Genomic DNA, 57,671 nt, shown 5'->3' on the forward strand with positions numbered 1-57,671 from the left:
ATCGCTATTTCCGCTCTCTTATATCTGTGTAAATTTAGCGGTTTTTTTAAGGATAGATCAAATTTTGTTATATATTTCTTGACTATTATAATGCTTATTTTATTTATCGCATCGACTGTTATTTCAAATAGCATTAGTGGATTTTTGGCACTTTGGATATTATTTTGCTCTTTTATGCTCTCATTCATTCTTGGAATAGCTAGCATAAAAGAGGCGAAAGATTTTACTATTATTTTTTATTCGGCGCTCATTTTCATGATCATTTCAAACTCTCTTTTATTTATAAAATACACAGCAAAAACGCTTGCTATAGGAAATGTTGATTATAAATTTTTACTTATTGACAAAAGCGCTTTAAAAGCTTTGCCAAGCTCGTTTTGCGAGACAAAAGATAAAGACCGAACGGCTTGCGAGATAGATAAAAAGGCAGTTAAAATTTATGACGTGAAGTCACTTTGCAATATTGGTAAATTTTATTATTTGCAGACGAAAGATGGAGTAAAATTTGAGCTTGATGCAAGCAAAATTATCTCAAGAGCTAAGAAGTAACTTCCTTAAGCTTTGGGGCTAAAATTTGATCGATACGTGAAATTTGCAGATTTAATAAATTAAAATTTATAGGCCAAATTTATGTGGCTAAGCTAAAAATTTCTTTAGCACAAGGCTAAATTTATTAAAAGTTAGCTATCCTAACACATAAATTTAAAACCAAACTTATTTAAGGCGATTAGTTATGATATTTAAAAATATTGTCGAGAATTTTGCCGTAAATTACGCTCATAATTCTATTCAAAGATCACTATATAATGAATTTAATATAGACATTTTAACCACAGCCTACACCAAAACTCCCAAAAAAGACAAAAAGTATATGCTCTACGCACATGTACCATTTTGTCACACATTTTGCCCGTATTGCTCGTTTCATAAGTACCACTATGAACAAGAGCTTGCAAAAATTTACTTTGAAAATTTACGTGAGGAGATGAGGCAGGTTAAAGAGGCTGGATTTGACTTTGATTCACTTTATGTTGGTGGTGGCACAACGCTTATAAATGAGCCTGAGCTTGAAAAGACACTTAAACTTGCAAAAGAGCTTTTTAGTATAGATGAAATTTCAGCAGAAAGCGATCCAAATCACATCTCACCCGAGAGTTTAGCTAGATTTGATGGATTAATAGATCGACTAAGCGTTGGCGTACAAAGCTTTGATGATGAAACGTTAAAAAGAGTTGGCAGATATGAAAAATTTGGCTCAGCCAAGGAGATAAAAAGAAAGCTTGAGCTTGCTCTTGGTAAGATCCCAGTCATTAGCCTCGATCTCATCTTTAACCTGCCAAATCAAACAAAAGAGCAGCTCATAAACGACATAAATACTGCAAAATCGATCTCTCCACAACAAATCACCTTCTATCCACTCATGAAATCAGAGCTAACAAGAGAGAATATAGCTCGCTCGCTTGGTGTTTCAAACGTCGATAACGAGCGTGATTTTTATGAGATAATCACTGAAGAATTTAGCAAAAGTAACTACAAACAAAGCAACGCTTGGGCATTTTCAAACGAAAAAAGTGCCGACCTTCGCGACGAATATGTTGGCTCAAATTTAGAGTATCTTGGCGTTGGCAGTGGAGCATTTAGTTTTCTTAACGGTGAGCTTGTAATAAATGCGTTTAATCTACTTGAATACGGCAAAAGGATAAAAAATAGGCAAAGCCCAGTCATTGCAAAATGTGGTTTTAGCAAGAAAGAGAGACTTAAATACACATTTTTAACAAGGCTTTTTGATGGCGGAGTTGATATTAAAAGATATAACGATGAAAATAACACAAACATTAACAAAGCCTTATTTATGGAGCTTAGCTTACTTAAACTTGTAAATGCGATATACGAAGAAAATGGCATTATAAAGCCGACATTTTTTGGCAAATATATCTGCATCGTGCTTATGCGTGATTTTTACGCTGGTATGGACAAAGTTCGTGCGATATTTAAGGATGATGCTAAGATAAAACGAAGCAAGGTACTTCGTATAATGAGCGAAAATACTGAACAAAAGTATGAGCCAAATATCATTCAGCCACGAGCTGCGATGTAATGCTTGCAAATTTAATCAAAAAAAACATCTATCAAATTTCTAAAATAGTGTTATTAACACTCCTATTTAGCGGACTTGGTGTCTGGACTCTTTCATTTATAAATAATGAGCTTGTAAGTTTAAAAGAATTTGACACCTTTGTAGCGGTTAAATTTATAGTGGTTTTGCTCTTATTTTTTGCAAGCGCTATCTCTGCAAATATATCGCTTACGAATTTTGGGCATAAATTTATCTATGAGCTAAGATATCAAAGTGTAAAGCAAATTTTAGATACGCCAAATAGCGTGATAAACGAGATCGGCAAGGCAAAGATCATAGCTAGCCTAAATAATGACATAAAAACGATCACATTTGCTTTTATGAGCGCTACTGGCTTTATACAAAGCTTGGTTTTTATCATCTGTGCCAGCATCTATCTTTGTGTAATCGCTCCAAAAATTTTTATCTTTTTATCCATTTGGATCGGTGCAACTCTTTTTATAAATACGCTTTTTATGAAAAAAATTCATCTTTATTTTAAGTATTCTAGAGTTCAAGATGACGCATTGCAAAAGCACTACGACGATATCGTAGAGGGGCATAGAGAGCTTAGTTTAAATAGAGCAAGGGCAAGTGTCTGCTTTGATGAGTTAAATTTTACAGGCGATAAAAAACGCCAAAATATGGTAAAAGCTGATATTTATCACGCATTAAGTGATAATTTCACAAACATTATGCTTCTTGGCTCAGTTGGTCTTTGTGTATTTTTGTGCGTAGCATTTGACTGGGCGAGCCTGCAAACTGCGCTTAGCATAAGTCTTACGATACTATTTTTAAGAGGCTCATTTATGAGCATGGTTGGCTCCATACCAGCTGCACTTAGCGCAAAAGTGAGTTTAGAAAAGATCATGAGTTTAAATATAAATAAATTTAAGGAAGGCTTTAAATTTGACGATAGCCTAAGCGATAATTGGCAAAACATAAAAATAAAAGATATAAATTTCAACTACACTCACGGCAAATTTAGCCTAAAAGACGTAAATTTAGAGATCAAACGCGGCGAGATAACATTTATCATCGGTAAAAATGGTAGCGGCAAAAGTACGCTTATAAATTTACTTTGCGGGCTAATGCGTCCAAGTAGTGGCGATATTTACCTTGATAGCACAAAGATAGATGAAAGAAATTTACAAAGCTACCAGGCAAAGATTAGCGCTATTTTTGCCGATTTTTATCTATTTTCACAAACGCTCTCTCATAATGGCTTCGCTAGCCAAAGCGAAATAGACGAGCTTTTAGCCTTACTTGAGATCGATAAAAAAGTAAGTGTCATAGATAATAAACTTAGTACCACGCAACTCTCAACCGGTCAGCGAAAGCGTCTAAGTCTTTTAATAGCTATTTTAGAGCACCGCTCTATCCTTATCCTAGATGAATGGGCAGCCGATCAAGATCCACTCTTTAAGCGAAAATTTTATAAAGAAATTTTGCCATTTTTACAAAGTAAAGGCATAAGTATAATCGCTGTTAGCCACGATGATAGTTACTTTGATGTAGCAACTAGGATCATCTTGGTAAAAGATGGCTTTGTGCGTGAACTAGACGAGGGCGAGCGAATAAGTGCTGCAAAGGATGCAGTCGAGAAGATAAAATAGGAGTAATTTTTACACAAAAGCACAATACTCACCCTACTCTTAAGCCGTTTCAAGCTCAAATAAATTTAAATTTAGTAGAATCTTAAAAATTAAAAAAGGCAAAGTATGTCACATTCAGAGCTTGAAAGCACCTATTTTGGTGCATTTATCATACTTTTACTAGCGACTTGTTCATTTTGTTTAATAACATTCTTATCTTCAAAAATAAGTAAAAAATTAGCCAACCGCAATACCGAGCGCTTAAAACTTGGCTTTTATGAGTGTGGTCCAACCACCGTAAAACAGCCAAATAAGATAAATATCCACTACTTTTTTTATGGAATTTTATTTATTTTGTTTGATGTTGAAGTCATCTTTATGTATCCGTGGGCGGTGGATTTTAGGCTACTTGGAATTTTTGGACTAATCGAAATGTTACTTTTTGTGGCGATTTTACTTATCGGCTTTGCTTATGCTTGGCAAAAAGGAGTCTTTAAATGGCAAAGCATCAGATAAATTACGCTGCAAATGGCGGTTTGCCAGTAGTTTTAACAACAGTTGACAAGCTAGTTCAGTGGGGCAGGAGCAACTCACTTTGGGCACTTAGCTACGGGCTTGCTTGCTGTGCGATCGAGATGATGGCAAGTGGCGCTAGCAGATATGACTTTGATAGGTTTGGTACCATTTTTAGGGCTAGCCCAAGACACTCAGAGGTGATGATTATAGCTGGCACGCTAACTAAAAAGCACGCTGAATTTACAAGGCGCCTTTACGACCAGATGCCTGAGCCAAAGTGGGTCATCTCGATGGGTAGCTGTGCGAATACTGGCGGCATGTTTAATACCTACTCTACCGTTCAAGGTGTCGATAGAATAATACCAGTTGATATCTACATCCCAGGCTGTGCCCCGCGCCCAGAGACGCTTCAGTACGCACTTATGATGCTTCAAAAAAAGATAAGAAAACAAAGTGCATTTAGGGCGCAAAAGCCAAGAAAGCTAGATATATGAGAGAGTATAAGCCAAAAAACGACCTGCAAAAAAAGCAGTACTACAGCGAGAAATTTTACATCGCCAAGCAGACGCCAAAAGAAGCAGCAAATGGCTCTAAATTTGACGAGGAGCTCGCTGTTTTAGAGCAAAGCGGAGTGCAAATTTTATCTAGCTACGTGGAGTTTGACCAGCTTGTTCTCTACGTAAATTCTAGTGAAAATTTTAAAGCGCTTGAAGTGTTAAAAGGCTTTGGCTACGAGCAGCTTTGTGAGCTTGCGGCGATTGATTATATAGCGCAAAAAGGTGGATACGAGGTCTTTTATCAGCTTTTAAGTGTTAGTAAAAATAGGCGCACGCGAGTAAAGTGCTTTGTCAAAAAGGACGAAATGCTAAAAAGCGTCTGCGAGCTTTATAAAAGCGCAAACTGGGCGGAGCGTGAGATGTATGATCTAAGTGGCGTCTTAATCAAAGATCATCCAAATTTAAAGCGTCTTATAATGCCTGATGACTGGCACTCGCACCCACTCTTAAAGAGCTATCCGCTAGTTGGCGACGAGGCTGCTAAATGGTACGAGGTGGATAAAATTTTTGGGCGTGAGTTTAGAGAGCAGATCGGCGAAGAGAACCGCGACCCAGCCTTTGTGAACGAGAAAGATACCTTTGGCTTTTCACGTGTCTTTGACGAAAATGAAGACTATGAATATCAAGAAGAAGGCGGCGTGAGATTTGTCAAAAAGGCTAAATTTAACCAAAGCCAGATAGTAAAGGAAAGACCTTGAGCCAGTCACCAAACCTCTTAAAACCATTTTTTGAAAATTTAGAATTTGAGCAAAATGATGGCAAGATGATACTAAATTTTGGCCCACAGCACCCAAGCGCTCATGGTCAGCTAAAACTAGTGCTTGAGCTTGATGGCGAAAAGGTCGTGCGCGCTATGCCAGAGGTTGGCTTCATGCACCGAGGCGTTGAAAAGATGGCTGAAAATATGACCTATCAGGAATTTATCCCAATAACTGACAGGGTGGATTACATCGCCTCAAGTGCGAATAACTACGCATTTTGCGCAGCTGTGGAGAAGCTTTGCGCCATAGAAGTGCCTCGCCGTGCGCAGATCATTAGAGTGATGCTTTTAGAGCTAAACCGCATCAGCTCGCACCTTTTATTTTTAGCTACGCACGCCCTTGACGTGGGGGCTATGAGCGTATTTTTATACGCATTTAGAGAGCGCGAATACGTCCTTGATCTCATAGAAAAATACTGCGGCGCAAGGCTAACTCACAGCTCGATAAGGATCGGTGGTGTGCCACTTGATCTGCCTGATGGCTGGTGCGAAGAGTTGCTTAAATTTTGCGAGAAATTTCCAAGCGACATCACGCTTTATGAAGATCTGCTAAGCGAAAATAGAATTTGGCAAGCAAGGCTAATAGACGTGGGCGTAGTTAGCAAAGAGCTAGCTCTTAGTAGCGGCTGCTCTGGCGTCATGCTAAGAGCAAGTGGCATCGCGCGCGACATCAGAAAAGAAGAGCCATATCTCATCTACGACGAGCTAGAATTTGACGTGCCTTACGCCACCAAGGGCGACTGCTACGCGAGATACCTACTTTATATGAAAGAGATGCGAGAATGCGTGAAAATTTTAAAGCAGTGCGTTAGCAAGTATCAGACAAGTAACCCCGCTATCATCGCCGACGCACCAGAGTATGTGAGCGCCTCAAAAGAGCAGATAATGAGCCAAAACTACTCTTTGATGCAGCATTTTGTGCTAATAACTCAAGGACTAAAGCCACCAAAAGGTGAAATTTATTTTGCTAGCGAATCGCCAAAGGGCGAGCTTGGAATTTATATAAACTCAGACGGTAGCGCAAGCCCATATCGCCTAAAAATTCGCACACCAAGCTTTTGGCACTGCGCTATTTATGAAGATTTATTGGTAGGCCAGTACGTTGCTGACGTCGCTACGATAATTGGTAGCACAAATATCATCTTAGGCGAGGTCGATAGATGAGAAGGGTCGATCTTAGGCACTTAAAGAGTGAGTTTTTGAGCGCTCTTGGACAGCAGATAAAGGCTAGCGAGGCTGGCGAAGTGATTATATTTTTATTTGAGATAGGTGATTTTAGCGGCGTGACAAAGGCTGTAAATTTAGCCTATAATCTAAACTGCGAAGTGATGAACTCGCTTAAATTTAACCAAGTTGATTGGGTATTAACCATAAAAAAGGGCAAGATATGAAATTTAATGATTTAATAGCAGGCAAAAGCTTAAGCATCGCAAATTTACTAAGCTTGAGCGATAAAAATTTAGCAAAAAAGATAAAAGAGCATGAGTTTAAATACATCTCTTGCATCGAAGATAACGAGCTTGGCGGCGAAAATTTAATACGCTGCGAAATAGGCTCAATAAGCTACGTCTTGGCTCTTCTTTGCAAATACGCAAATTTATCTTGCGATGAGTTTTTTAGCGAGCTTGATGATGGACTGATAAGTGGCGAGTGCAACGTGGGCGAGGAGGAGTTTGAGGAGCTTGGCGAGTGGATAAAGGACGTTAAAAACATCGTTATTGATGATTCATTTTTTACTCATCCAGATAAAGATGCGATCTTTTGGCTACTTGAAATTTTAGGCAAAAATGTCATTTTGGCTGGTGATTGCAGGAAAGAATTTAATGATTATCACAAAATAGACGAGCTAAAAGAGCTTGAAAATTTTGATGGAGCAGTCGTTTATCTAAACAAAAATGCAAGTGATGAGATCGTAGGTGGCGTGCAATTTGGTATCGTAGCAAAGGCAAAAGATGGCGATATGCTAGAGCTTAAAGCAAAAGATTTTAGTGTGAAGGCAAAATTTAAACTAGACCATTCGCTAAAAGGCACAGTTGCGATATTTGGCGCAAAAGATTTTGATGGATACGCATTTAAGCAAGTAGTAGTTAGTAAATGAAAATAAGCATAGATGATCAAATTTTAGAAGCAGATGAAGGCGAGAGCATCTTAAATATCGCAAGAGCAAATGGAATTTATATCCCAGCTCTTTGCTATCTTAGCGGCTGCTCACCAACTCTTGCTTGTAGGCTTTGCATGGTCGAGGCAAACGGTAAAGTAGTTTATAGCTGCAACGCCAAAGCAAAAGAGGATATGCAAATTTATACAAACACGCCAGAAATCGCTGCCGAGCGAAATGCGATCATGCAGACTTACTGCGTAAATCATCCGATTCAATGTGGCGTTTGTGACAAAAGCGGCGAATGTGAACTACAAAATTTAACCACACATCTAAAGGTAAATGAACAAAAATTTGCCATCGCTGACACGCACAAACCACATAAAAAATGGGGGCTAATCAACTACGATCCAGCTCTTTGCATAGTCTGCGAAAGATGTGTCACTGTTTGTAAAGATAGGATCGGCGAGAGTGCGCTAAAGACCGTACCAAGGGGCGTTGAAGTGCCAAAAGAGCTAAAAGAGAGTATGCCAAAAGATGCCTATGCTGTTTTTAGCAAGATGCAAAAAAGCTTAATAGGCCCAAGCGTGGGCGAGAGTTTAGACTGCTCATTTTGTGGCGAGTGTATCAGCGTTTGCCCTACTGGAGCACTTATTAGTTCGCATTTTCAATATAGCACAAATATCTGGGAGCTAAGTCCTATTCCAGCAGCAAATCCACATCAAAGCGATTGCGAGCTAATTTACTATGACGTAAAAGAAAAGAGCACTAGCGACAGAAGTAAGCAAATTTACCGCGTCAGCAATGATTTTACATTTGGCGAGATAAGTGGAGCAGCTAGGTTTGGTTATGACTTTCACAACGAGCTTGCCTGTAAGAATGAAGAGAAATTTGAAGAGATTGTTTTAAATATTAAAAATGGCGCGATCAAAAATATAAAATTTAATAGCTTTATCACGAACGAAGAGGCCCTTATTTTAGAGCGTTTAAGAGAGAAATTTGATCTAAATTTAATAAATAATGAAGCGCTAAATTATCAAAAATTTTTAAATAAATTTAGCGAATTTAGTGGGCTTAGCTCATATAACGCAGACTATGAAGATATTAAAAATAGCGATTTTATCATCAGTGCTGGCAGTTTCTTAAGGCATGAGAGTCCAGTGACAAGCTTTAAGTTAAATAACGCTTTAAAAATGAATAAAGCAGCTGGAATTTACTTTCATCACATAGCCGATGAGATCGTTAAAAAATATTCTAAAAATTTTATCTATGTAACGCATGAAGCTGGAAAATTAGAGCAAATTTTACTTTTTATACTTAAAAACTGGGGTGAGAATTTACCAGCAGCACTTCAGGCTAGACTTGAAAAATTTGATAAGAGCTTTGGCTTAGAGATAGCCACCCTCTGCGAGAGCAAGGCTAAATTTACGCTCATTTTAGGAAGCGATTTTTATACGGACGAAAATGCAGATTTACTAGCAGCACTTACTGGAGTGATCGCAAGAGCTACGCCGTTTCGTGTGATGCTAATACCGCCACGCACAAACTCACTTGGCGTTGCTAAAATTTGCACTCTTACAAGCGAAAAAAAGCCTGGCAAGACGCTTGGCTATAACGAAAATGGTGATTATAAATTTAGCATCTTTGAAGGCGATATCGATGCTAGCGCACTAAATCAGCAAGAAGGCACATTTACAAGCATAAATAACGCCTTAGTGCCAACAAATGTGGCGATACCGCACAAAGGTTATTTTCTAAACAATATCGCAAACGCGCTTGGACTAATGGCTAAAAATACGATTGATTACACGCCAAATTTACCAAAAGAAAAGGGTTATAAAGGCATTAAATTTGATGATTTAGAAAATTTTTACGCAAACGACGGCACAAGCCACAGAGGCTACAAGCTTGAAATTTCAAATTTCACACCAAATGATGATATAGAGCCACTTTTAAAAGATAGCAAGAGCATAATTTTAAAAGATGACGAGGCACTTATAAATCTTGCAAATCCTATAAATTTGCCATCATTTTTTGCGAACTATGCCACACAAACAGCCAAAAGAGCGAAGCTTTATGCAAGTAGCGAATTTATGGCTAAATTTGAAATTTCACAAAATGAAGCAATTATTTTAGAAAAAGATGAGCATAAGCTTGCCATTTGCGTGGAGCTTGATAGCGAGCTTGGCGGAGTCGCTGCGTATTTAGGCGATTATGACGATAAGCTTGATGTGGGGGTTATATTTAATGGCAAAAGCTACGCCGTAGTTAAAATCATAAAGGCAAAAGATGAATGAAACACTATTTTTTGTGCTAAGCACTATCATTAAAGCCGTGGTCATCTTAGCCGTCATGGCAAGCCTTGCAGGGCTTGCAACCTATGCTGAGAGAAAGGTACTAGCCTACATGCAGCGCCGCGTGGGACCTGATATGGTAGGGCCAGCTGGAATTTTACAGATAGTAGCTGACATGATAAAACTCTTTACAAAAGAGGACATCGTACCAGCAAATACGAATAAATTTATCTTTTTAATAGCTCCACTAATATCAGCCATTGCCGCCTTTGCAGCGCTTGCACCTGTGCCGTTTTTGCCTGAGTTTGAAATTTTTGGACATACATTACGTCCGATTCTCTCAGATATAAATGTTGGTATTTTATACATCGCTGGTGTTGCTTCAGTTTGCGTCTTTTCTCCACTTGCAGCAGGTCTTGCAAGCTATAATAAATTTGCATTAATTAGTGCAGCTCGCGCAGTAGTCTCACTTCTTAGTTTCGAAATAGTCGCTGGCATGGCTCTTTTAAGCGTCGTAATGGTAACTAGCTCACTCTCACTTGTGGATATAAACAACTATCAAAAAGGAATTTTTGGCTGGCTTATATTTAAGCAGCCCCTTGCCTTTTTACTCTTTTTAATAGCAAGCTTCGTAGAGTGCAATAGAACGCCATTTTGCTTAACAGAAAACGAAACAGAAATAGTAGCAGGCTATGGCACCGAGTATAGCGGCATGAGATGGGCGATGTTTTTCATCGGCGAGTACACAAATATGATCGCTGCTAGCATCATCATTACGATTTTATTTTTAGGTGGATTTAACGAATTTTTATTTATCCCAGGTGCTTTAATGATCATCTTAAAATCAAGCATTGTCTTTTTCTTTTTTCTTTGGGTAAGGGCTTCATGGGCACATTTAAGAGTTGATCAGTTAAGTGCATTTTGCTGGAAAATTTTACTTCCGCTTGGAATTTTAAATATCGTAATCACTGGCTTTATGCTACTAATCTAAGGCGAAAAATGAGTGAGAAAAAATATATTTTAATAGATAAAAAGTTAAAGCCAAAGAGCGCGTTTGATAAATTTAAGCACTTCATCGCTGTCACATTTAAGCCTGATCTTTTGATCGGACTAAAAGTCACGATAAAGCAGATGCTCTTTAGCAAGTCGCATACTTTAAAATATCCTATGCAAAAGATGGAGCTAAATGCTAGATATAGAGGTATTCACAAGCTTTTAAAATTTGTTGAAAGTGAAAATGAACGTTGCATTGGATGCGGGCTATGTGAGAAAATTTGCGTTAGCAACTGCATTTCGATGAAGACTTCACTTGGCGAAGATGGGCGCAAAAAGGTCGCAAGCTACTCAATAAATTTAAGTAGATGCGTGTATTGTGGATTTTGCGCTGATGTTTGCCCTGAGCTTGCGATAGTTTGCGGACAAGAGTACGAAGTTGCTAGCGAGAGCAGGATTATATTTGGCACAAAAGATGAATTTTTGACAAAAGATAAATTTTTAAAAGATCAAAGCGAGTTTGAAGGCTATGGCGCACTTCCTAAAAATGCTGACAGCTTAATCAAAAAGACGCCAAATGCATTTATAAGCGAAAATGAAAATGAGACAAAAAGTGATGAGTAGTATAAATTTTAAAAGGGCAAAAGATGTATGAGAGCTTTGCATTTTATCTTTTTAGCGCCTTGGTTTTAGTTAGTTTTTCTTTTAGCGTATTTTGTAAAAACGCACTAAATGCAGTCTCTGCGCTAGCTGCTGGCATGGTCTTTATCTCGGCTATATTTTTCTTACTTGGAGTGGAATTTCTAGGCGTAGTGCAGATAATAGTCTACACAGGTGCTGTGGTCGTTTTATACGCATTTGCGATGATGTTTTTTGATAGCAGTAAAGAATGTGAGCCAAAAAGTAGCAAAAAAGCAAAGATCACCATCTATCTTCTAAGCAGTTTCATAGCGCTTCTTTTGATATTTATCTTTTTAGCGCCGATTTATAGCGCTAAGCAAGAGGTGGTAAATTCTACCCTCGCTAATCTTGGCAACATCGAAGCGGTTGGAATTTTACTCTTTAGCAAGTATCTGCTAGCCTTTGAGATGTGCGCTATCATGCTACTTGTGGCGATGGTGGCTGGCATCATCTTGATACATAAAGACCTAGACGCGCAAAGCAAATTTGAGGAGATGCTATGATAGGCCTTACTCACTATCTCATCCTAGCAAGTCTGGTCTTTGTCATAGGGCTAGTTGGCATAATGAGAAGAAGAAATTTGATAATGCTATTTTTCTCAAGTGAAATTTTACTAAACTCAGCAAACATAGCACTCGCTGCCATCTCAAAATACTACTTTGACCTAACTGGGCAGATCATCGCATTTTTTATAGTAGCCATCGCAGCTAGCGAGGTCGCCGTGGGACTAGGGCTACTCGTACTTTGGTATAAAAAGACTGGCAGCATCAGTTTAGAGTCGATGACAAATATGAAAGGCTAAGAGATGACTTTATTTTGCATTTCACTATTTTTCCCGCTTCTTAGCTTCATTATAGCTGGCATCTTTTCGCATAGCAGCAAGAATTTATTTATCGGTCTTTTTTGCTCGCTTCTCATGATCATTAGCGCCACAGCTTCACTCATGCTAACGGCTAGTCTTAGCGTAGATGAGCCACTAAATTTAACCCTAAAAGAGTTTATAAACTTAGGCTCGCTTGATCTTAGCTTTAGCTTCTACCTTGATGCCATTAGCCTTGTTATGCTTAGCACTGTTGGCGTGGTCGCAAGTATCGTGCATATCTACTCAGTTGGCTACATGAGAGATGATGCGAGCTTTAACCGCTTTTTTAGTTATCTTGGGCTCTTTGTCTTTTGTATGAACGTCCTTGTATCAAGCGATAACTTTATAGGCCTTTTCATCGGCTGGGAGGGCGTTGGGCTTTGCTCTTGGCTGCTCATTGGCTTTTGGTATAAAAGGCCTAGTGCAAACGTCGCTGCAAACGAAGCCTTTGTGATGAACAGAGTGGCTGATCTTGCCATGCTTGTTGGTATCTTTTATATATTTTATAGCTTTGGCTCACTTAAATTTAGCGATATTTTTAACGCCAGAAGCGACTTTTCTGGGCTAAATTTAGGCATCACCGCCGCACTTCTTTTTATAGGTGCTATGGGCAAAAGTGCGCAGTTTCCATTTCACACATGGCTTGCAAATGCCATGGAGGGACCAACTCCAGTTTCTGCACTCATTCACGCAGCGACCATGGTAACGGCTGGCGTTTATCTAGTCATACGCGCAAATTTTATCTTTGCAAACGTACCTGAAGTTTCGCACTTTATAGCCTGCCTTGGCACATTTGTAGCGGTATTTGCGGCTAGCATCGCGCTAGTGCATAATGACCTTAAAAAGATAGTCGCCTACTCGACGCTTTCGCAGCTTGGATATATGTTTGTTGCAGCTGGTCTTGGGGCGTATAAGATCGCACTTTTTCACCTTGTCACGCACGCATTTTTCAAATCACTTCTATTTTTATGCGCTGGCAACGTTATGCACGCGATGAATGATGAGTTAAATATCAAAAAAATGGGCGGACTTTATAAATTTATGAAGCCAACAGCACTTCTTTCTATCATCGCAAGCTGTGCACTAGCTGGCTTTTATCCATTTGCTGGCTTTTTTTCAAAAGATAAAATTTTAGAGGTTGTCTTTAGTGAAAATAAATTTTTATGGATTATTTTACTCTTTGGTGCGGTGCTTACGGCATTTTATAGCTTTAGGCTTGTTATGCTCGTCTTTTTTACAAAGTCAAAGAGCGAGAAACATGTGCATGAAGCTAAAAACTACATGCTAGCCGGCATGGGCGTACTTGGAATTCTCTCAGTCATAAGTGGCTTTTTTTGGAGCAACTTTAGTGAGTTTTTAGAAAAAAGTTTAAAAGATTTCTCACTAAATTTATCTCACGGTAGCGAAATTTTTTTACTTGTTTTAACACTTAGCTTAGTGCTAGCAAGCGCTGGCTTTGCAGTATTTGCCTATAAAAGAGAAATTTTTAAAGAGAGTGTTTGTGAGAGCAGAATTTATAAAATTTTGCAAAATGCCTACTTTATCCCAAAATTTTATGAGAAATTTTTCATAAATGGCTACGCATTGATCTCACAAATTTGTAAAAAGATTGATGAGATGATAATCGATCGTAGTGTCGATCTAGTCGCAACAGCGCTAAATAAATTTGCATTTTTAGCAAACAAAATGCAAAGTGGCGACTTAAGCGTCATGCTTAGATTTATGGTTGCAGGATTTGCCTTGCTTTTAAGCTTTATATTTTTATTAAACGGAGCCAAATAATGCTAAGTGTCATCATATTTTTCCCAGCAATTAGCGCAATACTTGGCTTTTTGATAGAAAATAAAAGCATCAAATTTTATGGAGCAAGCATCGCACTAATCGAGCTTTTGCTAGCTATTTTTATCTGCGTAAATGTCGATTTTCAGGGTTATGACTTTGTTTTAACGCATCAAGTCTCGCTCATACCAAGCCTAAATATCAGCTATTTTGTGGGCATCGACACCATTTCGCTAGTGCTTATCGTACTTAGTGCGTTTATGAGCTTCATCTCTATCGCAGCCCTTAGCGATGATGGGAATTTAAAGCACCTTGTTATTAGCGTGCTATTTTTAGAGAGCACGATGATGGGCGTCTTTAGCGCGCTTGATATGATCTTGTTTTACAGCTTTTGGGAGCTTAGCCTCATACCACTTCTTTACATCATCGGCGCATTTGGCAGTAAAAATAGAATTTATGCTGCGATTAAATTTTTCATCTACACATTTTTAGGCTCTGTCTTTATGCTAGTAGCGATCATTTTTATCGGATATCTGTGTTATCAAAAAAGCGGCGTCTTTAGCTTTAATCTTCTTGATTGGTACAAGCTTGGCATCGGAGAAAATGCTCAAATTTGGCTATTTTTAGCATTTTTCTTTGCTTTTGGCGTGAAAACTCCGCTATTTCCATTTCACACGTGGCTACCTTACGCGCACGGACAGGCTCCGACTATCGGCTCAGTGCTGCTTGCTAGCGTGCTTTTAAAGATGGGTACTTACGGCTTTGTGAGATTTTCACTCCCGCTTTTTCCAGACGCGAGCCTACTTTTAAGCGGCTTTGTCTGCATTATAGCCATCATCATGATCATCTACGCAGCCCTTGTTGCCTACGCGCAAAGCGACATGAAGCAAGTGATCGCTTATAGCTCCATTTCACACATGGGCGTCATCATGCTTGGCATATTTTCACTAAATTTAATAGGCCTTGGCGGCTCAATATTTTTGATGATAAGCCACGGCATCGTTAGTGGCGCGCTATTTTTATTAGTTGGCGTCATCTATGAGAGGGCTCATACCAAAGAAATTTGCGAATTTGGCGGCCTTGCTAAGGTTATGCCAAAATACGCGCTTGTATTTTTTATAGCAACGCTTGCAAGTATCGGCCTGCCACTAACCATTGGCTTTGTTGGCGAGTTTTTGAGCCTGCTTGGCGTCTTTAAGCTAAACAAGCTCTTTGCGCTACTTGGTGGCTTTAGTATCATTGTGGGCGCTATTTATATGCTGGTGCTTTATAAAAGGGTCTTTTTTGGCGAATGCAAGGAGAAAAATTTAAGCCTAAAAGATCTAAATTTCAAAGAGTTAGTCGCTCTTGTGCCACTTTGCTTGCTTATAATCGCCCTTGGCATCGCACCAAATTTGATCCTAAAGCCACTTGAGCCAAGCGTGCAAAATATAATAAATAAAATGCAAACTAGAGCCGTAAATAGCGACACAAAAGATAAAATTTTATCTTTAAATGGCGGGAGCAAACTATGAACGAAATAGCCTTTTTAGACCTTAAAGAAATTTCTTTATCTTCGGTTGCTCCGATGCTTAGTATGATAATCTTTGCGCTTTTTATCTTAATCGTTGGCACCATAAAAAAAGATCTTTCAAGAAATTTCTACTGCGTATTTTGTATCATCGCAATATTTGTAAATTTGGGCCTAATACTTGATTTTAACGGTCTTAGCCTTAGCTTTTGGGATATGCTTTTGGTTGATGGCGTTTCGGTCATTTCTCAAGTCATTATCTTAATCGCTTCAGCCCTTTTTATCCCGCTTGCACTTAGCACAAAAGAGTATTTTGAGTACAAAATTTATGAGTATTACGCTCTATTTTTGTTTATGATAGCTGGATTTTTATTTATGGTGAGCTCAAATAACCTACTCATAATCTTTTTAGGCCTTGAGATCAGCTCGCTTTGTCTCTACACGCTAATAGCTCTTCACAATAAGGCAAAAAGCGTCGAAGCCGCCATTAAATACTTCGCTATGGGCTCGCTCTCGGCTGGCTTTTTTGCGATGGCAATAGCGATGTTTTATCTAGCGACAAACTCAATAGACATCGCTCGTATCGGCGTTGTGATAAAAGATCTTAGCCTAAATCAAAACTTGATCATCTTACTTGGCTGCGTTTTCATTGCCTCGGCTATTGGCTTTAAGCTCTCACTCATACCATTTCACACATGGATACCAGACGTTTATGAAGGCTCAAATGCCCCACTTGCTGGCTATATGTCGATCGTGCCAAAGGTAGCAGCTTTTATCGTTGCGTTAAGAATTTTTGCGATGTTTGAGGGCTCACAAATTTTGTGGATAAAAGATATGCTCTATATCATCGCCGTGCTTACGATGAGCCTTGCAAACATCATGGCGCTAGTGCAAAAAGACGTAAAAAGGATGCTTGCTTTTAGCTCCATAGCTCACGCTGGTGTCGTACTCTGTGCGCTTGTGGCAAATTCTCACGAGGCAAATGTCGCCTTATTTTTTTACTGGATCATGTTTTTGTTTGCAAATTTGGGTGCATTTTCTATGCTCTGGGTGGCAAGGTGCGACGATGTGGTCTGCTGGGATAAGCGCTTTAAGCACCCATTTGAGAAATTTTCAGGACTTATAAAAATTTTACCAAGTTACGCTGTGATAATGGGAATTTTTATGATCGCCCTTGCTGGCATTCCGCCTTTTAGCGTCTTTTGGGGCAAGATGGTGCTTATCTCATCGCTCATAAAATCTGATTACGTCGTGCTTGGCGTTATAATCATGATAAATTCTGCCATTGCGATTTATTACTATTTAAAGCTAATCGTCTTTATGTTTTTAAAAGAGCCGATCGTAAAAGATAAAAATCTCTACACCGCAAATATCTCGATGGCGCTAAAAGTAATTGTTGGCATTGCGGTAGCTGGAACGGCCTTTTCGTTTTTATTTTCTGGAGCGATTTTGGAATTTATTGAGCATTTTGTCTTTGCTTCAGGATTTTAGAAAATTTAACTATAATTGCGGCATGAAAAAGCTCTTAATTATTTTATTTTTTCCGCTTTATCTAACCGCTTTTAATCTTAGCCTAAATAGCGGCGCAAATGGTGATAAACCTTATAGCGTTCTTCAGCTAAGCGATGAGCAAGAATTTGAATGCGTGGAGCAAATTTTAGCTTACGATACCAAACGCTATGTCTGCATGCTTGATGATGAAATTTTGCCAAAAATTGAAGATACGACACTGCCATTAATGGATATAAAATATAAAAAGCAAGATGGCAAGCTTTTTATCGTCATAATGCCAAAAGCACCGTCAAAACTGCTAAATATAAAAACTGAGCTTTATAACAGCCAAAACGTGCAAGATAGCCCAAAAACAACCATTTCAAAACACTTTAGCATAATCATAGATACTTCACTCAGTGAAAATAGCAAGAGAAAGTCTGGGCTAAATTTTAAACCTGATTTTAAAGATATGCTAAATCCTAGTATCGGAGCGCTTGATCTTAACAAAGCCCCTATTGCTGGGCTTGATAGTAATGACATTGATATATACATAAGCATAAAAAGAGCTTATGAAAAGGGCGCTTATGAAAATGTAGTAAAAGATACTCAAACAGCGATAAAAAGGCATCCAAATAGCCTTTTTTCAAGTGAATTTTTACTATTTCGTCTAAGGGCTCTTGATAAAATTTTTGAGACAAAAAATGAGTTTGAAGAGATCGAGCCAAAAGATATCGTAAGTGAAGGTAGGGCTTGGATCAGAAAATTTCCATCCGATGAAAACTATCCAGAAGTGCTATATCTAATCGCTAGAGCCTACCTAAAAGATAGCATTGCAAGTGATGCAAAATATATGCTTGATATCTTAAACGAAGAGCATGCAAACTCAAAATTTACAAAACTTGCAGCGCTTGATTATGCTGATTATCTCTACAAAATAGGCAGACAAAAGGAGGCGCTAAAAGACTATGAAAAAGTGCTTTACTCCACAAACGACATCGACCTTGCAAGTAGAGCAGCACTAAGCCTAGCTGATGCAAATATCGATAAAGAAAAATTTGATGAAGCAAAGAAATTTATACTAAAAATCGCAAATGCGAATGAAAAATTTTTTATGAATAACCCAACAAAGTCGATGAATCTTGCAACTACATTTGCAAGTAAAGATATGCCTGATGTGGCTGCTAAAATTTATGAAATCTTGATAAATAATAGTGATAGGACGAAAGATTTTTATGAAGTTGCTTTAAAAAATTTAGCACTAAATCTAGCCAAAACAAAAGATGAGAAAAAAGCATACGAATACTTAAATAGATATGAGACAGAATTTAAATATGGTGATTATATCGATGAAGTCACTAAGGCAAAAGATGGATTATTTTTTGAAGAAAAAGATAAAAATGCTACTGCACTTCATGCTAGATATAAAGAGTTAATTGAAAAATATGCTGGGACAAATATTAGTCAAAAGGCTCTAATAAGCGAGCTTGAGCTGGATATTAAAGAGCGTAAATTCTCCGATGCACTATCTTACAAAACCATGGCAAAAGATGGAAAATTAAGTAAGGCAATGGAGCTGATAAATGAGGCTGCGCTAGAGCTTACAAAAGAGTATTTTATAAAAGATGATTGCACGGCTGTTATAAATTTACTTGAAAACTACGATATAAACAAAATCTCATTACCGCAATTTAAGCTCTTTAACTGCTATTACAGAACGGCCCGCTACAACGATGCACTTGAGCTGGCAAAAGCTCATGCAAAAGACGAAAATTTAGAAGATAGGGTCGAGTGGCTGGTAAATTTGAGTAAAATTTTATATAAAAACAAAGACTACGAGCATGCGATCATTGCCGCAAATGACGCACTCTCACTTGGCTCATCAGTCGAATACTCAGATCCAACACCATCTCTTTTTGACAGGTTTTACTCATTGCTTGCGTTAAAACGCTTTACGGAGGCGATCTCAACCATTAGTGCTATCGAGCAGCTAAGAGGCCAAGACTTTAAGATTATCGAAGCATATACAGCTATAAGCGACTATGCGATGAAAAGTAATGACTACGCCATCGCTACAACATATGCCAAAAAAGCTCTTGAGCTACAAACAAAAGCCAAAATAAATACATTTTCGCCAAAGATAAATTTTAACTACTCAGAAGCTTCACTAAAGACAGATAACCTAGGTGAGGCACTTGATGAGGCAAAATTTATACTGAACATGAAGCTTGAGCCAGAAGACCGCTTACATGCTTTAAATTTGATAAGCGAAATTTATATAAGGCAAAAGCAGTTTAAGTTGGCTAGGCCTTATTTAAATGAGTGCTCTGACTCAAATTTTGTAAGCCCGTATAAAGATGCTTGCAAAGCTAAGCTTGACATGATAGGTAAAAACTAAATGCAAAGAGATAGCTTGTTTGCTAGTTTTATATTTGAGCTTAAATTTTGGCCTTTATTTTTGCTATTTAAGTTGAGTTTTCTTTATAATTGCGTCTTTAATATTTTTACATTGCCACCAAATGCTCTTTATATTATAAAAGAGCTATATTTTATCGTAAGCTTTAATATATTTTTACGCATGGATCCTGGCTGGTATGATCTTAAAAATTTTAAGCACCTTTCTCACAAACAAGAGAATTGGCCATTTTATTACCAAATATAGCTGTTTTATGTTTTATAAGCTTAAAAATTAAAAATGCTTATAAGTTTTTTGTCCAATAGATCAAAGCAAAAATAATTTGCAATGCTCTGTAATCATGTTTCTATGATGTACTTTTATTATATTTATAAAGATTTTTTAGCTTACTACAAGCTAACTTCTAGAATTTATCGCTTAATACACACTCATTAAGCACAATATTATAAAAATTGATTTTTACGTTTTTAGTATCAATTTGCCAAGCAAATAAGTATACATTTTTAAGAAATTTCTATAAAAATTCTGCGTAACAAATTAAAAAGAAAAAAGGATTAGAAAAATGGTGACCCATACGAGACTCGAACTCGTGTTACCAACGTGAGAGGCTGGTGTCCTAACCGCTAGACGAATGGGCCAAAGGATGGTGCCCCGTGTAGGCCTCGAACCTACGACCCCATCATTAAGAGTGATATGCTCTACCAACTGAGCTAACGAGGCAAGATTAAATAGTAATAATAAATCTTAAAGTGTTATCTTAGAACATATAATCTTAAAATTTAATTTGACACTCAATAATGGGTGCTTTATGAGACATGACCTTAACCTAAGGTTTAATAGATGGCGCAGCGGACGGGGCTCGAACCCGCGACCTCCGCCGTGACAGGGCGGCATTCTAACCAACTGAACTACCGCTGCACCTAAAATGGTGGTCGCTATAAGACTCGAACTTATGACATCCACCTTGTAAGGGTGGCGCTCTACCAACTGAGCTAAGCGACCTAAAAATTTAAAAATATCTGGCGACCCTTAGAGGATTTGAACCTCTGTTTCTACACAGAGAAAGTAGAGTCCTGAGCCACTAGACGAAAGGGTCATAAACCCAAAAATGGTGTCCTGCGTTGGATTCGAACCAACGGCCCCCTCATTAAAAGTGAGATGCTCTACCGACTGAGCTAGCAAGACATTTATTTAAAAAAGAATTGAGATTATACAAAAAACATTATTACATGTCAAGAAACAAGAAAAAGTATCCAGTGCTTTACAATAAAGGCTAACTTTAATTTTTAATAATATAAGTTTATCTCAAATTATAAAAAAGAATGGTGCGGATGAAAGGACTTGAACCTTCACGCCGTGGGGCACCAGATCCTAAGTCTGGCGTGTCTGCCAATTTCACCACATCCGCACAACAATAATAAAGTGGTACGCCCATCAGGATTCGAACCTGAGGCCTACGGCTTAGAAGGCCGTTGCTCTATCCAGCTGAGCTATGAGCGCATAAAGTATTTTAAGTGGCGCGCCCGATAGGAGTCGAACCCATAACCTACAGATCCGAAGTCTGTCGCTCTATCCAATTGAGCTACGAGCGCCCAAAATGGGGTGAGTGATGGGAATCGAACCCACGACCCTCAGGACCACAATCTGATGCTCTAACCGACTGAGCTACACTCACCATTTAACATGGTCGGGGTGAAAGGATTCGAACCTTCGGCCCTCTGGTCCCAAACCAGATGCGCTAACCAGACTGCGCTACACCCCGCCTGAGTCGTGTTTGTAAGTTTATGCCACTACCTCATTAAAAAGTCGTATTTTAACTTGTTTTTTTTATAAAGTCAATTAAAAAACACTTAAATTAATAGAAATTATATATAAAAGATAATTCAATCAAAAATATTAATTAATACTTCGCCAAATACTTAATTTTTTACGCACGCAAGCTTTTTATACTTCTCTATTTTACTACCTAGCTATAAAGTATGTCCTTTATTTCACGGATTTTTAAGTAGCTTGACACGAATATTTTACACTGATATTACAACAAAACAAACATCGATCTACTATCTATTATGCATTTTATGCTTATCAAAATTTTACCTTCAAATTTCAACAGATTTATCTTTTCGGGCTAGAATTTTTTGATTGATATTTTATCCATCATATCATTAGCTTTTTCATTGTCGTAAAAATATTATTTAGCTATTGCTTTCTTTTTGGCATATATATTTATACTTTCCACTGCCAATGAAAATGCCATCGCAAAATAGATATATCCCTTTGGAATATGAAATCCTAATCCTTCAGCAACTAGTGTCATGCCCACAAGCACCAAAAACGCAAGTGCTAAAATTTTTATAGTAGGGTTATTATCTACAAAATTAGAAATACCTTTTGATGCTAGCATCATCACGCCAACTGCTAAAATAACAGCTATGATCATTATCTCTATATGCTCAGCCATACCAACAGCCGTAATAACACTATCAAGAGAAAAAACAATATCCAAAACAGCTATCTCGCTTACAATAACCAAGAAATTTGCATGTGATTTTTTGCTATTTTTACGCTCTTCGCCCTCACCAGAAACGCTAGAGTGTATTTCAAGGGTTGATTTTACAAGTAAAAATAGGCCGCCTAGTATAAGCACCAAATCTCGGCCACTTATGCTAAATTCTGCGATAGTAAAGAGTGGCTTTGTTAGCTTCATGATCCAAAACAATGAAAGTAAAAGTAAAATTCTAGTCACCATAGCTAGCCCTAGGCCGACAATCCTACCACTGCCGCGCTGCTGCGGAGGTAGTTTACCTACCAAAATAGCGATAAATATAATATTATCTATGCCTAAAACTATCTCTAAGCCAGTTAACGTAAGTAGCGATATCCACGCCTCTGGCGAACTAAACCATTCAAACATTTGCTTCCTTTGTTAAAATTTTTATTATGCTTTGTGGCAAAATTTCATGTTCTATCGCATGGATTTTGCTCTCCCAATCCTCCAAGATCATACCGTCTTCTCTTTCAAACGCCCTTTGTGCGATGAGTTTACCTCCGTCAAGCTCCTCGCTCACGTAGTGCACGCTCACGCCGCCAAGCATCATGTCACTCTCAAAGCTCTCTTTTATCGCATGAGCGCCTTTAAAAAGTGGCAATATGGAAGGATGTAAATTTATGGCTTTTATCTGTGATGTAAAAACAGGAGTTAATATCCTCATAAACCCAGCAAGCACCGTTAGTTCAGCGCCGCTTTTTAAAATTTGCTCCACAACTTCAGCGTCAAATTCTTCTCTATTTGTAAATTTAGCGCTCTTTATTATCGTCGTCTCAAGCCCAAATTTCTTAGCGCGCTCTATGCCATATGCACCTGGCTTGTTGCAGATACAAAGACAAACTTCAATTTTTATACCATTAAAAATTTGATTATGAACTTTTTTAAGTATCGCCTCTAAATTTGAGCCACTACCACTAAAAAGTACGGCTATCTTTTTCGTAAGCATTTTACTCCTTTTATAATGTCTGTTGGGCTAAGCGCATAGCTATTTTTTTTGAAATTTTTAAGGCTTAGTGCATGAGCTAATGTAGCCGAGATGGCGGCATCCAGTGGTTCGTAGCCTTGAGCTAAAAGAGCAAGTACAAGTCCGCTTAGTACGTCACCACTGCCACCTTTTGCAAGTATATTTTTACCATAAGGCATGATGTAAATTTGCCCATCTTTGGCGATTATGGTGTTTGCACCTTTTAACACAAGCACAGCCTTAAATTTCTCGCTCCAAGCCCTCGCATAAGCAAATCTATTTTCTTGTAATGTTTTTATGTCGATATCTGCTATATTACAAAGCCTTAAAAGTGAGCAAAACTCCTTTGGATGAGGTGTCAAGACGCAGTTCTCATCTAGTATATCAAGCACTTTTGCGCTGTAAAAAATATCAGCGTCAAGAACAAGCTTTTTGCCTTTTAAAATTTGCACCTCAAGCTCTTCTACGCCCTTTTTGCCAAGCCCCATACCAACAGCTCCAGCATTCATTTTATCGCTTATCTTGCTAGCTTGCATGATATGCGTTGGTAAATTTAAGCCCTGCTCGCCTATCACGCTAACTAGCCCGGTCCCAAAGGCAAATGCCGCCTTTGCGCAAAGCATGCTAGCTCCAACATGCTCGCCAGATATGATAAAAGCATGGCCAAAGTCGCCCTTATTTACGCACTGATTTTTTCTATTTGGAAGCATAAGATCGCTTTTTTGAAGTAGGTGATAGTCGCTCTTGCACTCATAGTTTTGAGTGCTTATGCCAAGAGTAGCGAGCTTTACCTTGCCAACAAAGTCTTTTGCCGCGTCGCTATAAAGCCCAAGCTTTCTAGCTCCCATCGTGATCGTGATGTCTGCTTTTACGCAAGAGCCAAGCACCTTGCCATCGCTACTTAGCCCGCTTGGTACATCACAAGCGATGATGTAAGCAGAGCTTTTGTTTATCTTTGAGATGAGCTCTATGTGATTTTTGTCTAAATTTCTATTTAGCCCTGAACCAAAAAGCCCGTCTATGACGCATTTTGCACCATTTAAGCTATTTTCTACATCTTTACTCTCACACACGCCAGCAGATTTAGCTCGCTCAAGCTGCTTAATGGCTAGTGGCTTTAAATTCTGACTAGCTAAGATAAATTCGCATTCAAACTCGCCCTCAAGCATTCTTAACGTGCAAAGCACGTCAGCACCGTTATTCCCACCACCGCAAATGCCAAGCACCCTCTCGCCTTTTTTAAATTTCTTACGGATGAAATTTGCTATGCCAGCGGCAGCGTTTTCCATTAAAAGCTCTTCACTAAGGCCAAATTTCTTGCTCGCTCGCTCGTCTAAAATTCTTGTATCTAAATATAAATTTTTCATCTTTATGCCCTAAAACTAAGCGCCTCTAAGATATGGGGCTTTAAAATTTGCTCGCTATCATCAAGGTCAGCGATACTTCTAGCCACTCTAAGTGTCCTTTTTATGCCTCTTTGAGAAAGATTGTACCTCGAGGCTGCCTTTTGTAAAATTTCTCTTGCTTCATTATCCAGTAGACAAAATTTTTCTACTTGTGCATCATTTAGCTTGCCGTTTAGCTCATCTTGATCGCGCTTTTTTTGAAACATAAACGCCTTTAAAACCATATCGCTCATCTGTTGTGAGCTCAAACTCGCCTTGTCACCTGGCGAACTCTCGTCCATAGCAACTTTTAAATCAATGCGGTCGAGCACTGGAGCTGAAATTCTTGATTTATAGTTTTTTATCTCATTTTCGCTGCATTTGCAGTTTAGATTGCGAGAGAATAAATTTCCACAAGGACATGGATTTTGAGCTGCTACGAAGATAAATTTCGTTTCATAAGTCACTTTTGAATTTACCCTTGCGATGTGGATTTGATTGTCTTCAAGTGGCTCTCTAAGGCTTTCTATCACCTGTTTAGAAAAGTGAGGAAACTCATCAAAAAAAAGTACTCCACCATTTGCAAGCGCGATCTCACCGATCTTTGCGACATTTGAGCCACCACCAAAGATAGAGCTTTTAGTCGAGGTGTGGTGCGGCGAGCGAAAAGCTCTAATACTTGTAAATTCGCTATCTTGCAAATTTAGCGATCGGTAGGCGGCAGACTTTAACACCTCTTCTAGGCTTTGTGGTGCCATGATATAAACGAGGCGTTTTGCACACATGCTTTTGCCGCTACCTGGGCTACCTTCAAATAAAATATTGTGCATACCAACAGCTGCGATGACGCAGGCTCTTTTAGCTCTTTCTTGACCCAAAACATCCTTAAAATCAAGCTCGAAGTTTAAATTTGGAACGTATCTTTTGCCAGAAATTTCTATAACGTTTGAAAATAGCTCATGTGTAGCGTTAAAACGTATGCTTTTTGCAAATTCTGCGTCATTAAAAAATCTAATCGCTTCCTCTAGAGTACTAACCGCATAAATCTCTAAATTTGGGATCATAGAAGCTTTTTGCGCTATCTCTTTTGGCACCAAGACTTTTAAGTTTTTTACCTGCGTGCTTAAAAAAAGAAGGATCGAGAATAAATTTGCTGTGCTTTTTACGCTTCCATCAAGTCCAAGCTCGCCAAAGACAAAAATTTTCTCTAAGCTTTTTGCCTTTTGAAGAGCTATAAGAAGGGCGATAGCTAGGTCAAAATGTGAGCCACTTTTTGGCAGATCTGAAGGGGATAAATTTATGGTTATCTTTTGTGCCGGGAAGGAAAAATCAAGTGCCAGAAGTGCTGCCTTTACACGTTCTGTGCTCTCTTTTATACTTGTGCTTGCAAGCCCAACGATGCTAAAACCAGGAAGCCCACGAGAGAAGATAGACTCAACGTCAATTATCTTTAGCCCATCGCCGTAAGTAGCACATCTTAAAGACTTCATGAAACTTTTTCTTTTTTTTGCTTTTTGTATTCCTTATCAAATTTTTTACGTTTATTAAAGCCGATTTTTTCTATAAAAAGATGTCCATCTAAATGATCATTTTCATGCTGGATAGCGATAGCCAAAAGCCCATCAGCCTTTAAACTTTGCTCTTTGCCAAAGCGGTCTTGATATTTGATAGCCACAACCTCATTTCTTTTTACATCTTCATAATATCCAGGCACACTAAGGCAACCCTCTTGATATATGCATTCTCCTTCGCGTAGTTCAAATTTTGGATTTATGATCTCGATTAAATTTTCTTTATCTTGTACGCCCTCGTCATTGGCTAGATTTATAATAAAAATTCTTTTTGCAACACCTATCTGAATAGCAGCAAGGCCGATGCCTTCTTTTGCAATCATCGTATCATACATATCATCAAGTAGTTTGTGAAGTTCCTCGTCAAAAATTTTAACCTCTTTTGAGACTTCATAAAGCTTTTTATTTGGATAAGATAAAACCTCTAAGATCAAGCCCAAACTCCTACTTATTCACCCAAAAATATAGGCTGCTCATCATCTTGTGTTAGCATTAGTTGATCTAACGAGTAAGAGATTAATTCTTCAGCACTTCTTGTCTTTGTTATCATGCTTGAAACCACTTGGATGTCAAGCTTGCACTCTTCACCATCTATCTTCCAAGGTATAGATGAAAGCATATTTAAAATTCTACTACCGGCTTGTTTTGTACCATTTTCATCAGTATATTTCATAACCATAGCAAAACAGCCATCTCCGTAATGAGCTACTATATCGCTTCTTCTAGAAGTTCTTAAAAGAAGCTGTGATATAGCTTTATACATATTGTTTCGCTCTTTTAAATTTTTAACACGATTTGTAAATCTATCTTTTGCTCTTACTAGTAAAAACGATGCGTTATAGCCATATCTTTTAACAGCTTCTACTTCACTTTGCACTGTGGCTACTAAAAATTTTTTATTATAGACGTCATATGTCGTATCATAAATCGACTGCTCTTCAATAGATTTAAGCATCTTGGCTACTTCGTCATAGCTTACTTTAATGACATCAAGATGCTTATCCATAAGGCTATTTAATTTTATTAGGTCATGATTAAATGCACTTAAAACATTTTGAAGAGCTAGGATATTTGTATTATTTTTGAGTGCATCCATGCGCTTTTGCACTAGGCCTCTCATGATGCCTAAATTTTTATAGATTAGTACCACGGCTTGAAGCATGCTTTTTATCTGGATAAATCCTTGCTTTATCTCTTTTTCAATAGAGATATTACCATTTGTAGGCACTGAAATTTCAGAATTTGCGACTATAATATCACCGATCTCTTTTCTAAATTCATCAGGCTGTCCATCAAGCATTTTCTCAAAATAAATAGAATAATTATTTGGCGTAGATGGAACATTATCATCGCTTAATTCATGCAAAACATTTTCTGAAAATCTGTAGATATCTACCTTTTCTTTTTCTAGAATATGTTTTACCTCAACCGCTTTTTTCTTAGGGTCTGGTGCATTATCTATCTTTATCACTTTGGGCCTTATTTAAAACTTTTCTCCAAAATTTTATCAACAAGTCCGTACTCTTTGGCTTCGGCCGAACTCATAAAGAAGTCACGTTCAGTATCTTTTACGATCTTACTTAGCTTTTGACCTGTATTTTTGGCCAAAATTCCATTTAAAATCTCTTTCATACGCAAAATTTCACGAGCTTGTATCTCGATATCAGTCGCTTGTCCTCTAGCACCGCCAAGTGGTTGATGTATCATGATGCGAGAATTTGGCAGTGCATATCTTTTACCTGGTGCGCCACAGCTTAGCAAAAATGCACCCATGCTAGCAGCTTGGCCGATACAGATCGTGCAAACATCTGGCTTTATGTAATTCATCGTATCATAGATGCTAAAGCCACTTGTTATAACGCCACCTGGTGAGTTTATATATAGATAGATATCTTTATCTGGATCTTCAGCCTCTAAAAATAGAAGCTGGGCGACAATAGAAGCGGCCATACCGTCCTCTATCTCACCACTTAGCATAACGATCCTGTCTTTTAAAAGACGGGAGTATATATCATAGCTTCGCTCACCTCTACTAGTTCTTTCAACTACGACAGGAACGTAATAGCTCATTACTCAGCCTTCTCTTTTTTGCTTGCTTTTTTCTCATCTTTTTCTTTGTTGAAAAGCTCGCTAAATAGCTTCTCCTCGATCATCGACATCTTTATAGCTGGAAGCATGCCTTGGTTGCGGTACATCTCAAGGTGTGCTTTTGGATCTTGACCGCTTCTATATGCCTCAAAATAGATCGCTTGAACGACCTCTTGATCGCTCACTTTCACGCCTCTTACGCGAGCTAGCTCATCTATGATGAAAGTTAGGCGAACGCTATTTTCAGCGTCTTTTCTATACTCGTCACGTTTTTTGGCTAGAGCGTCTTTGTCTTCTCTAAATTTCTTCATATCATCTGGAGTAAATGAGCTCCATGCGTTTCTAAACTGCATATCGATCTCTTGCTCGACGATATTTTTTGGCACGTCAAATTTAAATTTCTCAACCGCAGCTTCAGCAAATTTTGGTTTTAGCTCTTCATTTATAAGTTTATAAATTTTCTCTTGACGAATTTGCTCTTTTATGCGCTCTTCAAGTAGCTCTTCAGTTGGTTTTTCTTCGTTTGGAAGGATAGTTTTTAGCATCTCTTCGTCTAGTTTTTCAGGGATCTTTCTCTCTTGAATTTCATGAAGTTTGACTTTAAAAACAGCATCTTTGCCAGCTAAATGTGCAGCGCCGTAGTTCTCTGGAAATTTAACCTCGATATCTTTTTCGCCGCCAGCTTTTATGCCTACCATGCCATCTTCAAAGCCTGGGATGAATTGGTTTGAGCCGATCTCAAGCACGTAGTTTTCAGCCTTGCCACCTTCAAATGCAACGCCATCAACAAAGCCTTCAAAGTCAAATTTAGCAAAATCGCCTACTTTTAGGCCTCTTTTGCCTTCTACTTTTTCAAGTGGAGCTATCATTTTTAAAAGTTCAGCTTTTTTCTCATCGATATCTTTTTTCAAAACGCGTGGGTTTGAAAACTCAGGTATCAAGCTCTCATAGCCGCTCACATCGACACTTGGCTTAAATGAAACTGTTAGCTCAACGTCGATCTTGTCATCTTTTCTATCAAATTTTGAAACGATAGGCTCGCCGATAAGGTCGTCATTTTTCTTGCCTGCTTTTTTGATAGCCTCTTCGACTACATCTCTTAAGACATCTTGCTCAGCGTCGTTTGTCAGCTCTTTCTCGTAGCGTTTTAGCACGACAGCGACTGGCACATGACCTTGTCTAAAGCCATCTACTTTCATAGTTTTTGCCGCTTTTTTTGCTAGTTTTTCTACGCTAGACTTTATAGCATCTGCACTTATAGTTGTGCTAGCTAGGGTATTTACGCTATCTAGAGCTTTTGTTTTGATTTCCATCGAATTCCTTTATGAATACAAATTTTTAGCCCAAAATATAGCAGAATTTTCCTTATTTCATTGTAAATTTGTAAATTTTTATAGATATAAAAGGCGTTTTAACGTAGAATTTGGCGATAAAATTATGGAGAAAATTTATGCAAGAGAGTTTTGAAAATTCAGTTAAAAATATGCTAACTATCATCGGTGAAGATCCAAACAGAGAGGGGCTTATAAAAACCCCAGAGCGCGTTTATAAAGCTTTTAAATTTCTAACTAGCGGATACGATCAGGACCCAAAAGAAGTCCTTGGTGACGCTCTTTTTACTAGCTCAAACAACGAAATGGTTTTAATGCGAAACATCGAGTTTTACAGCCTTTGTGAGCACCATTTGCTGCCTATCATCGGCCGCGTGCATGTCGCATATATCCCAAATGGCAAGGTCGTTGGCCTTAGTAAAATTCCACGCATGGTAAATATCTACGCCAGACGCTTGCAAATTCAAGAGCAGATGACCGAGCAGATCGCAAAGGCGCTTGAGGACGTTATCGCTCCAAAAGGCGTTGGAGTAGTCGTCGAGGCTAGGCACATGTGCGTTGAGATGAGAGGTGTGGAGAAGATAAACTCGACTACTACGACCTCTGCGCTTAGAGGCTGCTTTATCAAAAACGCAGACACAAGACGAGAGTTTTTCTCGCTGATAAATTCGCCTAGGGAAACGCATTTTTGAGTTTAGAGCGTATAAATTCAAGGCTTAAAGAGGGCGTAAAGCTCTCAAATACCTTCGGTGTCATAACAAAGATCACAGCTACTACGATAGAGATCACCGGACTTCGCCCAAGTATCGGCGACATCGTGCGCATAGTGGCAAAAGACAAGAGTAAAAACGGCCTTGGCATGGTCACGCAGATAAAGACAGATGGCGCTTATATCAGTCCATTTGGCTTTGTCGAGGGTTTTAGGATAGGCGACTTTGTCTATGAGAGCGATCAGGGCATGAGCATACCGGTGGGGCCAAATTTACTTGGTCGCGTGGTTGATCCATTTATGAAGCCAATTGATGGCAAAGGGGCGATTGATACGACTGAATATATGCCGATCATGAGAGCGCCCATAGATGCGATGAAAAGGGGGCTTATAAACGAGCCTTTTAGCGTTGGCATAAAGACGATAGATGGGCTGCTTACTTGTGGCAAAGGGCAAAAGCTGGGAATTTTCGCAGGTTCAGGCGTGGGCAAATCAACCCTCATGGGCATGATCGTAAAAAATACGCTAGCCCCCATAAAAGTAGTCGCGCTAATAGGCGAGCGTGGCCGTGAGGTGCCTGAATTTATCGAAAAAAACCTAGGCGGCGACCTAGAGGGCACGGTAATCATCGTAGCGACCAGTGATGATAGCTCGCTCATGCGAAAGTACGGTGCCTTTTGTGCGATGAGCGTGGCTGAATACTTCAAACAGCAGGGCAACGACGTGCTTTTCATCATGGATAGCGTCACTCGTTTTGCGATGGCGCAGCGTGAGATCGGCCTTGCGCTTGGCGAGCCACCGACCTCAAAGGGCTATCCGCCAAGCTCGCTCACACTCTTGCCACAGCTAATGGAACGCGCCGGCAAAGAGGAGGGCAAGGGCAGTATCACGGCATTTTTCACCGTGCTAGTCGAGGGCGATGATATGAGCGACCCGATAGCTGACCAAAGCCGCTCTATCCTAGACGGCCACATCGTGCTAAGCCGCGAGCTAACGGACTTTGGCATCTACCCACCTATCAATATACAAAACTCGGCCTCGCGTGTCATGGGCGACGTGATCGGCAAAGAACACAAGCTAAATGCGATGAAATTTAAGCGACTTTACTCGCTTTTAAAAGAAAATGAGGTCTTGCTTCGTATCGGCGCATATCAAAAGGGCAGCGACAAGGAGCTTGACCTTGCGATCTCGAAGAAAGAATTTATGGAGAGCTTCTTAAAACAAAGCTCAGAAGAGACCTTTGCGCTTGAAGAGGTCGAAGAGTTGCTTGATAAGATCAATCAGTAAATTTCTCTATAAATTTGACTACTAAAATTTCATAGCCTTTTAAATTTATTATTAAAAAGATCGGTAAATTTGCTTTTTTTTGGTGCGAAAGGCGCTGCTGTAAAAAGCATGGTAGAAAATTTGAAATTTATAGGATTTTGTGAGGCTAAATTTCATGAAGTGAGCGGCTTTTGTGTTAGGAAAAATGATAAAGCGTTATAAAAAATAGTCACGCCCACGCTTCACACGGCGGATAAAATTTAAAATTTTTGGCTTTTTAATAAAAAATGTTTGTTTGTAAAGGTTACAGTAGTAAATTTATGGCAAGCGAGCGAGTTAAATTTGTAACTGCATTTGTCTTGTTTGTCGCTTTTGTAAATTTGCATAGATCAAAACAAAATTTAATGCAAAAATATACGCAACTAGAGGCAACAAAGCGATAAAACAGCTTATATAAAAATTTATCTGCCTAAATGTAAGTTGCAGAGCGTATAAATTTCAAAATTTAGGATTTTTGAAAAATGATTGTTTGCAAAAGGACGCGGTAGTAAATTTAAGGCAAGTGAGTTAAATTTATACAAAAAGCCTATGGGCGAGTGTCTATCCTATCGTAGCTTTTGCTAAAATTTAATTGTAAAAAATTCCACATTTAGTTTGGCGAGCACCGATATTTTTAGACTTTGCCTTGTGAAGTAAAGCGTATATTTAAAAAAGCGTAAGAGAAAAACCTCTTTTTACTTTGTCAAAGATCGAATTCGCTTCGCCTTTTCTATAAATTTTAGTGGCAGGCTTCTTTTAAATTTAATAGATAAAAGCAAAATTGATATCCGTATTTTGTCTTTGTGGTAGTGTAAAGCCTGCAAGATACTTTAGAAAAATCTAAGAGCAAAATTTATCTTTTCATTCTCATCAAAGCTCAAATTTAGCTCACTTTCCCTGTTGCTTCTAAGGACATGCTCCGTATAAAAACAAAATTTCACACTCTCGGCACTTATCTGCATTTTTCATCGCTAAAGCTTAAATTTATCTCGTGCTTTTCATGTTTTTAGTGGCGAAACTCGTCTAAATTTTTATTGAGTGAAGCAAATTTCTTATAAGCGTCAGCGGTTTTGTGTAGTGCAAAGTCAAATTTATAAAATAAGATAAGGCTTAAGAGCCAAATCCCATCTTTTTATCCTCGCCAAAGCTTGAGTTTAGTTCGCGCTCTATCGTCGTTTTAAAGTCCTCAAAGGTAAAAATCCCATCATCTTTTATCGCCACTTTTAAAGCGGTATTTTTTAGTGCAAGGACGATCTGTGCGCCACTTAGGTTAAACTCAGCCAGTCTTTCTACGCTAAAGCCATCTTCAAAGCTCGCATTTTCAGGCAAAATTTTACGCCAAATGGCAAGCCTGCCGTTATAATCAGGCTTTTTAAACTCGATCTTATAATCAAACCTTCTAGAAAACGCCACGTCAAGGCTTTGTAAGAAATTTGTCGTAGCGATCAACACGCCTTCAAAGCGCTCGATCTGCTCTAAAAAGATATTTTGCATTTGATTATGCATCTTTTCAGCCCCGCTTGAGCTCTCCACTCTCGTGCTTAAAAACTGATCGGCCTCGTTTAGTAAAAGCACCGGCTCGCTGCCACTTTTTTTGCAAATTTCTTTGTAAGTGTCAAAAATTTTCCTTACATTTTGCTCGCTCTCGCCGACATATTTGCTTAAAATTTTTGAGCAGTCAAAGCTTAGAATTTGCTTCTTTAGGCTCTTTGCAAGCCCAACTGCGCTCATGGTCTTACCAGTGCCAGGCTCGCCGTAAAAGATGATCTTGGCATCTATGTTTTTTCTAGTTTTTATGCCCCAGCTGCTAAGTCTGGCGAGTACTTTTTTATCTACTTGCTTTAGTATCGTGCTTAAAAGCTGCTTTGTCTTTTCATTTAGCACGACGTCTTCTAGGCTAGTTACCGGCTCAATGAGCTCAAAAATTTCTTGCTCTTTTACCAGGCTTTCGATCTTGATTTTCTTGCTGTTTTTGTCATTTTTTGGGTGCATTATGCTTTGCAAAATTTCTTCGTTTATAAAAAAGCTCTTGCTAACGTTGCCATAAGCGTTTAAAACCTCGTCATAATCGATCAGCGCACCTTCAATGAGCCTTGAGCCGTCCTCTAAAAGAGTGCGATTTTTGATGCGTTCAAGCTCGTCTTTGCTTATTAGTCCAACTAGTGTGTTTAGATCACGGCCGTTTTCAAAGTCGCCTGCGTACTCCTCTTTTAAAAGGGCTAAAAATATGATCTGCTCTTTTTCATCCAGCGAATTTTCTTTAAAGATTTGCTCTATTTTTAGACTAATCTTGCTTAGTTTTACACGCTCATTTATACGCTTTGTAAGCTCAGAAATTTGCTCATTTATACGCTTTTTGGCATCACTTGAGCTGTTTTCAAAAATAGCAGCCTTTGAGTAAAGCTCTACCTTTAAAAACTGATCTTTTAAATACTCCAAATGATCCTCATATGGCGTAAGCTCTGGTAAATTTATATCAGCGTTGCCATCTTCTAGAATTTTTAAAAACGTGCTTGAGAGTGAAATTTCAGAATGAAGCAACGAAAGAAGCCCTTGAGCTGAAGCCCTTTGCGTACTCTCAGGTATTTTAAAAAGACTATAATTTTGTACAATCCAACCGCTATCAAGCAAATTTTTTATAAATTTTAGATACAAAAGCTGCTTATCATTTTGCGTGCCAAAGACTGCTCCAAGTAGCTCAAAAACGCTCATATTAGCTGTTCCTTGCACATAAGCTTTACTTAGATATTTTAAAATTTCTCCCTCTTCATCGCCGCACTTTATCAGCTCGTAAATTTTGCTTTTTTTGAGGTCCTGGTTTAAAAAATCAAGCAAGTATTTCACTAAAATTTATCCTTCATCTGCTCTATTTGTTCTTTTAATACACGTTTTAGCACCTTACCAGTAGCATTTCTAGGCAACTCTTCGGCAAAATAGATACTCTTTGGTATCTTGAAATTTGCTAAATTTTTCTTCAAATGCTCCCTTACTGTTTTTTCATCAAGATCCATACCATCTTTTACTTGTATGAAAGCGACGACCTCTTCATCAGCATGTACATCTTTTACGCCAATTACCGCTGTTGCTTCAACTGCTTCAAGTTTGTAAATAACCTCTTCGATCTCACGCGGATAGATGTTGATACCCTTTGATATGATAAGATCTTTTTTGCGATCAACGATATATATAAAGCCTTCTTCATCGACTTTGCCAAGATCTCCGGTCTTTAACCAGCCGTTTATGATGGTCTCATCAGTGATGCTTGGCATACCATAGTAGCCTTGCATGACGCAGTCGCCCTTTACAATGATCTCACCGATCTGGCCAATTGGAAGCTCCATCATCTCATCATTTACTATCTTTACCTCATAACCATCAAGCACAGGCCCTACACTTAAAAGCTTTTGTTTATCATATAAATTTGCAGCTACGACTGGTGAGCATTCGCTAAGGCCATATCCCTCGACAAGTGTTGCACGCGGAAATTTCACTCTAAAGTCATCTATCGTCTGCTTTGCAAGCGGAGCCGCACCACTTACAAATAATCTAATGCGGTTAAACCATCTAAAATACCAAGGAATTTTTGCTTTACCAATAGCTGTATAGATGGCTGGGATTCCCAAAAATACAGTTACACGCTTTAGCAAAGTTTGTTTTAGTACATTTGAAAATGGAAATACTGATTTTACAAGAACCATCGAAGCGCTCGCGAATATCGGAAGCAACACCATTGCAGTTAGTGTAAAACTATGAAACATCGGTAAAAAGACTATGAAACGATCGCTTTTTTTCACTATAAAACGATCATGGGCTCCAATTAAATTTGAAAAGATATTTCTATAGCTTATCATCGCACCCTTTGGCTTGCCAGTAGTGCCTGAAGTGTAAATTATATGCATTAAATCATCTATTGCCGGATGCTTTGCGATACTAAGAGCATATTTGTGATTTAGAGTTTCTGTAAAATTTATGTTTTTAATGAGCCCATTATTTTCATAGCCCTTACTCATATCCTCTTTTGAAATTTGAGGAGTTGAAGTGAGATACGCGCTCTCGCCATACTCTTCGTCAGTGTCTATATATTCATCTTTTGAAGCACTTTGAAGCTTCTTTGGTATTGCTCCGATCCATATTATCTTTCTTAAAATTTCAAGCTCATTTAATGCGATTAACTCTTTTGCAAGCGAGCTAGACGCAAAAAGCACCTTTGCACCGCAATCATTTATGATATATTCAAACTCATTTGCTTTTAAAAAAGTATTCATAGGCACTGCGATACCGCCTATTGCAGTTATCGCAAGGTATGAAATAATAAATTCTTTCGAGTTTGTAACCGCCATAGCCACTTTATCACCAAATTTTACTCCAGCAAGTTGCAAATAAGCTGCCACTTTATCGACATTTTGCTTTAATTCGCGATATTTTAGTTTCTCTTTTTCTTCAAAAAGAGCTACTTGATTTGGATTTTCCTTTGCTACTTTGGTTAAAATTTCATAAAAATTATTATAAGAGTATCGCATTATTGACCCTAACTAAAACGTATATTTAAAAGTCGTACCAAGGATTTGGATCGTACCAGTATCAAATTCCCCTGACATTTTTCCATTAGCTGTTGAAATACTTGTTGCACGCTTTTTGTCACGGTGTTGATAAACATATCCAAGTGCCATTTCAAGATTTGGTGTAAATTTATAATTTACTCCAAAAGAATACACTTTAGACGTAGTATTTGGAAGCTCTAAGCCAGTATGCTTGCTACTTGTAATGTCCTCATCATAAGCAAAGCCAGCCATTAGTCTAAATTTTTCATTTACGTCGTAGGCAAGACCTAGTCTATATGTATTTGTATCTTTTGCGTTTTTAATAACTGGATCGTCCATGAATCTTGCAAAAGCTGGATGCGAGTGAGCTGGACCTTTATCCATGTATTCAAAGTCATAGCCTTTAAATTTAGACCAATACGTCCTCTCAAAAGCTAGTAAAAGAGTAAAGTCGCTAAATTTATAGCCAGCAGCAAGCACAAGCTGTGCAGGAAGTGGGATCTCGACTCTAGTCTTTCCATGATAACTTATAGACGCAAACCGTCCTTTAAAATCAGCATCTGTATGGCCCTTAAGTTCCAAATTTACCTTTGAGCGGTAAGTAACAGCAAAGCTTAAATCCTCAATAGGTCTATAAGTAAGTGCGACATTGTAACCGTAGTCCATGCCATCGCCTTTTATCTCCCTATAGCCTATCTGTCCAAAATCACTTGCAATCTTACCTTTACTATAAACACCCCTAGCACCAAGAGCAATAGCAAGTTTATCGTTTATACGATATGCAACAGTTGGATTTAGCTCAACAACTTGCAGCTTAAACCTTTTAGCGGTAAATGCAGTAGCTGGATCCTCCCATGATACACCAACAGCAGCAGGAACGGCAAGAGCTAAACCAAATTTCCAGTTTTCATAAATTTCTGGCGTTACAAAACTAAATGTACCAGCTAGTGAGTCAAATTTTTCTGACTTGTAGCTTTTGCCACTATCACTTTTAAACTCGAGCTTATTTATATGAAACCAGCCAAGGGTACTTTCTAGATGATGGCGTCCATCTAAAAACATCATATTTGCTGGGTTAAAATACGCCGCATCAGCTCCAAAACTAAAGGCCACGTTACTAGCAGCAAGACCTAAAGAATCAGCACTTTGCTCAGGAACCTTATAACCTCCAGCATTTAGCAAAGTAGATGCCATAATAATGCTTAATAGCACTTTTTTCATAGTTTTTCCTTTTCGAAATTTCTTAAAATTTTTATCTCGTCTTCCCAAATACTCTCGTCAATCGTCTCTAATATTAAAGGAATTTCGCCTATTTTATCATCATTTATTATATTTTTAAAAGCACTAAATCCAAGCTCACCCTTGCCAAGGCTCTCGTGCCTATCTTTTTTCGAGCCAAGCCCAAATTTTGCATCATTTAAATGCATGCCAGATAAAAATTTATAGCCAATGATCGCATCAAATTCCCCCATAGTTTTAGCGTAGGCCTCTTTACTTCTTAGATCATATCCAGCAGCAAATGCGTGACAGGTATCAAAGCAAACACCAACCCTACTCTCATCTTCTACTCGCTCTATTAAATAAGCAATCTGCTTAAAACTAAAGCCTAAATTTGAGCCTTGTGCAGCTGTATTTTCGATGACTAGCTTTACACCGCTTGTGCGCTTAAGTGCCACGTTCATGCAGCTTACGATATTATCTAAGCACTCTTTTTCGCTTATTTGTTTTAGATGTGAGCCTGGATGAAAATTTAAAAGCTCTAGCCCAAGCTTACTGGCGCGATCTATCTCATCCACAAAGGCTTCAAGCGACTTTGCTCTTGCCTCCTCATCCGGATGGCCTAAATTTATCAAGTAACTACTGTGTGGCAAAACATGCTTTGTGCTTATGCCAGAAATTTTTAGATTTTCTTTAAACTGCTCTATTTCACTAGCACTTAGCTCTTTTGCATTCCACTGGCGTTGATTTTTTGTAAAAAACGCAAAGGCATTTGCTCCTATTTTTGCAGCATTTAACGGAGCGTTGAACACGCCTCCAGCCGCACTTACGTGAGCTCCTATGTATCTCATTTTAACTCTTTTATTATCACTCTTATTTTATTTTTGCTATCTATAAATTTGACGTAGTTGTCGCAAACCTCGTATTTTATAAAATATGAACTTAGATCTTGGCTAAAACCACACTCCGTATTTATCAAGCCTTTGCCATCATAAATCTTTTCTTTTTGCAAAATTTCTTCAAAAAGGCTCTCATAGTGTGGGGCTAGAAAAAATTTCTCATTAAACTCAGTCTTGTTAAAGCAAGCATTATTTATGCAAATTTTATCTCTTATGCTTATGTTTGCAGTGTTTACTCCGGAGCTATAAATTTGCAAATTTAGCTCATTTTTATATTTATGGAAAAATCCAACGTCATTTATCTTGATCATCGGCGAAAATAAAGTAACTTGAAAAGCTTGTGAATTTTGCGGCGTTTTGGTAGCTACGCAACCTGTAAAAATAAAAACAGACAACAAAGTAAATAAAAATTTTTTCAAAAATTTTTCCTTATTAAACTAAAATTAAGTATAAAAGAAATATAATCCCAACTTCATAACCGACATGTGGCCCATTCGTCTAGCGGTTAGGACATCGCCCTTTCACGGCGGTAACACGAGTTCGAGTCTCGTATGGGTCACCACTTCTAGAAATCAAAATCTTATCCATATAAGCTTTAAAATATAGTTAATCTTAAATATTATTTTTAATTGTTATTTTAAATTTTTATTGAACTGCGCCGCTTTCAATTAAATGCGTTATTAAGATTTTAAAACCTAGAAAAATTAATATCGATCCTCCCAAAAAGAGCGCCTTTTTCTCTAAAATTTCACCCATAAATTTACCTATATAAAAAGCAATCAAACTTAATGCAAAGCAGACTACACCGATGATAAGTGAGCTCTGAAAGATGTTTATCTCTTCAAAGCTAAGTGTGACGCCAACGGCAAGAGCGTCTATACTAGTAGCAAATGTTCCATACAAAATAGTCTTAAATCCTATCTTAAGATACTCGCACTCCTCTTTACTACAGGCCTCTTTAAACATTCTAAAACCAAGAAAACAGAGTATAAAAAATGCAATAAAATGATCAACCGAGCTTATAAATTTTGCAAAACTAACACCTAAAAGATAGCCAAGAAGCGGCATAAGAAACTGAAAAAAACCAAGTATAAAAGCAATAAATAAAATTTTATTAAGAGCTAAATTTTTATATCTTGCACCATTTGCCATATTTAGTGCCGCACTATCCATACTAAGAGCGAAGCTAAGAAGTAAAAGTTGCATAATCTCCCTTTAGAAAAAGGGTGAATTCTAGTGCAAAAAGATTAAATTTATTTTAAGTGTTTAGATATTTTTTGTATGATTTTGCTTTAAATTTAAAAAAGGAGAGAAGATGAAAAGATCTCTTGTTATTCTTTGTGGCGCGCTTGCTTTAAATTTACAAGCCACAAATATGGACGATATGATAAATAAAGGCGTCAAAATAGCCACTCACGCATCAAGTGGCGATTATAAAAGCCTAGTTAGCGAGGCACTAAATGCCGCTGTTAGCGAGCTTTCAAAAGAGGGCTTTATAAACAATGCCACAGCTAAAATTCCGCTCCCAAAAAGCCTTGAGATGGCGTCAAATTTAGCCAAAAAAGTAGGCGGCGAGAAGTGGGCGCAGGACCTTAGCAAGTCGATAAACAACGCTGCGACCACGGCCGTGCCAAAGGCTGCTGAAATTTTTAGCGAAAGCATAAAAAATATGAGCGAAGCAGATGTCAAAAAGCTCTTTAACGGCGGCAGTGACAGCGTTACGAAATATTTGCAGCAAAGCTCCAGCCAAAAGCTAAAGGCGGCATTTACGCCAATAATTGAGAAAATGATGAGCGAAAATAGCTTTGCGACTGCCTATAACGGGCTAAATTCTTTCATCGGCGGCTCAGCAAAAAATAATGAAACGATAAAATCAGTAAAGAGCCTAGCTAAAAATTTAGGTGCAAGCGAGTATGTGCCAGATGATGGCGAGGATCTAAACGCATATATCACGAGAAAGACGCTAGATGGGCTATTTAACGTGATGAGCAAGAAGGAAAAGGGGCTAAGAAGCGGCTTTAGCCTAGATAGTGGCAAAAAGGTGCTAGATTCGATCTTTAAATGAAAAATTTAAGCACACAAAACAAAGCTGACATCGCACTCATCGTAGTTGCCATCGTTTGGGGCGCTACGTTTTTACCTATGGCAAATGCACTAAGAACAAATAGTGTCTTTGTCATGCTCTTTTGTAGATTTTTTATTTCCGCTATCTTTATGGGACTTATAGCATTTAAATTTTCTAAAATTTTTGATAAAAGAAGTGTAGTTTATGGCATTATCCTTGGCGTAGTTCTTTTTGGTTCGTTTGTTGCTCAAACTTACGCTCTAAAACTTACTTTTAGCTCAAGTGTTGCCTTTATTACAGGGCTTGAGTGTGTGATCGTGCCTTTTATGACAGCACTCATTTTTAAAAATAAAATAACCATTTTTGCTATTTTTGGTGCACTTATTGCTATTTTTGGGCTTTGGCTTTTAAGTGGAGCCACTCTTGCTTTAGGAGCTGGCGAGGTACTTGCCCTACTTTGTGCCATATTTTACGCACTTTACACAAGCTTAAATGGCCACTTTGTAAGAAAATGTGAGCTTTATTTGCTTGTATTTGTAGTATTTCTCACTGTCTCTTTACTCTCATTTGTCTTTGCGTTCATTGAAGGTAGTGTGGTGCCAAATTATGATAGGGAATTTTTTATAGCAATTCTCATCACTGCATTTATTGGCACCATTTTTTGCTACTTTGTTCAAACCATCGCTCAAAGATATACAACAGCCAGCAAAGCAGCTTTATTTTTCTGTCTTGAACCAGTTTCTGCTGGCTTTATCGGCTATTTTTTCGCTGATGAAAAGCTAACACTCATACAAATTTTTGGCGCAATCTTAATAATCTTTGGAGTTATTTTTAGCGAATTTGGTAAAAAATTTTTCTCTAGGTCAAAACTAGCTTAAAAGACAAAAAGCTTCATCTGCGACTCTATTTTCTCATCTATAAACTCGCCATCAAATCTCTCTTTTAACATCGCTAAAACCGCCTTTTCATCGTAGTTTTTAGCTCCGTTTATCTCAAGGTGCCAGCAGATATTCTCAGCAGCTTCCTGCATGCTTCGTCTAGCGATCCTTGTCTCGTTTAAAATTTCACTCTTATAAGCAATTCCTTGCTCATTTAGCCACGCTTCAAGCCTATTTACAACATTTTTTTGAGAGAGAGTGCGTCCAAATTTTTTAAAAAATGGCTCAATCAAATCAGAGCTTCTAGGCTTATCCCAGCCAAGGTAGAGTTTTTGATTTGCGATATTATAAAATTTAACAAAATCTTCATCGCTAGCAATCGCTGGACTCATCGTACAAATTGCAATATCAAAGTGCTTTGTAGGCTTAAATTCTCTCCAAGAGCAAACCTCACTAGTTAAATTTGTCACGCCAAATCTTTTAGCATCTTCATTTAAAATTTCTATCATATTTTTTGAGCTATCAATGCCAGTTATATCTTTTGCAATTTTTGACAAAAATATCGTCCAAACACCGGTACCACAGCCTATATCAAGAATTTCTTTACCGCTAAAATCAACTCCCCAAGCTAAGGCTTTAGCAAAAATTTGTTGCTGAATAGCACTTACTTTGCCATCAAACCTTTGATAATTTGACGCCTTTTTATCCCATAAATTTTGCATTTTAGCTCCTTATTTTTGGTTATAATTCTAGCAAAAAAGGCCAGAAATGAAAGATTTTATCTACAAAGTAATAATTCCACCACAAGCCATTGATATGCACGGACACATGAATAATGTCTATTATTTCACACTTATGCAAGAGGCTGCATTTGCGCACTCTGCAGCGGTTGGCGACACGGTTGAGGCGCAGTATAAAAGAGGCGAGATCTGGCTCATTAGAAAAAATGAAGCCAAATATATAAAAAGCGTAAAATTGATGGATGAGATAGAAATTCATACTTACACACAAGCTGAAGGCAAGGCGACTTCGTGTAGATATTTTGAGTTTAAAAAAGATGACGAGCTAATAGCAACCGGCAAGACCGAGTTTGTCTATATCGATCTAAAAACAAATCGTCCAAAAGCCATTCCAGCTGAGATCATCGCTCTTTACTCGTGATCACACTCATCACAAACGCCTTTTATCACGGCGCTTTTTATATTTTTAGCGACGTTTAGATGGGGCATATCGATGTTTGTGACTTTATGACAGATATCGCAGATAAAGTACGCTTTTGCCTCATTTGCTAGTTCGTAGTAGCTTTTATGATTATTTTCAGTTTTTATGACAAGGCCTTTTTTTTCAAAAATTTCTATGCTTCTATAAAAAGTAGTTTTATTTGCATTAAGGCTTTCTAAAATTTCATCATAACTTAATGGAGTTTTGGCATTTTGCAAAATTTCAACGAGCTTTATGCGAAAAGTAGTTGCTTTGATACTATGCTCTTCTAAGAAATTTCTTGCATTCATCCTTACCCTTTTTATTTTTTGTATATTAACGCTAAAAGTTTTAAATTTCATTTAAAAAGCACTATATTTAGGCTTTTGTTCTTTAAGTTGCAACCAAGTTGCAATCTGCTAAACTTCCGCAATATTTTTTCAAATAAAGGAGAGATGGTGAGAAAGATTTTTGTTTTTTTAGCAGTTTGCGCTTTGTCGCTTTTTGCAAAGCCAGTTGTTACGACTAGTATATTGCCTACAAAATTTTTTGTTGAGCAAATCGCTGGTGATACACTAAGCGTAAATACAATGGTTGGCAAAGGTGCTGATCCGCACACTTATGAGCCAAAGCCAAAACAGATGAAGGAGCTTGAAAAGAGCGAGCTTTACTTTGCTATTGGTATTGAGTTTGAAGATACTTGGCTAGAGCGTTTTTCAAAATCTTTTAAAAATTTACACATTGTAAAAACACAAGAAGGCATCGAAAAGATAGCTATGAGTGATGAACACGAACATCATGAACACCATGAACATCACGAGCACAAGCACGAGGGCGAGCATAAACATGAGCATCACGAGCATCATGACCATGACCACGAAGCTGGCGAACATCATCACCATCATCATGACGGCCTTGATCCGCACATTTGGCTTGATCCAGTTTTAGTAAAAACTCAAGCTGATAATATAGCCAAGGCATTAATAGAGAAATTTCCGCAAAATGCAAAGCTCTATGAGGAAAATTTAGCTAAATTTAAAGCTAATCTTGACGAGCTTGATAGCTTTATCAAAAATACTCTAAAAGATGTTAAAACTCGCGAATTTATCGTATATCACCCATCTTGGGGATATTTTGCAAAACGTTATAACTTAGAGCAAATCGCTATCGAGATAGAGGGCAAAGAGCCAAAGCCAGCTGAGCTAAAAGAGCTCATAGAAGAAGCTAAAGAGCACGGTGTAAAGGTCATTTTCGTGGCTCCGCAGTTTCCAACAAAGGCTGCAAATTTAGTAGCAAAAGAGACTGGCTCAAAGGTCATAAGCATTGATCAGCTCCCAGAAAATTGGCTAGATGAGATGAAAAAAACAGCAGAAATTTTTGCTAAGAGTCTATAAAAAATGTTAGCACGCCTGATTGTCATTTGCTTCTTCGCTATAAATGCCTTCGGGTGTGCTCTTTGCTCACTTTATAGCCCAACCGCTCACGTGAGCGTTAAATTTGACTCAAATGAAAACAATATCACTACAATTGCCTTTTCATGGATATTTTCACAAAATTTCTCAGAGCTTATGAGGCAAAATTTTGACCTAAATCAGGATGAAAAGATAGATGAAAGCGAGATCAAAAAGATCCGCTTAAATTTACTTGATTATCTTGTGCCAAGGCACTATTTAACGAATATTGAGTACTTTTACAAAGATGAAAATGCTACAAAGCTTGAGTTAAATTTAAAAAAGTATAAACTCTATTTTGATGAGGGTAGATTAAAATTTGATGTTAGTTTTAAGACAAATTTGCTTATCAAAGATGGCTTTGTGGTGTCTGTCGAAATGGACGACAAAGAGGGATATTTTAATTTTAAATTTACACAAAACAACGCATTTTTAGTGTCAGATCAGTTTTGGACGATACCAAATCCAAATGCAAATTTAATATTTTTTACATTTTCAAGTAAAGCTGTAGCCAAAGCTCATAACGAAAAACCTGCATTAAAAGAGCTTCTAAAAGAGCCAAACTCAGTAAATTTTGAAGATGAAAATTTAAGCCAGATCGATAAAATCGATGAAGCTAAGTTTGATCTTGTTTCAAAAACAAGTCTAAGCATGCTTGATAGATTAAAGCAAATTCTAAGAAATTTTGATCAAAAAAGTCCGCTAACTCTGCTATTTTTAGCGCTCATATCATTTGGTTATGGCTTTTTGCATGCTGCATCTGCAGGACATGGTAAGGTGCTTACAAGCTCCTATTTTGCCGCAACTGGTGGAAGCTACGCCAAAGCCTTTTTCTTCTCTTTAAAGATCGGATTTTTACATGTTGTGGGTGCGTTTATTTTTGTGCTTGCTAGTTTTATGATATTACGTGAGATCAGTAGCGATCTGACAAAAGATACAGCAAGTGTTACGACAGCATTTTCTGGCGTTATTATCTTTTTTGTAGCGATTTTTATGCTTTATAAAAAGGTCAAAATTTATCTTTCAAGCAAAAAAGAGTTAAATAAATTTTATATTTTTAGCTCAAGTTTAAGCCAAAATTTGAGTAAAAATACAAAATTTACTAGCGACTGTGGCTGTAATATCTGTACTACAAAAAAACCAAAAAACAAAGAAGAATGGCTGGTTGCGGCTGCTGCGGCACTTATTCCTTGTCCTGGTACGATACTTGTCTTTGTGCTAGCAAATGAGCTAGGCAGCTATTTTGCAGGCGTTATAAGTGGCGTATTTATGGCACTTGGCATGAGTGCAGTGATATTTTTAGCGGCTATTTTTGGAGCCAAGATAAACGAGAGCACAAATATTAAGTTAAAAAAGTTTAAAATCTATGCCGAATTTATGGCACTTAGCGTTATGCTTTGGCTTGGACTTTTTATTTTTACTACGACATTTACGCAAAAGAGTCTGTTTTGAAAGAAATTATAAAAATTAGAAATTTAAACTTTAGCTACGATAAGCAAGTGGTTTTAGAAGGTATCAATTTAGATTATAGTAGCGATGAGTTTTTAGCTATCATAGGCCCAAATGGTGGCGGTAAAAGTACGCTTTTAAAGCTTATCTTAGGGCTACTTAAACCTCAAAGTGGCGAGATAAAGCTCTTTGGAAAAGAGCCAAGTGAAGTCAGTAAATTTATAGGTTATGTGCCTCAAAATTTTCTCTCAAATCAAAGCTTTCCAATGATGGTTTTAGAAGTAGTTTTAATGGGGCTAATAGACAAAAAAATTTTTGGTTTTTACTCGCGAGGTGAGAAACAAATGGCTCTTGCTGCCCTTGAGAAAGTTGGCATGAAAGAATTTGCAAGCGCTAGAATTGGTGAGCTAAGCGGTGGTCAAAGACAGCGTGTATATATCGCAAGAGCGCTTTGTGCAAATGCAAAAGTTCTCGTTTTAGACGAACCAACAGCTAGTATCGACACAAAGGGCCAGGCTGAAATTTATGAAATTTTAAAAAATATAAATGCAAGTGGTGTTGGCGTAGTTTTAGTAAGTCACGATCTAAATATCGTGCTAAATTATGCTACAAAAATCGCCTATGTGAGTAAAAATTTACATATTCATAAAACTCATGAAGATACTGCAAAAAGAGAATTTATAGAGCATTTAGCAAAATCTCATAGCCATTTTTGTGACGTTGAGATCGCACTTGGCGAATGTGAGTGCAAAATCAAAAGTAATGTTTTTAAGCTAAAGAGATAAAATGAGTGAAATTTTAGAGTTAAATTTTATGCAAAATGCCTTTATTGCTGGCATTTTAGTTAGTATCATTTGTGGGCTCATAGGCTCGCTCGTTGTTATAAATAAAATGACTTTTATCGCTGGCGGTATCGCACACGGAGCATATGGCGGCATCGGACTTGCTTTTTTCTTCTCGCTTGAACCACTTCTTGGAGCTAGCATATTCTCACTCTTTTTAGCCCTTATAATCGCCACTATCACATTAAAAGATAAAACCAACATCGACTCAGTTATCGGTGCTATTTGGGCATTTGGCATGGCTATTGGTATCATTTTTATCGATTTAACTCCGGGATACAATGCCGATCTTATGAGCTATCTTTTTGGCTCCATCTTAGCAGTGAGCGGACAAGATATAACGTTTATGAGTATTTTGGATATCTTATTTTTAACGCTCATTGCCCTTTTTTACCGTCAATTTGTAGCTATTAGCTTTGATGCAGAGTTTGCAAAGCTGCGCGGCGTAAATACAACATTTTTTCACTATTTATTAGTATGTATGATGGCACTTTGTGTGGTGGCTACGATCCGTGTTGTTGGGCTTATTTTAGTCATCGCTCTTCTTACTATACCGCCATATTTAGCACAAATTTTTGCCAAAAGACTGGGGCTGATGATGCTAATCTCTACTATCTTTTCAGTCGTTTTTTGTTTTAGCGGTCTGTTTATTAGCTTTTATTTTAACCTAACAGGTGGAGCTAGCATAATCTTAGTTGCTTCACTTTGCTTTTTTGCTTTTTGTTTTAAATTTAAAAGCTTACGCCAGTAGCCCTTCTTAGCTGATAAAGCGTCCAAAAGACGAAGCAAATGGCTGTGAGATAGACACTAAAAAATAGAGCCAGCCATATAAATTTTATCTCAAGATTAAAATAGAAAACTACTGCGTAAAAAAGTGATCCTTGAAGTACAAATTGCCTAAATCCATTTAGCAAAAAGATAGCCACTGGACGTTTTATGGCCTGAAGAGTGCTGCCTGAGACATTTATCGTGCCATAAGCTACGTAAGCAAGAGAATTTATACCAAGATAAAGCCCTGCTATTTCCAAAACTGCCGGTGTATCATCAAAAATTCTTATCATATCTTCACCAAAAAATCTAATAAAAACACAAGCAAATGCACAATAAATAAGTAAAAAAAGAAGCGAAATTTTATAGCATTGCTTGGCTCTTTTAAAATTTTTAGCACCATAGTTTCTTGAAACGATACTTAAAACTGCTGCGGCCATACCAATGGTCGGCAATACCAAAATTTGCTCTATCCTTAAAGCTATGCCATATCCTGCTACGGCATTTACGCCATAGTAACTTATAAATTTTAAAAGCACAAGTGAGCCAAGCGACATCGATAGATAGTTTAAGCAAGCTGGTAGAGCTTGCTTTGTAATCTTTGCCCAAATGCTAAAATTTGGCACAAAATAGCTTAAATTTCTTAGCTCGATCATCTTAGCTTTTTTAACTTTTGCAAAAAGGTAGATCATGCCCAAAAGCTGAACACTAGCTGTTGCTAGAGCGAGTCCTTTTACGCCAAGATCCAAAATGAATGCAAAAAAGTAGCAAAAAAATGCATTGATAAAAAGGCCATAAAATAGCCAATTGCGGTAACTTTTTGTATCTCCAAGTGCCACGAGTACGCCGTTTAGAGATTTAATAATCAAGAAAAACGGTGTAGCAAGAAAGATAACACCTGCGTAATCAAGAGCCTCTTTTAAATAGTGATGATCGGCTCCTAAAAAAGTGAGCAAATTCGGTGCTAAAAAATAGCCACAAAACCCCATAAAAATAGCAAATACTAACACAAAGATAATTCCATTTGCCGCATAAAATTTAGCCATTTTTACTTTTCCTGCTCCAAGACTATTGCCTATTAGCGCAGTTAGTGCTGAGCCAAAACCAAGCCCAATGCCTACAATACTTAGATAAAGTAAAAAGCTCATAGCCATACCAGCTACGGCAAGGGTAGAAATTTTTGCTGCAAAAAATGTACCAGTGACGTTATAAAGAGTATTAAACATCATTGCGGTGCCAGCTGGAAGCGAAAGCGAGATGATGAGCTTATTTAACGGGTCTTTTAGTAAATCCATGGCTTGATTTTACGTTTTTTATCTTTAAAATTTGTAAAGGATAAAAATCGATTAAATTTAATAAAAAGCCATTGCCTATTTAGTAGAAGTTAAGATTTGATACCTTTTGGCAACGCATTAAATCTTAGAAAGCTTATTTTTATGTATATAAATTATTTGTGTAAAAAATTTGTATTTCTATCAGTCTTTGTTGTATTAAAAATTTAGTAGGCCAAAAATCATAAAAAGCAAGGAAAATACCTTGCTAAAAATTTTATTTATATTTTATGCCCATGCCACCAAATTTAAGTGTATTAGCTGTCTTGTTGTCGGTAGTACTTTCGATTAAGGCTTTAACATCTACTAAGCCTGGCAAGCCCCAAACTTGTTTGCAAAGACCGCCTGTTTTTATAGTTATTCCTATCTCACCAGTAGTATTATTTCCAGGACGTACTTCTAAACACTCATCATCTTTTGCTTTTACTGGTGTTTTTACATTTGACATTTTTTTGACAGCTTCTTTAATATCCGAATCAGTAGCAAATTCACCTTGCGAAGTATAGTAAGAACCCAAGTCCGAAATAAGTGTTTGTATATTTGAAGCGGTTTTTGATATCTCTGCATCATCCCTTGTTGCAGCTAATTTTGGTATAGCAACCGCAGCTAATATGCCCAATATAACGATCACGAAGATCAACTCAATCATCGTAAAGCCTTTTTTCATGACTTCTCCTCCATGAAATATAAATATTTTCTAAATCGAGCGAATTGTATCATAAATTTCAAAAAAACAATAAAATAATGTACTATATAAAAAATCAAAAATTTGCCGATATAAAAAAGAAAATTAAAATTTAGGGGCGTTATGAAGGGCGTTATACTTTGTCTATTTATCATCACGATTTCATTTTGTAAATATGAATCTTATAAACCTCTCACGGTAGTAAAATATAATGAAGAAAAGGCTCTGCTTGGTAAAAAACTCTTTTTTGACAAGAGACTAAGCCCAAATGAAAACTACTCTTGCCAAACTTGTCATAACTTGTATTGGAATTTAAGCGGAAGCAACCAAGATAGCATGGAAAAAGGCACTTTAAATCCTCCAACCATATTAAATGCTGCAGCAAACTATCTATTTTATAGCGATGCAAAGATTAGCAATTTAAAAGATCAAGTAAAAGAGTCCATAACTTCTAGAATAGAACTAAACTCGGATAACGACAAGATAGTGGATTCTGTAAATAACATCTCTGAGTACAAAATTTTATTTAAAAAAATTTATAATGACGGCATTAATTTTGATAATATTGCAGATGCAATAGCTGAGTTTGAAAAGGCTGTCTTAAGTGTTGATTCGCCATTTGATCGTTTTATATCAGGTGATAACAATGCCATAGATGATAGCGCAAAGAAAGGATTTGAGATATTCAATAATATAGGCTGTGCCGCTTGTCATAATGGTAGAAATTTGGGAGGAAATTTGACACAAGATATTGGCCGAGAAAAAATTTCTGCCTTAGATACAAGCAAAAGATTAAGAAGAGTGCCATCACTAAGAAATATTACAAAAACTGCCCCATATTTATCCCATGGAGAGATAAATGATCTAAAAGAGGCTATAAGCTTTATTGGTAACTACCAGCTAGGATACGTTCTTAGCAAAGATGAAATTGATGCTTTATACTCATTTTTTCTGACATTAAATGGTAAAAAGCCTAGGATACTAAATGAGTACTAAACGAATAAAAACCATACTTAGCGTCTTAACAGCTATATTTTTCATTAGTGCATTTTTTATATATAAAGCAAATATAGCTATTGGTGCAGCTCATAAATTTGATGATGGAATTTTAAATCTAAAATTTATAGACAATGAGATAACTTTTTCTTTGAATAATATTTATGATGTCTCAAACTACGACAAACTCAATGCTGACATAAATTCTTTTGATACAAATTTGAGCAACCTTTCAATGCTTAGTGATGAGATGTTGTTATTTCATCAAAATGAAATAACAAAAGATCTACAAAACATAAAAGATACATTTATTAAAAAAGTATTTTTTACACAAAGATCAGCTTATGTAAACTCATCTATAGATTCTTATATCCAAATAAGTCAATATGAAATACAAAATCTCGCACTTCCAAATAAGCTTGAGGCTGTATTCTATGCGATAAAAGGCGCTTTGATGCTTAGTCCTGAAGTAATAGATGAAATTTCAAAGCAAATAAAAATGTATAAAAATGAGTATAAAGATAACCAAAAAGCTCAAAATATATTAGACAAGATGCTTTATGCGACTCAAGCTACAAAAACTTTACGTACAATCTCAAATAGTGCAAAAGAGCTACATCTTGATAATCTAATAGAAAATTTTAGAAACAAAATCCTAGAATTTCACTCTGATGAGGTGAATAACGCAAAAATAGCTCAGATAATTTGCCTACTTACATTTATAATATTTTGTGCATTTGGCCTCTATCAAATCAAAATGGCCTCAGAGCGTTTAAGACAGATAAAACTCTTAAGATCCACGGTTGAAAACGATCATAGCTCTATTATCTATTGCGATAAATACAATAGGATTTCATACGTAAATAAAACCTTTGAAGAAAAAACTGGCTACAAGCTAAAAGAAATAATAGGCAAAAACCCTAGAATACTAAAATCATATATGCACCCGCAAAGCTTTTATGAATCTATAAAAGAGGCTGTGCAAAAATCTCTACCTTGGGAGAGCGATGAGCTTATAAGTAGAACAAAAAGCGGTGATTTTTTATATGAAAAGGTAAAATTTTCGCCATTTTTCTTTAAAAATAAATTTGAGGGCTATATAGCGGTAAAACTTGATAGGACTAAAGAGACACTGATACTAAACGAGCTAACTCAAAAAAATGAACAAATAAAAATACAATCTTCAATCGATAAACTAACAGGCTTTGGCAATTACTTTGCTTTAACTGAAATTTTAGACGCACAAAAAGATGGAGTGCTCATTTGCTTAAGCATTAAGAATTTTAAAATTTTAAGATTCTTTTATCAAACTAAGATTATCGATGCAATGCTAAAAGCAGTAGCTGATACACTAAAGCTTTGTATAGATACTTCTGAGATAAAAGCAAAGCTATTTAGATTTCAAGATGACGCATTTTATATATGGTATGAAGGTGATAATATCGTAAGAGATATTGAATATATTAGAGAATATTTTGGTTCAAATAGAATAAATGTCGCTATTGATGAAAAATTTGAAAACTTACCAGGCATAAAGATGGTGTTTGGTGTTTCATTGCCAAACGATACCCCACAAACTAACCGCCTAATGCAATCAGTCCTTGCAAATCAGCTCGCAATAGAAAATGGTAGCAATATTTACTACTATCTAGAAAATGACGCCATTGAGATGAAATATCACAAAAACCAGCTGGCAGTTCAGCTAATCGAAGATGCGTTAGAAAACGATAGAGTCATAGTAGAAGCACAAGGCATCTTTAACTTAGAAGAAAATGAGACCGAAGCAAAGTATTATGAAGTCTTGGTTCGTATAATCGATCAAAATGGCAAGATACACTATCCGGGCGAATTTTTAGATATTGCTATGAAAACTCAGTTATATCCGCAAATAACCAAAAAAGTTATAGCCCTTGCATTTGATTTAGCCAAAAAATATCCAGACTATACATTCTCAATAAATTTATCTAATACAGACATAGCCGACGCTAGTATGAGAGAGCTTATAGAAAATAAACTAATAGAGTGCAAAGATCCTAATAAAATTTGTTTTGAAATGCTAGAGAGCGAAGAGCTTAGCGACTATGTTGCGGTAAATTCTTTCATAAAACGCGTCAAAGGCTATGGATGTAAAATTTCGATTGATGACTTTGGCTCAGGATACTCAAACTATTACCGAATTTTGGAGCTTGATATAGACACCATAAAGATAGATGGCTCGATAATCAAAAAGCTTCCATTTGACGAAAATGCTAGAGTTCTAGTAGAAACCATCGTAAGCTTTGCAAAAAAACAAGGCTACAAAATAGTAGCCGAGTTCGCAAGCTCAGAAGAAATTTTAAACCAAATCAAAAATTTTGGAATACCTTACGCACAAGGTTTCTTACTGGGCAAGCCTCGTAGAATGGAATAGTGGCTAAATTTCTATATCTATCCCGACTGGGCAGTGATCGCTGCCTGTGATCTCTGGCAAGATAAATGCGTCTTTTAGCCTATCCTTTAATCCTTGCGATATAAAGAAATAATCAATCCTCCAGCCGACATTTTTTGCCCTTGCGCTAAAGCGGTAGCTCCACCACGAATAAGCGTCCGTAATATCGCCATTTATGGCTCTAAAGGTATCTATAAAGCCACTTTTTAGCACCTCATCTATCCACGCTCGCTCGATAGGCAAAAAGCCTGAAGTTTTAGAGTTTGCCTTTGGGTTTTTAAGGTCGATCTCGCGGTGAGCGGTATTTACATCACCACAAAATATCACCTCTTTGCCGCTTTTTATAAGCTCTTTGCAGTAAGCTAAAAATTTCTCATAAAAATCCATTTTATAGGCTAGGCGCTCGTCATCATTTTGTCCGTTTGGAAAATAGATATTAAAAAGCACGATATCATTAAATCTATGCTCCAAAACACGCCCTTCCGTGTCGTCAAAGAAGGCTGCCTTTTGTGTAGAAATGTCAAAATTTGCTAGGCTCATCACGCCAGAGTATCCGGCTCTCTCGCCTGAGTTTACACTTATATCTTTAAAGCCAAGGTTGTAAATTTCCTTTGGTACGTCACTTTCTTTGACTTTAATCTCTTGAAGCGCCAAAAAATCAGGCTTTTGCTCCGTAAGCCACGCGAAACCATCTTTTATTACAAGTGCTCTAAGGCCATTTACATTCCAGCTAATAAGTTTCAAATTTCATCCTTTTTTTAATTATAATTATGCCAAAAATCGCAAAAAGGAAAGTTATGAGAAACCAGCCAGAGTATAAATTTTTTAAAAATTTTGGCTATGCAAGAGAGGGTTTGGCTGAAATTTTCAAAAACGAAAAGAGCTTTCGCATAGAAATTTGCATATTTTTGATGGCTACGATCTCGCTATTTTTTTGGAAATTTGACCTTATTTTTAATCTATTTTTGATCTTTAGCATGGCATTTGTGCTAGTTTGCGAGTGCCTAAACTCGGGCCTAGAGCGAGTGACCGATCTTGCAAGCCCAGACTATCACGCCCTAGCAAAGGCTGCAAAGGACGCTGGAAGTGCGGCCGTGATGATCTCAAATTTCTTATGTGGCGCGCTTTGGTGCGTGGCAATAGGATATAAATGGATCTAGCATGAATGAAGAAATTTACAAGGCAATAATTGGCGAGAAAAAGGTAGAAATTATAAATTTGCTAGTTAAAAGCTGTGATGAAAATGGCTTCATTGTAGTAAAAATTTCAGAAATTTGTGAAAAGCTAGATGTGAGCAAACCAACCGTGATAAATACCTTTAAGTTGCTTGAAGAGAAGAAAATTTTTGAGCGAGTGAAAAACGGAGTTTATAGATTTAAAAATTTATAGTGGTGAGCAAACGCTTACCGCATCTTTTTATCCTATAGTCTTAGTAGTGATCATGCCAAATGTTAAGTGGTCAGTTATCATGACTGGACCTAGACGAATGGCTCATAAACGCCACCTGTGATCTCGCCAGCTGCATATAAATTTGGTATAGGCATAGCTGTTTGAGAGCTTATGACTTGGGTTTTTGTGTTGATATTTGGCTGCCTATTGTTTGGTGAACTTTTGGCGTGCCATGTTCTGCTTAAAATGGCGGATAGGCTATAAAAGTAAAAAATAATATAAATCTTCCTATAAAATTTTTAAGTAAATAGCTTTAAAAATATTCACTACGGCTTATTTAAATTTATAACTTAGTTGATAAATTTTAGAGTATTTTGGTTTTAGTTTAAGAATAGATTTTAATTTAGAATGAACGGAGCAAAATTGCTCCGTAAATTATTTAACACCAACTATGATTTGAGTTGCTTTGATAATTGCAGTTACTTTATCTCCTGCTTTTAAAGCTAGGCTACTAACTGACTCTCTTGTAATGATAGCAGAAATTTTGCTGCCATTTACATCGATAATAACTTCAGCATTTACAGCTCCGTCTTTTATCTCGCTTACAGTGCCTTTTATTTGGTTTGTAGCGCTAAGCTTAATGCTGTCATCTTTTGAAACGATAACGCTTGAAGCTTTGAATAAAAAGATAGCTTTTTTGCCAACTTTAAGATCAAGACCTTTTTCACTATCAACTGTAACAGTTGCTTTTAGCACTTCACCACCTGCAAGCTTAGCAGATATTAGCGAATTTACCGCACCTGTTCTTACCTCTGTGATCTCAACATTTAGTTGATTTCTTGCACTTATTGACATTTTGTCTCCTTGTTTTGAATTAAATTATGGTGAAATTGTAAGGTAGAATTATTAAGCAAAACTTAAAAGCTATTTATACAAAATTATAATATCAAAAATAAAAATTTTATACTTTTAAATGCCCTATAAATCGCTATTTGAGAAATAAAATCTAAAAATTTAATTTATATTATTTTAAAAAAAATGAGAAAAAATATTACTAACTACTACTTCTAAATATCTATTTTTGTAAAATTCTTGTAAATTTGGCTTTAAAGCTGGATAAATTTAAAGATATTTTTAAGTTAAAGTAATGTTTTTAGATAAAGAAAAAATATAAAATTTGAAGTGTAAATTTAAAAACTTAAATGCCAGCTTCAAGCATCGCTTCTGCTTGATAGTGAGTGATAAGCGGCTCAATGATCTCGTCAAATAGCCCTGCAGCCATGATCGCATCAAGGCGATAAAGTGTTAAATTTATGCGGTGATCGCTTATGCGGTTTTGCGGATAGTTATAAGTTCTTATCCTACCTGAGCGGTCTCCAGTGCCGACCTGACTCTTGCGCTCGCTAGTCTCTTTAGCAAGTCTCTCTTGCTCTTGCATCTCGTAAAGTCTAGCTTTTAGCACCTTCATCGCAGCTTCTTTATTTTTGTGCTGGCTCTTGCCATCTTGGTTTGTGACAACAAGTCCAGTTGGTATGTGCGTGATCCTAACGGCACTATCAGTTGTATTTACTGACTGACCGCCGTGACCTGAGCTTCTCATCACATCGACTCTTATATCATTTGGATTGATCTCGATCTCACTATCCTCGACCTCTGGCATAATAGCCACAGTCACAGCCGAAGTATGCACCCTGCCCTGGCTCTCAGTCTCTGGTACACGCTGAACCCTATGCGTGCCGCCTTCAAATTTTAGTCTTGAGTAAGCACCTTTGCCTTTTATAAGTACGATAATCTCTTTAAAGCCGCCAGTATTGCCTTCGCTTTGGCTAACGATCTCAAATTTATATCCACGAAGCTCTGCGTATCTGATGTAAGCGTTAAAAAGATCTCCAACAAATAGTGCAGCCTCATCGCCGCCAGTGCCTGCGCGAATTTCTAAAAATATATTTTTATCATCGTTTGGATCTTTTGGAAGAAGTAAAATTTTGATCTCTTCTTCAAGCTTCTCTCTTGAAATTTCTAAATTTTTAAGCTCGTCTTTTGCAAGCTCACCAAGTTCAGAGTCCTCAAGTAGGGCTTTATTTTCATCGATGTCTTTTAAAATTTCTAGATATTTTGTTGAGGCAGATGCGACTGGTTCGATAGATGATTGCTCTTTTGAGAGCTTTGTCATCTTTTCGATATCGTTTGCTATATTTGGATCGCTAAGAAGCGTAGAAATTTCATTATAGCGATCCAAAAATGGATGAAGTTTATCAGCAAACATTAAATTTTATAAATTAAGCAGCTTTTAGAGTATTTACTAATTGTGCAAGACGACTAACGCGACGAGCAGCAGTTTGTTTCTTCAAAAAGCCTCTACTTACGAAGCTGTGGATACTTTTATTAGCAACTTTTAAAGCTTCATTTGCAGCATTTAGATCTTTAGCTTCTACAGCTACACGCACTGCTTTTGTTATATTTTTAAGTCTTGTGCGGTAAAATCTATTTCTTTCTGTTCTTTTTATAGTTTGTCTAGCTCTTTTTTCAGCAGATTTATGGTTTGCCATAATATACCTTTTTGAATAATTTTAGTCGGTGATTATATTAAAGATATAATAAATTTAACCTTAATTTAAGTCATCCTTAATGAAAGTAAAATTTTAGATTTTAAATTAGGTAAATTCTGATAAAATAGCACAATTTTATAATAAAAAGGATAAATTTATGAAACTATTTGGAACGGATGGAGTTCGTGGAAAAGCTGGCGAGAAGCTTTCAGCTCAAACATCTATGCGTCTTGCAATGGCAGCTGGAATTTATTTTAGAAAGACCTCAGCGACAAATGTGATTTTGGTTGGAAAGGACACTAGAAAAAGTGGTTATATGATAGAAACCGCCATCGTTGCAGGACTAACTGCAGTTGGCTACAACGTCCTTCAAATAGGCCCTATGCCAACACCTGCGATAGCATTTTTAACAGAAAATATGCGCTGTGACGCTGGCATAATGATAAGCGCCTCACACAACCCATACTACGATAACGGCATCAAATTTTTTGATAGCTTTGGCAACAAGCTTGATGAGACAATAGAAGCTGAGATCGAGAAAATTTTCTACGACGATGAGCTCATCGCAAACGCCCAAAAGACGATGACAGAGATCGGCGCAAACAAGAGGATCGACGATGTTATCGGCAGATATATCGTGCAGATCAAAAATTCATTCCCAAAAGAGCTAAATTTAAAGAATTTACGAGTAGTTTTAGATGTGGCAAATGGAGCTGCTTACAAGGTCGCGCCAACTGTATTTAGCGAGCTTGGAGCTGATGTCATCGTCATAAACAACGAGCCAAATGGTAGCAACATCAACCAAAACTGTGGCGCACTTCACCCAGAAGATCTAGCGAGCGAGGTAAAAAGGCTTCGTGCCGACATCGGCTTTGCATTTGACGGCGATGCTGATAGGCTTGTAGTAGTTGACGAAAACGGCGAAGTTGTGCATGGCGATGCGATACTTGGCTCACTAGCTGCATTTTTGCACGAGCAAAAGGCGCTAAAAGGCGGAGCCATCGTGGCTACGGTGATGAGTAACGCTGCACTTGATGACTATCTAAAAGCTCATAAGATCAAGCTACTTCGCTCAAACGTAGGCGATAAATACGTGCTTGAGATGATGAAAGAAAATGGTATAAATTTTGGCGGTGAGCAAAGCGGTCACGTGATATTTAACGACTACGCTAAGACTGGCGACGGCCTTGTTACCTCAATGCAAGTAGTTGCTATGATGCTTAAAAAAGGCAAAAAAGCTAGTGAAATTTTTGGCGAGCTAAAGCCATATCCGCAAATTTTGCTAAATTTAAAAATCACAGAGAAAAAGCCGCTTGATAAGATAGAGGGACTAAAAGAGCTTGAAGCTAGCCTCGCAAAAGAGGGCATAAGATCGCTCTTTAGATACTCTGGCACTGAAAATTTGATCAGACT

The 57,671-nt window shown here is 37.4% G+C and carries 57 protein-coding genes, 12 tRNA genes and 1 pseudogene (2 of these 70 only partly in view); 35 read left to right on the top strand and 35 right to left on the bottom strand.

The annotated features are described in order from the left end of the window. The 19 genes from TH67_RS10520 to TH67_RS01255 form a co-directional block, all read left to right on the top strand. Positions 1-82: the end of a hypothetical protein gene (locus tag TH67_RS10520; protein ID WP_257638004.1), read on the top strand. Its footprint begins 770 nt before the window's first position; 82 of the gene's 852 nt are visible here — the last part of the coding sequence; the start codon falls outside the window, past its left edge; it ends in the stop codon at positions 80-82. Between the two features lie 8 nt (positions 83-90). Continuing rightward, positions 91-549 (top strand): hypothetical protein, encoded by a 459-nt coding sequence (locus tag TH67_RS10525; protein ID WP_257638005.1) that lies wholly within the window; start codon positions 91-93, stop codon positions 547-549. Between the two features lie 184 nt (positions 550-733). Continuing rightward, on the top strand, positions 734-2,098 hold the full coding sequence (locus TH67_RS01175) for a coproporphyrinogen III oxidase family protein (RefSeq protein WP_072593993.1): 1,365 nt from the start codon (positions 734-736) through the stop codon (positions 2,096-2,098). Continuing rightward, positions 2,098-3,732, top strand: a complete 1,635-nt coding sequence (locus TH67_RS01180) for a cyclic peptide export ABC transporter (RefSeq protein ID WP_072593994.1) — start codon at positions 2,098-2,100, stop codon at positions 3,730-3,732. Before TH67_RS01175 ends, TH67_RS01180 begins: the two co-directional genes overlap by 1 nt. Positions 3,733-3,837: 105 nt before the next feature. Continuing rightward, the gene (locus tag TH67_RS01185; RefSeq protein ID WP_072593995.1) at positions 3,838-4,227 is read left to right on the top strand and encodes an NAD(P)H-quinone oxidoreductase subunit 3; all 390 of its coding nucleotides are present in this window, start codon (positions 3,838-3,840) and stop codon (positions 4,225-4,227) included. Beyond that, positions 4,209-4,721, top strand: a complete 513-nt coding sequence (locus TH67_RS01190) for a NuoB/complex I 20 kDa subunit family protein (RefSeq protein WP_021083979.1) — start codon at positions 4,209-4,211, stop codon at positions 4,719-4,721. Before TH67_RS01185 ends, TH67_RS01190 begins: the two co-directional genes overlap by 19 nt. Then, complete coding sequence (locus TH67_RS01195) at positions 4,718-5,482, top strand: NADH-quinone oxidoreductase subunit C (protein WP_072593996.1); 765 nt, start codon at positions 4,718-4,720, stop codon at positions 5,480-5,482. The genes TH67_RS01190 and TH67_RS01195 overlap by 4 nt, the downstream gene beginning before the upstream one ends. Further along, complete coding sequence (gene nuoD / locus TH67_RS01200; RefSeq protein WP_072593997.1) at positions 5,479-6,708, top strand: NADH dehydrogenase (quinone) subunit D; 1,230 nt, start codon at positions 5,479-5,481, stop codon at positions 6,706-6,708. The genes TH67_RS01195 and nuoD overlap by 4 nt, the downstream gene beginning before the upstream one ends. Beyond that, positions 6,705-6,935 (top strand): NADH-ubiquinone oxidoreductase subunit E family protein, encoded by a 231-nt coding sequence (locus TH67_RS01205; RefSeq protein ID WP_072593998.1) that lies wholly within the window; start codon positions 6,705-6,707, stop codon positions 6,933-6,935. The genes nuoD and TH67_RS01205 overlap by 4 nt, the downstream gene beginning before the upstream one ends. Next, complete coding sequence (locus TH67_RS01210) at positions 6,932-7,642, top strand: NADH dehydrogenase (protein ID WP_072593999.1); 711 nt, start codon at positions 6,932-6,934, stop codon at positions 7,640-7,642. Before TH67_RS01205 ends, TH67_RS01210 begins: the two co-directional genes overlap by 4 nt. Then, complete coding sequence (locus TH67_RS01215) at positions 7,639-9,939, top strand: NADH-quinone oxidoreductase subunit G (protein ID WP_072594000.1); 2,301 nt, start codon at positions 7,639-7,641, stop codon at positions 9,937-9,939. The genes TH67_RS01210 and TH67_RS01215 overlap by 4 nt, the downstream gene beginning before the upstream one ends. Next, positions 9,932-10,927 (top strand): NADH-quinone oxidoreductase subunit NuoH, encoded by a 996-nt coding sequence (nuoH, locus tag TH67_RS01220; protein WP_072594001.1) that lies wholly within the window; start codon positions 9,932-9,934, stop codon positions 10,925-10,927. The genes TH67_RS01215 and nuoH overlap by 8 nt, the downstream gene beginning before the upstream one ends. An 8-nt stretch (positions 10,928-10,935) precedes the next feature. Then, positions 10,936-11,553, top strand: coding sequence for an NADH-quinone oxidoreductase subunit NuoI (gene nuoI, locus TH67_RS01225; protein WP_072594002.1), 618 nt, complete (start codon positions 10,936-10,938; stop codon positions 11,551-11,553). A gap of 23 nt (positions 11,554-11,576) precedes the next feature. Then, positions 11,577-12,113 (top strand): NADH-quinone oxidoreductase subunit J, encoded by a 537-nt coding sequence (locus TH67_RS01230; RefSeq protein WP_072594003.1) that lies wholly within the window; start codon positions 11,577-11,579, stop codon positions 12,111-12,113. Further along, a complete protein-coding gene (gene nuoK / locus TH67_RS01235; protein ID WP_021092799.1) occupies positions 12,110-12,412 on the top strand; it encodes an NADH-quinone oxidoreductase subunit NuoK in 303 nt (100 codons plus the stop codon). The genes TH67_RS01230 and nuoK overlap by 4 nt, the downstream gene beginning before the upstream one ends. Before the next feature lie 3 nt (positions 12,413-12,415). Next, complete coding sequence (nuoL, locus tag TH67_RS01240) at positions 12,416-14,254, top strand: NADH-quinone oxidoreductase subunit L (RefSeq protein WP_072594004.1); 1,839 nt, start codon at positions 12,416-12,418, stop codon at positions 14,252-14,254. Next, positions 14,254-15,765 (top strand): NADH-quinone oxidoreductase subunit M, encoded by a 1,512-nt coding sequence (locus TH67_RS01245; RefSeq protein ID WP_072594005.1) that lies wholly within the window; start codon positions 14,254-14,256, stop codon positions 15,763-15,765. The genes nuoL and TH67_RS01245 overlap by 1 nt, the downstream gene beginning before the upstream one ends. Continuing rightward, positions 15,762-17,252, top strand: a complete 1,491-nt coding sequence (nuoN, locus tag TH67_RS01250; protein WP_072594006.1) for an NADH-quinone oxidoreductase subunit NuoN — start codon at positions 15,762-15,764, stop codon at positions 17,250-17,252. The genes TH67_RS01245 and nuoN overlap by 4 nt, the downstream gene beginning before the upstream one ends. A 22-nt stretch (positions 17,253-17,274) precedes the next feature. Beyond that, entirely contained in the window at positions 17,275-19,650 is a 2,376-nt protein-coding gene (locus TH67_RS01255) for a tetratricopeptide repeat protein (RefSeq protein ID WP_072594096.1), read from the top strand. Between the two features lie 581 nt (positions 19,651-20,231). On the opposite strand, the gene TH67_RS01265 is transcribed toward TH67_RS01255, so the two are convergent. The 19 genes from TH67_RS01265 to tig all read right to left on the bottom strand — a co-directional run bounded on the left by TH67_RS01265 (position 20,232) and on the right by tig (position 29,537). Then, a tRNA-Glu gene (locus tag TH67_RS01265) sits at positions 20,232-20,306 on the bottom strand. Positions 20,307-20,312: 6 nt separating this feature from the next. Then, a tRNA-Lys gene (locus TH67_RS01270) sits at positions 20,313-20,388 on the bottom strand. A gap of 121 nt (positions 20,389-20,509) precedes the next feature. Next, a tRNA-Asp gene (locus TH67_RS01275) sits at positions 20,510-20,586 on the bottom strand. A gap of 8 nt (positions 20,587-20,594) precedes the next feature. Beyond that, positions 20,595-20,670: transfer RNA gene (locus TH67_RS01280), tRNA-Val, on the bottom strand. Between the two features lie 18 nt (positions 20,671-20,688). Continuing rightward, positions 20,689-20,764: transfer RNA gene (locus TH67_RS01285), tRNA-Glu, on the bottom strand. 13 nt (positions 20,765-20,777) lie between these two features. Next, positions 20,778-20,853: transfer RNA gene (locus TH67_RS01290), tRNA-Lys, on the bottom strand. A 138-nt stretch (positions 20,854-20,991) separates the two neighbouring features. Beyond that, positions 20,992-21,076: transfer RNA gene (locus TH67_RS01295), tRNA-Leu, on the bottom strand. A gap of 15 nt (positions 21,077-21,091) precedes the next feature. Then, positions 21,092-21,168, bottom strand: a tRNA-Arg gene (locus tag TH67_RS01300). 15 nt (positions 21,169-21,183) lie between these two features. Continuing rightward, positions 21,184-21,260, bottom strand: a tRNA-Arg gene (locus TH67_RS01305). Between the two features lie 6 nt (positions 21,261-21,266). Beyond that, positions 21,267-21,343 (bottom strand) — tRNA-His (locus tag TH67_RS01310). A 9-nt stretch (positions 21,344-21,352) separates the two neighbouring features. Further along, a tRNA-Pro gene (locus TH67_RS01315) sits at positions 21,353-21,430 on the bottom strand. Positions 21,431-21,859: 429 nt separating this feature from the next. Further along, positions 21,860-22,582, bottom strand: a complete 723-nt coding sequence (locus TH67_RS01320) for a TerC family protein (RefSeq protein ID WP_072594008.1) — start codon at positions 22,580-22,582, stop codon at positions 21,860-21,862. Further along, the gene (gene purN / locus TH67_RS01325) at positions 22,575-23,162 is read right to left on the bottom strand and encodes a phosphoribosylglycinamide formyltransferase (RefSeq protein WP_072594009.1); all 588 of its coding nucleotides are present in this window, start codon (positions 23,160-23,162) and stop codon (positions 22,575-22,577) included. The genes TH67_RS01320 and purN overlap by 8 nt, the downstream gene beginning before the upstream one ends. Next, positions 23,144-24,547, bottom strand: a complete 1,404-nt coding sequence (locus TH67_RS01330) for an NAD(P)H-hydrate dehydratase (protein ID WP_072594010.1) — start codon at positions 24,545-24,547, stop codon at positions 23,144-23,146. Before TH67_RS01330 ends, purN begins: the two co-directional genes overlap by 19 nt. Positions 24,548-24,549: 2 nt before the next feature. Further along, complete coding sequence (locus TH67_RS01335) at positions 24,550-26,055, bottom strand: YifB family Mg chelatase-like AAA ATPase (protein WP_072594011.1); 1,506 nt, start codon at positions 26,053-26,055, stop codon at positions 24,550-24,552. Next, a complete protein-coding gene (def, locus tag TH67_RS01340) occupies positions 26,052-26,570 on the bottom strand; it encodes a peptide deformylase (protein ID WP_072594012.1) in 519 nt (172 codons plus the stop codon). The genes TH67_RS01335 and def overlap by 4 nt, the downstream gene beginning before the upstream one ends. A gap of 14 nt (positions 26,571-26,584) precedes the next feature. After that, complete coding sequence (locus TH67_RS01345) at positions 26,585-27,607, bottom strand: GGDEF domain-containing protein (RefSeq protein WP_072594013.1); 1,023 nt, start codon at positions 27,605-27,607, stop codon at positions 26,585-26,587. Between the two features lie 8 nt (positions 27,608-27,615). Further along, positions 27,616-28,206, bottom strand: coding sequence for an ATP-dependent Clp endopeptidase proteolytic subunit ClpP (clpP, locus tag TH67_RS01350; protein WP_054196008.1), 591 nt, complete (start codon positions 28,204-28,206; stop codon positions 27,616-27,618). Continuing rightward, a complete protein-coding gene (gene tig / locus TH67_RS01355) occupies positions 28,206-29,537 on the bottom strand; it encodes a trigger factor (RefSeq protein WP_072594014.1) in 1,332 nt (443 codons plus the stop codon). Before tig ends, clpP begins: the two co-directional genes overlap by 1 nt. A 137-nt stretch (positions 29,538-29,674) precedes the next feature. On the opposite strand from tig, the gene folE reads away from it, so the two are divergent. The 3 genes from folE to TH67_RS10530 all read left to right on the top strand — a co-directional run bounded on the left by folE (position 29,675) and on the right by TH67_RS10530 (position 31,973). Continuing rightward, positions 29,675-30,247, top strand: a complete 573-nt coding sequence (folE, locus tag TH67_RS01360; RefSeq protein WP_004317386.1) for a GTP cyclohydrolase I FolE — start codon at positions 29,675-29,677, stop codon at positions 30,245-30,247. Next, a complete protein-coding gene (gene fliI / locus TH67_RS01365) occupies positions 30,244-31,551 on the top strand; it encodes a flagellar protein export ATPase FliI (RefSeq protein WP_072594015.1) in 1,308 nt (435 codons plus the stop codon). The genes folE and fliI overlap by 4 nt, the downstream gene beginning before the upstream one ends. Before the next feature lie 299 nt (positions 31,552-31,850). After that, the gene (locus TH67_RS10530) at positions 31,851-31,973 is read left to right on the top strand and encodes a hypothetical protein (protein WP_257638006.1); all 123 of its coding nucleotides are present in this window, start codon (positions 31,851-31,853) and stop codon (positions 31,971-31,973) included. Between the two features lie 426 nt (positions 31,974-32,399). Here TH67_RS10530 and TH67_RS10535 read toward each other — a convergent pair whose 3' ends face one another. The 6 genes from TH67_RS10535 to TH67_RS01390 all read right to left on the bottom strand — a co-directional run bounded on the left by TH67_RS10535 (position 32,400) and on the right by TH67_RS01390 (position 38,646). Next, the gene (locus TH67_RS10535) at positions 32,400-32,531 is read right to left on the bottom strand and encodes a hypothetical protein (RefSeq protein WP_257638007.1); all 132 of its coding nucleotides are present in this window, start codon (positions 32,529-32,531) and stop codon (positions 32,400-32,402) included. Positions 32,532-32,679: 148 nt separating this feature from the next. Beyond that, entirely contained in the window at positions 32,680-34,413 is a 1,734-nt protein-coding gene (locus TH67_RS01370) for an ATP-binding protein (protein ID WP_072594016.1), read from the bottom strand. After that, positions 34,413-36,089 carry a fatty acid--CoA ligase gene (locus tag TH67_RS01375; protein WP_072594017.1) on the bottom strand — a complete coding sequence of 559 codons (1,677 nt, stop codon included), beginning with the start codon at positions 36,087-36,089 and terminating at the stop codon, positions 34,413-34,415. Before TH67_RS01375 ends, TH67_RS01370 begins: the two co-directional genes overlap by 1 nt. Before the next feature lie 12 nt (positions 36,090-36,101). After that, positions 36,102-37,331, bottom strand: coding sequence for an OmpP1/FadL family transporter (locus tag TH67_RS01380; RefSeq protein WP_072594018.1), 1,230 nt, complete (start codon positions 37,329-37,331; stop codon positions 36,102-36,104). After that, a complete protein-coding gene (gene nfo, locus TH67_RS01385) occupies positions 37,328-38,179 on the bottom strand; it encodes a deoxyribonuclease IV (protein WP_072594019.1) in 852 nt (283 codons plus the stop codon). Before nfo ends, TH67_RS01380 begins: the two co-directional genes overlap by 4 nt. Then, entirely contained in the window at positions 38,176-38,646 is a 471-nt protein-coding gene (locus TH67_RS01390; protein WP_072594020.1) for a hypothetical protein, read from the bottom strand. The genes nfo and TH67_RS01390 overlap by 4 nt, the downstream gene beginning before the upstream one ends. Before the next feature lie 68 nt (positions 38,647-38,714). On the opposite strand from TH67_RS01390, the gene TH67_RS01395 reads away from it, so the two are divergent. Continuing rightward, positions 38,715-38,789, top strand: a tRNA-Glu gene (locus tag TH67_RS01395). A gap of 83 nt (positions 38,790-38,872) precedes the next feature. Here the strand turns inward: TH67_RS01395 and TH67_RS01400 are convergent. After that, a complete protein-coding gene (locus TH67_RS01400) occupies positions 38,873-39,433 on the bottom strand; it encodes a manganese efflux pump MntP (RefSeq protein ID WP_072594021.1) in 561 nt (186 codons plus the stop codon). Positions 39,434-39,542: 109 nt separating this feature from the next. Here TH67_RS01400 and TH67_RS01405 point away from each other — a divergent pair, with 109 nt between their 5' ends. Next, positions 39,543-40,292, top strand: coding sequence for a DUF4197 domain-containing protein (locus TH67_RS01405; protein ID WP_072594022.1), 750 nt, complete (start codon positions 39,543-39,545; stop codon positions 40,290-40,292). Beyond that, positions 40,289-41,170 carry a DMT family transporter gene (locus tag TH67_RS01410; RefSeq protein ID WP_072594023.1) on the top strand — a complete coding sequence of 294 codons (882 nt, stop codon included), beginning with the start codon at positions 40,289-40,291 and terminating at the stop codon, positions 41,168-41,170. Before TH67_RS01405 ends, TH67_RS01410 begins: the two co-directional genes overlap by 4 nt. On the opposite strand, the gene TH67_RS01415 is transcribed toward TH67_RS01410, so the two are convergent. Continuing rightward, positions 41,167-41,892 carry a class I SAM-dependent DNA methyltransferase gene (locus TH67_RS01415; RefSeq protein WP_072594024.1) on the bottom strand — a complete coding sequence of 242 codons (726 nt, stop codon included), beginning with the start codon at positions 41,890-41,892 and terminating at the stop codon, positions 41,167-41,169. The two genes, TH67_RS01410 and TH67_RS01415, sit on opposite strands and share 4 nt — an antisense overlap. A gap of 46 nt (positions 41,893-41,938) precedes the next feature. On the opposite strand from TH67_RS01415, the gene TH67_RS01420 reads away from it, so the two are divergent. After that, positions 41,939-42,331, top strand: coding sequence for an acyl-CoA thioesterase (locus TH67_RS01420; protein WP_072594025.1), 393 nt, complete (start codon positions 41,939-41,941; stop codon positions 42,329-42,331). On the opposite strand, the gene TH67_RS01425 is transcribed toward TH67_RS01420, so the two are convergent. Continuing rightward, the gene (locus tag TH67_RS01425; RefSeq protein WP_072594097.1) at positions 42,322-42,681 is read right to left on the bottom strand and encodes a Fur family transcriptional regulator; all 360 of its coding nucleotides are present in this window, start codon (positions 42,679-42,681) and stop codon (positions 42,322-42,324) included. The two genes, TH67_RS01420 and TH67_RS01425, sit on opposite strands and share 10 nt — an antisense overlap. Positions 42,682-42,828: 147 nt before the next feature. Here TH67_RS01425 and TH67_RS01430 point away from each other — a divergent pair, with 147 nt between their 5' ends. From TH67_RS01430 to TH67_RS01445, 4 genes are read left to right on the top strand one after another with little or no spacing between them, the layout of a single operon-like run. Next, complete coding sequence (locus TH67_RS01430; protein ID WP_021090401.1) at positions 42,829-43,764, top strand: metal ABC transporter solute-binding protein, Zn/Mn family; 936 nt, start codon at positions 42,829-42,831, stop codon at positions 43,762-43,764. A gap of 3 nt (positions 43,765-43,767) precedes the next feature. Beyond that, positions 43,768-45,273, top strand: a complete 1,506-nt coding sequence (locus TH67_RS01435) for a nickel/cobalt transporter (RefSeq protein WP_072594026.1) — start codon at positions 43,768-43,770, stop codon at positions 45,271-45,273. Continuing rightward, the gene (locus TH67_RS01440; RefSeq protein WP_072594027.1) at positions 45,270-46,055 is read left to right on the top strand and encodes a metal ABC transporter ATP-binding protein; all 786 of its coding nucleotides are present in this window, start codon (positions 45,270-45,272) and stop codon (positions 46,053-46,055) included. Before TH67_RS01435 ends, TH67_RS01440 begins: the two co-directional genes overlap by 4 nt. A gap of 1 nt (position 46,056) precedes the next feature. Further along, entirely contained in the window at positions 46,057-46,863 is an 807-nt protein-coding gene (locus tag TH67_RS01445) for a metal ABC transporter permease (RefSeq protein WP_072594028.1), read from the top strand. Here the strand turns inward: TH67_RS01445 and TH67_RS01450 are convergent. After that, a complete protein-coding gene (locus TH67_RS01450) occupies positions 46,844-48,175 on the bottom strand; it encodes an MATE family efflux transporter (RefSeq protein WP_072594029.1) in 1,332 nt (443 codons plus the stop codon). The genes TH67_RS01445 and TH67_RS01450 overlap by 20 nt on opposite strands. 253 nt (positions 48,176-48,428) lie before the next feature. Further along, positions 48,429-48,878, bottom strand: coding sequence for a type II secretion system protein (locus TH67_RS01455; protein ID WP_072594030.1), 450 nt, complete (start codon positions 48,876-48,878; stop codon positions 48,429-48,431). Positions 48,879-49,019: 141 nt separating this feature from the next. On the opposite strand from TH67_RS01455, the gene TH67_RS01460 reads away from it, so the two are divergent. Next, positions 49,020-49,892 (top strand): cytochrome-c peroxidase, encoded by an 873-nt coding sequence (locus tag TH67_RS01460; RefSeq protein WP_072594031.1) that lies wholly within the window; start codon positions 49,020-49,022, stop codon positions 49,890-49,892. Further along, positions 49,882-52,302: a bifunctional diguanylate cyclase/phosphodiesterase gene (locus TH67_RS01465; protein WP_072594032.1), complete on the top strand. Its 2,421-nt coding sequence runs from the start codon at positions 49,882-49,884 to the stop codon at positions 52,300-52,302. The genes TH67_RS01460 and TH67_RS01465 overlap by 11 nt, the downstream gene beginning before the upstream one ends. Positions 52,303-52,305: 3 nt before the next feature. On the opposite strand, the gene TH67_RS01470 is transcribed toward TH67_RS01465, so the two are convergent. Further along, complete coding sequence (locus tag TH67_RS01470) at positions 52,306-53,064, bottom strand: exodeoxyribonuclease III (protein WP_072594033.1); 759 nt, start codon at positions 53,062-53,064, stop codon at positions 52,306-52,308. 53 nt (positions 53,065-53,117) lie between these two features. On the opposite strand from TH67_RS01470, the gene TH67_RS01475 reads away from it, so the two are divergent. Together TH67_RS01475 and TH67_RS01480 are read left to right on the top strand one after the other, a co-directional pair. Next, on the top strand, positions 53,118-53,480 hold the full coding sequence (locus tag TH67_RS01475) for a diacylglycerol kinase (protein ID WP_072594034.1): 363 nt from the start codon (positions 53,118-53,120) through the stop codon (positions 53,478-53,480). Between the two features lies 1 nt (position 53,481). Continuing rightward, positions 53,482-53,709 (top strand): replication/maintenance protein RepL, encoded by a 228-nt coding sequence (locus TH67_RS01480; protein WP_072594035.1) that lies wholly within the window; start codon positions 53,482-53,484, stop codon positions 53,707-53,709. A gap of 27 nt (positions 53,710-53,736) precedes the next feature. On the opposite strand, the pseudogene TH67_RS10540 reads toward TH67_RS01480, so the two are convergent. The 4 genes and pseudogenes from TH67_RS10540 to rpsT all read right to left on the bottom strand — a co-directional run. Continuing rightward, positions 53,737-53,971: pseudogene (locus tag TH67_RS10540) on the bottom strand (FAD-binding protein); the annotation flags it as partial. Positions 53,972-54,144: 173 nt separating this feature from the next. Continuing rightward, positions 54,145-54,564 (bottom strand): TOBE domain-containing protein, encoded by a 420-nt coding sequence (locus TH67_RS01490; protein ID WP_072594036.1) that lies wholly within the window; start codon positions 54,562-54,564, stop codon positions 54,145-54,147. A gap of 343 nt (positions 54,565-54,907) precedes the next feature. Then, positions 54,908-55,975 (bottom strand): peptide chain release factor 1, encoded by a 1,068-nt coding sequence (gene prfA, locus TH67_RS01495; RefSeq protein ID WP_072594037.1) that lies wholly within the window; start codon positions 55,973-55,975, stop codon positions 54,908-54,910. A gap of 13 nt (positions 55,976-55,988) precedes the next feature. Further along, positions 55,989-56,258 carry a 30S ribosomal protein S20 gene (gene rpsT / locus TH67_RS01500; protein ID WP_004317319.1) on the bottom strand — a complete coding sequence of 90 codons (270 nt, stop codon included), beginning with the start codon at positions 56,256-56,258 and terminating at the stop codon, positions 55,989-55,991. A 157-nt stretch (positions 56,259-56,415) separates the two neighbouring features. Between rpsT and glmM the strand changes: the two genes are divergently transcribed. Further along, positions 56,416-57,671, top strand: partial view of a phosphoglucosamine mutase gene (gene glmM, locus TH67_RS01505; RefSeq protein WP_004317384.1) — the 5' portion only. Its footprint extends 85 nt past the window's final position; only the first 1,256 of its 1,341 coding nucleotides appear in the window; the start codon lies at positions 56,416-56,418; the stop codon falls past the right edge of the window.

The organism is Campylobacter concisus (genome assembly GCF_001891085.1).
Classification (GTDB): domain Bacteria; phylum Campylobacterota; class Campylobacteria; order Campylobacterales; family Campylobacteraceae; genus Campylobacter_A; species Campylobacter_A concisus_O.

Bases quoted from the DNA above. Each gene is read 5' to 3' on its own strand.
- TH67_RS10525 (WP_257638005.1), top strand. From the start codon at position 91: ATGCTTATTTTATTTATCGCATCGACTGTTATTTCAAATAGCATTAGT.
- TH67_RS01175 (WP_072593993.1), top strand. From the start codon at position 734: ATGATATTTAAAAATATTGTCGAGAATTTTGCCGTAAATTACGCTCAT.
- TH67_RS01180 (WP_072593994.1), top strand. From the start codon at position 2,098: ATGCTTGCAAATTTAATCAAAAAAAACATCTATCAAATTTCTAAAATA.
- TH67_RS01185 (WP_072593995.1), top strand. From the start codon at position 3,838: ATGTCACATTCAGAGCTTGAAAGCACCTATTTTGGTGCATTTATCATA.
- TH67_RS01190 (WP_021083979.1), top strand. From the start codon at position 4,209: ATGGCAAAGCATCAGATAAATTACGCTGCAAATGGCGGTTTGCCAGTA.
- TH67_RS01195 (WP_072593996.1), top strand. From the start codon at position 4,718: ATGAGAGAGTATAAGCCAAAAAACGACCTGCAAAAAAAGCAGTACTAC.
- TH67_RS01205 (WP_072593998.1), top strand. From the start codon at position 6,705: ATGAGAAGGGTCGATCTTAGGCACTTAAAGAGTGAGTTTTTGAGCGCT.
- TH67_RS01210 (WP_072593999.1), top strand. From the start codon at position 6,932: ATGAAATTTAATGATTTAATAGCAGGCAAAAGCTTAAGCATCGCAAAT.
- TH67_RS01215 (WP_072594000.1), top strand. From the start codon at position 7,639: ATGAAAATAAGCATAGATGATCAAATTTTAGAAGCAGATGAAGGCGAG.
- nuoH (WP_072594001.1), top strand. From the start codon at position 9,932: ATGAATGAAACACTATTTTTTGTGCTAAGCACTATCATTAAAGCCGTG.
- nuoI (WP_072594002.1), top strand. From the start codon at position 10,936: ATGAGTGAGAAAAAATATATTTTAATAGATAAAAAGTTAAAGCCAAAG.
- TH67_RS01230 (WP_072594003.1), top strand. From the start codon at position 11,577: ATGTATGAGAGCTTTGCATTTTATCTTTTTAGCGCCTTGGTTTTAGTT.
- nuoK (WP_021092799.1), top strand. From the start codon at position 12,110: ATGATAGGCCTTACTCACTATCTCATCCTAGCAAGTCTGGTCTTTGTC.
- nuoL (WP_072594004.1), top strand. From the start codon at position 12,416: ATGACTTTATTTTGCATTTCACTATTTTTCCCGCTTCTTAGCTTCATT.
- TH67_RS01245 (WP_072594005.1), top strand. From the start codon at position 14,254: ATGCTAAGTGTCATCATATTTTTCCCAGCAATTAGCGCAATACTTGGC.
- nuoN (WP_072594006.1), top strand. From the start codon at position 15,762: ATGAACGAAATAGCCTTTTTAGACCTTAAAGAAATTTCTTTATCTTCG.
- TH67_RS01255 (WP_072594096.1), top strand. From the start codon at position 17,275: ATGAAAAAGCTCTTAATTATTTTATTTTTTCCGCTTTATCTAACCGCT.
- TH67_RS01320 (WP_072594008.1), bottom strand. From the start codon at position 22,582: ATGTTTGAATGGTTTAGTTCGCCAGAGGCGTGGATATCGCTACTTACG.
- purN (WP_072594009.1), bottom strand. From the start codon at position 23,162: ATGCTTACGAAAAAGATAGCCGTACTTTTTAGTGGTAGTGGCTCAAAT.
- TH67_RS01330 (WP_072594010.1), bottom strand. From the start codon at position 24,547: ATGAAAAATTTATATTTAGATACAAGAATTTTAGACGAGCGAGCGAGC.
- TH67_RS01335 (WP_072594011.1), bottom strand. From the start codon at position 26,055: ATGAAGTCTTTAAGATGTGCTACTTACGGCGATGGGCTAAAGATAATT.
- clpP (WP_054196008.1), bottom strand. From the start codon at position 28,206: ATGAGCTATTACGTTCCTGTCGTAGTTGAAAGAACTAGTAGAGGTGAG.
- tig (WP_072594014.1), bottom strand. From the start codon at position 29,537: ATGGAAATCAAAACAAAAGCTCTAGATAGCGTAAATACCCTAGCTAGC.
- folE (WP_004317386.1), top strand. From the start codon at position 29,675: ATGCAAGAGAGTTTTGAAAATTCAGTTAAAAATATGCTAACTATCATC.
- TH67_RS10530 (WP_257638006.1), top strand. From the start codon at position 31,851: ATGGCAAGCGAGCGAGTTAAATTTGTAACTGCATTTGTCTTGTTTGTC.
- TH67_RS10535 (WP_257638007.1), bottom strand. From the start codon at position 32,531: ATGCAGATAAGTGCCGAGAGTGTGAAATTTTGTTTTTATACGGAGCAT.
- TH67_RS01375 (WP_072594017.1), bottom strand. From the start codon at position 36,089: ATGCGATACTCTTATAATAATTTTTATGAAATTTTAACCAAAGTAGCA.
- TH67_RS01380 (WP_072594018.1), bottom strand. From the start codon at position 37,331: ATGAAAAAAGTGCTATTAAGCATTATTATGGCATCTACTTTGCTAAAT.
- nfo (WP_072594019.1), bottom strand. From the start codon at position 38,179: ATGAGATACATAGGAGCTCACGTAAGTGCGGCTGGAGGCGTGTTCAAC.
- TH67_RS01400 (WP_072594021.1), bottom strand. From the start codon at position 39,433: ATGCAACTTTTACTTCTTAGCTTCGCTCTTAGTATGGATAGTGCGGCA.
- TH67_RS01405 (WP_072594022.1), top strand. From the start codon at position 39,543: ATGAAAAGATCTCTTGTTATTCTTTGTGGCGCGCTTGCTTTAAATTTA.
- TH67_RS01410 (WP_072594023.1), top strand. From the start codon at position 40,289: ATGAAAAATTTAAGCACACAAAACAAAGCTGACATCGCACTCATCGTA.
- TH67_RS01415 (WP_072594024.1), bottom strand. From the start codon at position 41,892: ATGCAAAATTTATGGGATAAAAAGGCGTCAAATTATCAAAGGTTTGAT.
- TH67_RS01420 (WP_072594025.1), top strand. From the start codon at position 41,939: ATGAAAGATTTTATCTACAAAGTAATAATTCCACCACAAGCCATTGAT.
- TH67_RS01425 (WP_072594097.1), bottom strand. From the start codon at position 42,681: ATGAATGCAAGAAATTTCTTAGAAGAGCATAGTATCAAAGCAACTACT.
- TH67_RS01435 (WP_072594026.1), top strand. From the start codon at position 43,768: ATGTTAGCACGCCTGATTGTCATTTGCTTCTTCGCTATAAATGCCTTC.
- TH67_RS01445 (WP_072594028.1), top strand. From the start codon at position 46,057: ATGAGTGAAATTTTAGAGTTAAATTTTATGCAAAATGCCTTTATTGCT.
- TH67_RS01450 (WP_072594029.1), bottom strand. From the start codon at position 48,175: ATGGATTTACTAAAAGACCCGTTAAATAAGCTCATCATCTCGCTTTCG.
- TH67_RS01455 (WP_072594030.1), bottom strand. From the start codon at position 48,878: ATGAAAAAAGGCTTTACGATGATTGAGTTGATCTTCGTGATCGTTATA.
- TH67_RS01460 (WP_072594031.1), top strand. From the start codon at position 49,020: ATGAAGGGCGTTATACTTTGTCTATTTATCATCACGATTTCATTTTGT.
- TH67_RS01465 (WP_072594032.1), top strand. From the start codon at position 49,882: ATGAGTACTAAACGAATAAAAACCATACTTAGCGTCTTAACAGCTATA.
- TH67_RS01475 (WP_072594034.1), top strand. From the start codon at position 53,118: ATGAGAAACCAGCCAGAGTATAAATTTTTTAAAAATTTTGGCTATGCA.
- TH67_RS01480 (WP_072594035.1), top strand. From the start codon at position 53,482: ATGAATGAAGAAATTTACAAGGCAATAATTGGCGAGAAAAAGGTAGAA.
- TH67_RS01490 (WP_072594036.1), bottom strand. From the start codon at position 54,564: ATGTCAATAAGTGCAAGAAATCAACTAAATGTTGAGATCACAGAGGTA.
- prfA (WP_072594037.1), bottom strand. From the start codon at position 55,975: ATGTTTGCTGATAAACTTCATCCATTTTTGGATCGCTATAATGAAATT.
- rpsT (WP_004317319.1), bottom strand. From the start codon at position 56,258: ATGGCAAACCATAAATCTGCTGAAAAAAGAGCTAGACAAACTATAAAA.